The organism is Mesorhizobium sp. WSM4808 (assembly GCF_055811675.1).
On sequence record NZ_JBVVQX010000006.1, the window covers coordinates 151696 to 206878 of the forward strand.

At 62.9% G+C, this 55183-nt stretch carries 52 protein-coding genes, 1 tRNA gene, 2 rRNA genes and 2 pseudogenes (2 of these 57 running past the window's edge); 29 read left to right on the forward strand and 28 right to left on the reverse strand.

Features of this window, described 5'->3' with window-relative positions; all coding sequences use genetic code 11:
- From AC0L2U_RS13105 to AC0L2U_RS13115, 3 genes are all read left to right on the forward strand, one after another.
- A 23S ribosomal RNA gene (locus AC0L2U_RS13105) occupies nucleotides 1–856 on the forward strand (it extends 1965 nt beyond the left edge of the window).
- A gap of 152 nt (nucleotides 857–1008) precedes the next feature.
- Nucleotides 1009–1123, forward strand: a 5S ribosomal RNA gene (rrf, locus tag AC0L2U_RS13110).
- 248 nt (nucleotides 1124–1371) lie between these two features.
- Nucleotides 1372–1448, forward strand: a tRNA-Met gene (locus AC0L2U_RS13115).
- Between the two features lie 80 nt (nucleotides 1449–1528).
- On the opposite strand, the gene AC0L2U_RS13120 is transcribed toward AC0L2U_RS13115, so the two are convergent.
- Nucleotides 1529–1882, reverse strand: a complete 354-nt coding sequence (locus AC0L2U_RS13120) for a hypothetical protein (RefSeq protein ID WP_127395615.1) — start codon at nucleotides 1880–1882, stop codon at nucleotides 1529–1531.
- A gap of 399 nt (nucleotides 1883–2281) precedes the next feature.
- On the opposite strand from AC0L2U_RS13120, the gene AC0L2U_RS13125 reads away from it, so the two are divergent.
- The 9 genes from AC0L2U_RS13125 to AC0L2U_RS13165 all read left to right on the forward strand — a co-directional run bounded on the left by AC0L2U_RS13125 (nucleotide 2282) and on the right by AC0L2U_RS13165 (nucleotide 13646).
- Nucleotides 2282–3313, forward strand: a complete 1032-nt coding sequence (locus AC0L2U_RS13125; protein WP_128362544.1) for a substrate-binding domain-containing protein — start codon at nucleotides 2282–2284, stop codon at nucleotides 3311–3313.
- 96 nt (nucleotides 3314–3409) lie between these two features.
- Nucleotides 3410–4945, forward strand: coding sequence for a sugar ABC transporter ATP-binding protein (locus AC0L2U_RS13130; protein ID WP_128289673.1), 1536 nt, complete (start codon nucleotides 3410–3412; stop codon nucleotides 4943–4945).
- 76 nt (nucleotides 4946–5021) lie between these two features.
- Nucleotides 5022–5945: an ABC transporter permease gene (locus AC0L2U_RS13135; protein WP_236383556.1), complete on the forward strand. Its 924-nt coding sequence runs from the start codon at nucleotides 5022–5024 to the stop codon at nucleotides 5943–5945.
- 26 nt (nucleotides 5946–5971) lie between these two features.
- The gene (locus AC0L2U_RS13140; RefSeq protein WP_128289674.1) at nucleotides 5972–6952 is read left to right on the forward strand and encodes a sugar-binding transcriptional regulator; all 981 of its coding nucleotides are present in this window, start codon (nucleotides 5972–5974) and stop codon (nucleotides 6950–6952) included.
- Nucleotides 6949–7944: an aldo/keto reductase gene (locus AC0L2U_RS13145; RefSeq protein ID WP_128289675.1), complete on the forward strand. Its 996-nt coding sequence runs from the start codon at nucleotides 6949–6951 to the stop codon at nucleotides 7942–7944. The genes AC0L2U_RS13140 and AC0L2U_RS13145 overlap by 4 nt, the downstream gene beginning before the upstream one ends.
- 21 nt (nucleotides 7945–7965) lie before the next feature.
- Nucleotides 7966–9663, forward strand: a complete 1698-nt coding sequence (locus AC0L2U_RS13150) for a glycerol-3-phosphate dehydrogenase/oxidase (RefSeq protein ID WP_128289676.1) — start codon at nucleotides 7966–7968, stop codon at nucleotides 9661–9663.
- Nucleotides 9654–10496, forward strand: coding sequence for a class I fructose-bisphosphate aldolase (locus tag AC0L2U_RS13155; RefSeq protein ID WP_473602002.1), 843 nt, complete (start codon nucleotides 9654–9656; stop codon nucleotides 10494–10496). Before AC0L2U_RS13150 ends, AC0L2U_RS13155 begins: the two co-directional genes overlap by 10 nt.
- 22 nt (nucleotides 10497–10518) lie before the next feature.
- Nucleotides 10519–12033 carry an FGGY-family carbohydrate kinase gene (locus AC0L2U_RS13160; protein WP_473602003.1) on the forward strand — a complete coding sequence of 505 codons (1515 nt, stop codon included), beginning with the start codon at nucleotides 10519–10521 and terminating at the stop codon, nucleotides 12031–12033.
- Nucleotides 12030–13646, forward strand: a complete 1617-nt coding sequence (locus AC0L2U_RS13165) for a GMC family oxidoreductase (protein ID WP_127396889.1) — start codon at nucleotides 12030–12032, stop codon at nucleotides 13644–13646. Before AC0L2U_RS13160 ends, AC0L2U_RS13165 begins: the two co-directional genes overlap by 4 nt.
- A gap of 12 nt (nucleotides 13647–13658) precedes the next feature.
- Here the strand turns inward: AC0L2U_RS13165 and AC0L2U_RS13170 are convergent, their stop codons facing one another.
- Nucleotides 13659–14576 carry a LysR family transcriptional regulator gene (locus AC0L2U_RS13170; protein WP_127269586.1) on the reverse strand — a complete coding sequence of 306 codons (918 nt, stop codon included), beginning with the start codon at nucleotides 14574–14576 and terminating at the stop codon, nucleotides 13659–13661.
- A gap of 130 nt (nucleotides 14577–14706) precedes the next feature.
- Here AC0L2U_RS13170 and AC0L2U_RS13175 point away from each other — a divergent pair, with 130 nt between their 5' ends.
- Together AC0L2U_RS13175 and AC0L2U_RS13180 are read left to right on the forward strand one after the other, a co-directional pair.
- A complete protein-coding gene (locus AC0L2U_RS13175; protein ID WP_292661481.1) occupies nucleotides 14707–15345 on the forward strand; it encodes a DsbA family protein in 639 nt (212 codons plus the stop codon).
- Nucleotides 15346–15386: 41 nt separating this feature from the next.
- A complete protein-coding gene (locus AC0L2U_RS13180) occupies nucleotides 15387–15998 on the forward strand; it encodes an NAD(P)-dependent oxidoreductase (RefSeq protein ID WP_292661478.1) in 612 nt (203 codons plus the stop codon).
- A 25-nt stretch (nucleotides 15999–16023) separates the two neighbouring features.
- Here the strand turns inward: AC0L2U_RS13180 and AC0L2U_RS13185 are convergent, their stop codons facing one another.
- The 5 genes from AC0L2U_RS13185 to AC0L2U_RS13205 all read right to left on the reverse strand — a co-directional run bounded on the left by AC0L2U_RS13185 (nucleotide 16024) and on the right by AC0L2U_RS13205 (nucleotide 21522).
- Complete coding sequence (locus AC0L2U_RS13185) at nucleotides 16024–16824, reverse strand: ATP-binding cassette domain-containing protein (protein ID WP_473602004.1); 801 nt, start codon at nucleotides 16822–16824, stop codon at nucleotides 16024–16026.
- The gene (locus tag AC0L2U_RS13190; RefSeq protein WP_473602005.1) at nucleotides 16821–17834 is read right to left on the reverse strand and encodes an ABC transporter ATP-binding protein; all 1014 of its coding nucleotides are present in this window, start codon (nucleotides 17832–17834) and stop codon (nucleotides 16821–16823) included. Before AC0L2U_RS13190 ends, AC0L2U_RS13185 begins: the two co-directional genes overlap by 4 nt.
- Nucleotides 17831–18661, reverse strand: coding sequence for an ABC transporter permease (locus AC0L2U_RS13195; protein WP_127397360.1), 831 nt, complete (start codon nucleotides 18659–18661; stop codon nucleotides 17831–17833). Before AC0L2U_RS13195 ends, AC0L2U_RS13190 begins: the two co-directional genes overlap by 4 nt.
- Complete coding sequence (locus AC0L2U_RS13200) at nucleotides 18658–19644, reverse strand: ABC transporter permease (protein WP_473602006.1); 987 nt, start codon at nucleotides 19642–19644, stop codon at nucleotides 18658–18660. The genes AC0L2U_RS13195 and AC0L2U_RS13200 overlap by 4 nt, the downstream gene beginning before the upstream one ends.
- A gap of 267 nt (nucleotides 19645–19911) precedes the next feature.
- Nucleotides 19912–21522 carry an ABC transporter substrate-binding protein gene (locus tag AC0L2U_RS13205; RefSeq protein ID WP_292141539.1) on the reverse strand — a complete coding sequence of 537 codons (1611 nt, stop codon included), beginning with the start codon at nucleotides 21520–21522 and terminating at the stop codon, nucleotides 19912–19914.
- Between the two features lie 370 nt (nucleotides 21523–21892).
- Here AC0L2U_RS13205 and AC0L2U_RS13210 point away from each other — a divergent pair, with 370 nt between their 5' ends.
- Complete coding sequence (locus AC0L2U_RS13210; protein WP_292141543.1) at nucleotides 21893–23083, forward strand: M24 family metallopeptidase; 1191 nt, start codon at nucleotides 21893–21895, stop codon at nucleotides 23081–23083.
- A gap of 209 nt (nucleotides 23084–23292) precedes the next feature.
- On the opposite strand, the gene AC0L2U_RS13215 is transcribed toward AC0L2U_RS13210, so the two are convergent.
- From AC0L2U_RS13215 to AC0L2U_RS13225, 3 genes and pseudogenes are all read right to left on the reverse strand, one after another.
- Nucleotides 23293–23709, reverse strand: coding sequence for a cupin domain-containing protein (locus AC0L2U_RS13215; RefSeq protein ID WP_128363562.1), 417 nt, complete (start codon nucleotides 23707–23709; stop codon nucleotides 23293–23295).
- A gap of 9 nt (nucleotides 23710–23718) precedes the next feature.
- Nucleotides 23719–24579, reverse strand: a pseudogene (locus AC0L2U_RS13220) (phosphoenolpyruvate hydrolase family protein); the annotation flags it as partial.
- A 13-nt stretch (nucleotides 24580–24592) separates the two neighbouring features.
- Nucleotides 24593–25789 carry a Tm-1-like ATP-binding domain-containing protein gene (locus tag AC0L2U_RS13225; RefSeq protein WP_473602007.1) on the reverse strand — a complete coding sequence of 399 codons (1197 nt, stop codon included), beginning with the start codon at nucleotides 25787–25789 and terminating at the stop codon, nucleotides 24593–24595.
- 112 nt (nucleotides 25790–25901) lie between these two features.
- Between AC0L2U_RS13225 and AC0L2U_RS13230 the strand changes: the two genes are divergently transcribed.
- The 9 genes from AC0L2U_RS13230 (at nucleotide 25902) to AC0L2U_RS13270 (ending at nucleotide 34018) form a co-directional block, all read left to right on the forward strand.
- Nucleotides 25902–26597, forward strand: a complete 696-nt coding sequence (locus AC0L2U_RS13230; protein ID WP_127809255.1) for a TetR/AcrR family transcriptional regulator — start codon at nucleotides 25902–25904, stop codon at nucleotides 26595–26597.
- A gap of 360 nt (nucleotides 26598–26957) precedes the next feature.
- Nucleotides 26958–28274 carry an ABC transporter substrate-binding protein gene (locus AC0L2U_RS13235; RefSeq protein WP_023812445.1) on the forward strand — a complete coding sequence of 439 codons (1317 nt, stop codon included), beginning with the start codon at nucleotides 26958–26960 and terminating at the stop codon, nucleotides 28272–28274.
- A 70-nt stretch (nucleotides 28275–28344) separates the two neighbouring features.
- On the forward strand, nucleotides 28345–29250 hold the full coding sequence (locus AC0L2U_RS13240; RefSeq protein WP_023812446.1) for a carbohydrate ABC transporter permease: 906 nt from the start codon (nucleotides 28345–28347) through the stop codon (nucleotides 29248–29250).
- Nucleotide 29251: 1 nt separating this feature from the next.
- Nucleotides 29252–30211 carry a carbohydrate ABC transporter permease gene (locus AC0L2U_RS13245; RefSeq protein WP_473602008.1) on the forward strand — a complete coding sequence of 320 codons (960 nt, stop codon included), beginning with the start codon at nucleotides 29252–29254 and terminating at the stop codon, nucleotides 30209–30211.
- Nucleotides 30208–30429, forward strand: coding sequence for a hypothetical protein (locus tag AC0L2U_RS13250; RefSeq protein ID WP_127268335.1), 222 nt, complete (start codon nucleotides 30208–30210; stop codon nucleotides 30427–30429). Before AC0L2U_RS13245 ends, AC0L2U_RS13250 begins: the two co-directional genes overlap by 4 nt.
- Nucleotides 30426–31529 (forward strand): ABC transporter ATP-binding protein, encoded by a 1104-nt coding sequence (locus AC0L2U_RS13255; RefSeq protein WP_128289236.1) that lies wholly within the window; start codon nucleotides 30426–30428, stop codon nucleotides 31527–31529. The genes AC0L2U_RS13250 and AC0L2U_RS13255 overlap by 4 nt, the downstream gene beginning before the upstream one ends.
- A gap of 106 nt (nucleotides 31530–31635) precedes the next feature.
- Nucleotides 31636–32721: an ABC transporter ATP-binding protein gene (locus tag AC0L2U_RS13260; protein ID WP_127268316.1), complete on the forward strand. Its 1086-nt coding sequence runs from the start codon at nucleotides 31636–31638 to the stop codon at nucleotides 32719–32721.
- Nucleotides 32722–32870: 149 nt separating this feature from the next.
- A complete protein-coding gene (locus tag AC0L2U_RS13265) occupies nucleotides 32871–33221 on the forward strand; it encodes a transposase (RefSeq protein ID WP_127809257.1) in 351 nt (116 codons plus the stop codon).
- On the forward strand, nucleotides 33170–34018 hold the full coding sequence (locus AC0L2U_RS13270) for an IS3 family transposase (RefSeq protein WP_127809258.1): 849 nt from the start codon (nucleotides 33170–33172) through the stop codon (nucleotides 34016–34018). The genes AC0L2U_RS13265 and AC0L2U_RS13270 overlap by 52 nt, the downstream gene beginning before the upstream one ends.
- Nucleotides 34019–34092: 74 nt before the next feature.
- Here the strand turns inward: AC0L2U_RS13270 and AC0L2U_RS13275 are convergent, their stop codons facing one another.
- From AC0L2U_RS13275 to AC0L2U_RS13290, 4 genes and pseudogenes are all read right to left on the reverse strand, one after another.
- A complete protein-coding gene (locus tag AC0L2U_RS13275) occupies nucleotides 34093–34524 on the reverse strand; it encodes a DUF4437 domain-containing protein (RefSeq protein WP_127397009.1) in 432 nt (143 codons plus the stop codon).
- Nucleotides 34525–34695: 171 nt separating this feature from the next.
- Nucleotides 34696–35667 carry an AraC family transcriptional regulator gene (locus AC0L2U_RS13280; RefSeq protein ID WP_164873788.1) on the reverse strand — a complete coding sequence of 324 codons (972 nt, stop codon included), beginning with the start codon at nucleotides 35665–35667 and terminating at the stop codon, nucleotides 34696–34698.
- A gap of 401 nt (nucleotides 35668–36068) precedes the next feature.
- Nucleotides 36069–36182 (reverse strand): annotated as a pseudogene (locus tag AC0L2U_RS13285) (AraC family transcriptional regulator); the annotation flags it as partial.
- 10 nt (nucleotides 36183–36192) lie between these two features.
- A complete protein-coding gene (locus AC0L2U_RS13290) occupies nucleotides 36193–36771 on the reverse strand; it encodes a TetR/AcrR family transcriptional regulator (RefSeq protein WP_245481867.1) in 579 nt (192 codons plus the stop codon).
- 99 nt (nucleotides 36772–36870) lie between these two features.
- Between AC0L2U_RS13290 and AC0L2U_RS13295 the strand changes: the two genes are divergently transcribed.
- Complete coding sequence (locus AC0L2U_RS13295) at nucleotides 36871–37779, forward strand: SDR family oxidoreductase (protein ID WP_127318772.1); 909 nt, start codon at nucleotides 36871–36873, stop codon at nucleotides 37777–37779.
- 60 nt (nucleotides 37780–37839) lie between these two features.
- Here the strand turns inward: AC0L2U_RS13295 and AC0L2U_RS13300 are convergent, their stop codons facing one another.
- A complete protein-coding gene (locus AC0L2U_RS13300; RefSeq protein ID WP_127268321.1) occupies nucleotides 37840–38187 on the reverse strand; it encodes a GFA family protein in 348 nt (115 codons plus the stop codon).
- A 119-nt stretch (nucleotides 38188–38306) separates the two neighbouring features.
- On the opposite strand from AC0L2U_RS13300, the gene AC0L2U_RS13305 reads away from it, so the two are divergent.
- A complete protein-coding gene (locus AC0L2U_RS13305; protein WP_473602010.1) occupies nucleotides 38307–39602 on the forward strand; it encodes an amidase in 1296 nt (431 codons plus the stop codon).
- An 18-nt stretch (nucleotides 39603–39620) separates the two neighbouring features.
- Here the strand turns inward: AC0L2U_RS13305 and AC0L2U_RS13310 are convergent, their stop codons facing one another.
- Genes AC0L2U_RS13310 through AC0L2U_RS13330 form a run of 5 tightly spaced genes read right to left on the reverse strand, consistent with a single transcriptional unit; the run spans nucleotide 39621 to nucleotide 43868 of the window.
- Nucleotides 39621–40007, reverse strand: a complete 387-nt coding sequence (locus AC0L2U_RS13310) for a hypothetical protein (RefSeq protein WP_292680417.1) — start codon at nucleotides 40005–40007, stop codon at nucleotides 39621–39623.
- A 42-nt stretch (nucleotides 40008–40049) separates the two neighbouring features.
- Nucleotides 40050–41030 carry a hydroxyacid dehydrogenase gene (locus tag AC0L2U_RS13315; protein ID WP_292695647.1) on the reverse strand — a complete coding sequence of 327 codons (981 nt, stop codon included), beginning with the start codon at nucleotides 41028–41030 and terminating at the stop codon, nucleotides 40050–40052.
- A gap of 1 nt (nucleotide 41031) precedes the next feature.
- Nucleotides 41032–41748, reverse strand: a complete 717-nt coding sequence (locus AC0L2U_RS13320; protein ID WP_292695649.1) for a FadR/GntR family transcriptional regulator — start codon at nucleotides 41746–41748, stop codon at nucleotides 41032–41034.
- A 2-nt stretch (nucleotides 41749–41750) separates the two neighbouring features.
- Complete coding sequence (locus AC0L2U_RS13325) at nucleotides 41751–42920, reverse strand: mandelate racemase/muconate lactonizing enzyme family protein (protein ID WP_292704234.1); 1170 nt, start codon at nucleotides 42918–42920, stop codon at nucleotides 41751–41753.
- A 60-nt stretch (nucleotides 42921–42980) separates the two neighbouring features.
- Entirely contained in the window at nucleotides 42981–43868 is an 888-nt protein-coding gene (locus AC0L2U_RS13330) for a sugar phosphate isomerase/epimerase family protein (protein WP_027037785.1), read from the reverse strand.
- A gap of 399 nt (nucleotides 43869–44267) precedes the next feature.
- Between AC0L2U_RS13330 and AC0L2U_RS13335 the strand changes: the two genes are divergently transcribed.
- The 3 genes from AC0L2U_RS13335 (at nucleotide 44268) to AC0L2U_RS13345 (ending at nucleotide 47556) form a co-directional block, all read left to right on the forward strand.
- Complete coding sequence (locus AC0L2U_RS13335) at nucleotides 44268–45323, forward strand: sugar phosphate isomerase/epimerase family protein (protein WP_127269536.1); 1056 nt, start codon at nucleotides 44268–44270, stop codon at nucleotides 45321–45323.
- A gap of 150 nt (nucleotides 45324–45473) precedes the next feature.
- Nucleotides 45474–46661: a Gfo/Idh/MocA family protein gene (locus tag AC0L2U_RS13340; protein WP_292680414.1), complete on the forward strand. Its 1188-nt coding sequence runs from the start codon at nucleotides 45474–45476 to the stop codon at nucleotides 46659–46661.
- A gap of 40 nt (nucleotides 46662–46701) precedes the next feature.
- A complete protein-coding gene (locus AC0L2U_RS13345) occupies nucleotides 46702–47556 on the forward strand; it encodes a sugar phosphate isomerase/epimerase family protein (protein ID WP_292703608.1) in 855 nt (284 codons plus the stop codon).
- Between the two features lie 74 nt (nucleotides 47557–47630).
- Here the strand turns inward: AC0L2U_RS13345 and phnE (AC0L2U_RS13350) are convergent, their stop codons facing one another.
- From phnE (AC0L2U_RS13350) to AC0L2U_RS13385, 8 genes are all read right to left on the reverse strand, one after another.
- Entirely contained in the window at nucleotides 47631–49181 is a 1551-nt protein-coding gene (gene phnE / locus AC0L2U_RS13350; RefSeq protein WP_292703605.1) for a phosphonate ABC transporter, permease protein PhnE, read from the reverse strand.
- 4 nt (nucleotides 49182–49185) lie between these two features.
- On the reverse strand, nucleotides 49186–50160 hold the full coding sequence (gene phnE / locus AC0L2U_RS13355; RefSeq protein WP_127271835.1) for a phosphonate ABC transporter, permease protein PhnE: 975 nt from the start codon (nucleotides 50158–50160) through the stop codon (nucleotides 49186–49188).
- Nucleotides 50161–50234: 74 nt separating this feature from the next.
- A complete protein-coding gene (gene phnD / locus AC0L2U_RS13360; RefSeq protein ID WP_127272208.1) occupies nucleotides 50235–51143 on the reverse strand; it encodes a phosphonate ABC transporter substrate-binding protein in 909 nt (302 codons plus the stop codon).
- Nucleotides 51144–51227: 84 nt separating this feature from the next.
- Nucleotides 51228–52085, reverse strand: coding sequence for a phosphonate ABC transporter ATP-binding protein (gene phnC, locus AC0L2U_RS13365; protein ID WP_473602012.1), 858 nt, complete (start codon nucleotides 52083–52085; stop codon nucleotides 51228–51230).
- A gap of 311 nt (nucleotides 52086–52396) precedes the next feature.
- Entirely contained in the window at nucleotides 52397–53014 is a 618-nt protein-coding gene (locus tag AC0L2U_RS13370) for a DapH/DapD/GlmU-related protein (RefSeq protein WP_127397687.1), read from the reverse strand.
- Nucleotides 53011–53718, reverse strand: a complete 708-nt coding sequence (gene phnL / locus AC0L2U_RS13375; RefSeq protein ID WP_127267987.1) for a phosphonate C-P lyase system protein PhnL — start codon at nucleotides 53716–53718, stop codon at nucleotides 53011–53013. The genes AC0L2U_RS13370 and phnL overlap by 4 nt, the downstream gene beginning before the upstream one ends.
- Nucleotides 53719–53755: 37 nt before the next feature.
- Nucleotides 53756–54532, reverse strand: coding sequence for a phosphonate C-P lyase system protein PhnK (gene phnK, locus AC0L2U_RS13380; protein ID WP_292680405.1), 777 nt, complete (start codon nucleotides 54530–54532; stop codon nucleotides 53756–53758).
- Nucleotides 54529–55183, reverse strand: the 3' portion of a protein-coding gene (locus tag AC0L2U_RS13385; RefSeq protein WP_473602013.1) for an alpha-D-ribose 1-methylphosphonate 5-phosphate C-P-lyase PhnJ. 245 nt of this gene lie beyond the right edge of the window; 655 of the gene's 900 nt are visible here — the last part of the coding sequence; its start codon lies off the right edge, out of view; the stop codon is at nucleotides 54529–54531. Before AC0L2U_RS13385 ends, phnK begins: the two co-directional genes overlap by 4 nt.

Sequence of the window (55183 nt, forward strand, 5' to 3'; positions counted from 1 at the left end):
AGATGCGGGGTTCCTGCGGTTAGACGGAAAGACCCCGTGCACCTTTACTATAGCTTTACATTGGCATTCGTAGTGGCATGTGTAGGATAGGTGGTAGGCTTTGAAACCTGGGCGCCAGCTCAGGTGGAGCCACCCTTGAAATACCACCCTTATTACTATGGATGTCTAACCGCGGCCCGTTATCCGGGTCCGGGACAATGTATGGTGGGTAGTTTGACTGGGGCGGTCGCCTCCTAAAGAGTAACGGAGGCGCGCGATGGTGGGCTCAGAACGGTCGGAAATCGTTCGCTGAGTGCAATGGCATAAGCCTGCCTGACTGCGAGACTGACAAGTCGAGCAGAGACGAAAGTCGGTCATAGTGATCCGGTGGTCCCGCGTGGAAGGGCCATCGCTCAACGGATAAAAGGTACGCCGGGGATAACAGGCTGATGACCCCCAAGAGTCCATATCGACGGGGTTGTTTGGCACCTCGATGTCGACTCATCGCATCCTGGGGCTGGAGCAGGTCCCAAGGGTATGGCTGTTCGCCATTTAAAGCGGTACGTGAGTTGGGTTCAGAACGTCGTGAGACAGTTCGGTCCCTATCTGCCGTGGGTGTAGGAATATTGAAAGGATCTGTCCCTAGTACGAGAGGACCGGGATGGACGGATCTCTGGTGGACCTGTTGTGGCGCCAGCCGCATAGCAGGGTAGCTATATCCGGACGGGATAACCGCTGAAGGCATCTAAGCGGGAAACCCACCTTAAAACGAGTATTCCCTGAGAACCGTGGAAGACGACCACGTTGATAGGCCGGGTGTGGAAGAGCGGCAACGCTTGAAGCTTACCGGTACTAATAGTTCGATCGGCTTGATCGTTCTCATTCCTTATGCTCATCGCTCCAAATCGGAGGATGACAGGCACAAAAAAGACCAGCGAATAGCCCCGAGAGGCACCCGACAGCTCCGCTGCCGATGCCTCTTTGTGCTCCTTCGCTCAAAAGCTTCTCGAACAACGTGCGTTTTGCCGACCTGGTGGTTATGGCGGAGCGGCTGCACCCGATCCCATTCCGAACTCGGCCGTGAAACGCTCCAGCGCTGATGGTACTTCGTCTCAAGACGCGGGAGAGTAGGTCGCTGCCAGGTCTGCTAAACGCACGTTGAACTCACATCCAATCGGATGGAGTGATGTCTTCTCTTTATGAAATGGCCCGCCAAGGGATCACGGGCCGCGTAAGCGGCCCTTTCATTTGGTCAGCTATATACCTATCTGTAGGCCTCGGCTTACACAAAAAAGCAAGCAAACGCTTGCTTAGGAACGCAAGCAAGCGCTTGCTTAGATTAGCAAGCAAACGCTTGCTAAGATTAGCAAGCAAACGCTTGCTAAGAGGTGACGCGGGGTGGAGCAGCCCGGTAGCTCGTCAGGCTCATAACCTGAAGGTCACAGGTTCAAATCCTGTCCCCGCAACCAAACTTCACTAAACAAACAGCCCGCCTCGTGCGGGCTCTTTTGTTTTTTGCCCTGGTGCCGGCGTTTAACCCGTCATGTCATCAGGCGCCCCCAAGCAGGCCAAGCCCAAGCCGCCAGACAGAAAACTCAAATCCTCTCCCCAACCAAACTTCGGTAAGCAAACAATCCGCCAGGAACAATGCCGGCGGACCGTTTTGATGTTCATCTTGGCTGGCCACCGATTGCCCCGGATCAGGCGCCCGCAACAAGGCGAAGCCCAGCTGCGGAACAAAAAAACCAATCCCGTCCCCTGCAAACCAATCTGCACCAAACAAACAGTTCGCCAGGCACCAGCCAGCGGGCCGTTCGCATTCGGGGGACAGCCGAAGGTTCTCGGAATACTCCGGGTGGTCAAGGCTGCTGTAAGCCGACGCAGCAGCAGACTTCTTGGCCAAGCGACATGGAGAGCGTCACGCCGCGCCCGGAGCAGATGCTTATCAAACAAGATCTGGGCTTCACGTGATAAGACGCGGCCGGCGGGAGGGCACCGCGCGAGCTCCTGGGTGCAGATACTCCAACCACACTCCCCGGTTCGCGGCCAAAAAGGCCGGAAAGGCCTTGCCTGGCCCACCTTGGCGGCCTGCGACCACCTTCGTCGACCGGAGCGTATGACTCCCCGGAAGTAGGTTGTGAAATATATTTCAATATCTGAATTATATTGACAACATGCGCCGAGGTTGTAATGTCCCGATCGTCGGCTTTCGGAGGAAGGTCGGCATCATCAAATCCATACGGCAGCGCTCGGTGAGCGCCTGCGACGGTCATTGAGGATGGCTTCGGCCAAGGGAGGAAACTTGCGCAAATTTCTGAGCACGCTCGCAATCGCGGCGGCTGCATCGACCTGCTTTGGGTCGATGCAGGTACGCGCCGAAACCCCAAACCCGTTCAAATGCGAGCCGGGTGAAAAATATGTCATGAACGTCATGGTCTCGGGCGTCGAATACTGGTTCCCGGTCTATGAAATGTTCAAGCAGGCCGGCCAGCAGTTCGGCTGCGAGACCGCCTATACGGGTACGCCGGAATACGACGTCAACAAGCAGATCGCGACCTTCGACCAGGCGCTGGCGCAGAAGCCGGCCGGCATATTGGTGCATCCGATGAACTCCGATCCGTTCATCGAGCCGATCAACCGCGCCATCGAACAGGGCACCGCGGTGGTGACCTTCGCCGCCGACTCGCCGAATTCCAAGCGCGTCTCCTACATCACCTCCGACAACAATGCCGAAGGCACCTATGCCGCCGACGCCGTTGCCAAGGCGATGGAGGGCAAGGGCGAATATGCGGTGCTGGAGAATCCCGGCCAGGACAACCACGACAAGCGCGTCAACGCGTTCGTTGCCCGCATGGAAGCCAAATGGCCTGACATGAAGCTCGTCGGCCGCGCCGCTTCGAACCAGGATCCGACCAAGGCCTATCAGGCGGTTCTGAGCCTGGCGCAGGCGCATCCTGATCTTGGCGCCGTGTTCATGCCGGAGGCCAACTCGGCCATCGGCGCTGCCCAGGCCGCCAAGGAAGGCGGTGGCAAGATCCGCGTCATGCTCGCCGACGTTAATGCCAAGATCCTCGACATGATCAAGGCCGGCGAGATCTTCGGCTCGGTCAATCCAAACCAGGGCATGCAGGGCTATATGGGCTTCATGCTGTTGTGGATGGCCAAGCATCCCGGCCTGATCGACCCGATGAACGACGCCAAGCGTTCGGGTTTCAACCCGATGAGCGTGCCCTTCGTCGACAATGGCTTCTCCATTGTCTCCAAGGACAATGCGGATGACTTCTACTGGGACAAGTACCTCAAGCGTCGCGGCACCAAGGGCATCGAGGAATAGTCTCGATCTCGCCGCCCGGCCTCGGCATGGCCGGATTAACCGGGAAGGAGGCTTCGGCCTCCTTCCTCCCCCGCAGGTTCATCGCAGGAGCACGGCGTGACCCAGGCGCCCATTCTTGAAATCCGTGGCCTGTCCAAGGCGTTCGGCCCGGTCAAGGCGCTGAGCGACGTACGGTTCGAGCTGCGGCGCGGCGAAATCCATGCACTGTGCGGAGAGAACGGCGCCGGCAAGTCGACGCTGATGAACATGATCGCCGGTGTATTGCAGCCCGACGAGGGCGACATCCTGATCGATGGTGAGCGCATTTCGATCCACTCGCCCGCAGCCGCGCAACGTCTCGGCATTGCGCTTGTCCACCAGGAGATCGCGCTGTGCCAGGACGCGACGGTTGCCGAAAACATCTACATGGCCGCGATCAACAGCCGGCGCGCGCCGCTGATGAATTTCCAAAAACTCTACGCCGACGCCCAGAAGGTCATGGACCTGCTCGCGCCCATTCCGGTGCGTACCAGGGTTGCCGACCTCTCCATTTCCAACCAGCAGCTTGTCGAGATCGCCAAGGCGCTCACGCTCGACTGCAAGGTGCTGATGCTCGATGAGCCGACCGCGGCGCTGACCGAAAGCGAAGCGCAGCGCCTGTTCTCGATCGTGCGCGGGCTCAAGGAGCGGGGCATTTCGGTGGTCTATATCAGCCACCGCATGGCCGAGATATTCTCGCTGTGCGACCGCGTCACCGTCTTCCGCGACGGCCGCTACGTGGCGACCGATCCGATCGCAACCGTCTCACCGGACGATGTCGTACGCAAGATGGTCGGCCGCGAAATCACCCAGCTCTATCCCGACAAGCTGGCGCCGCAGGAGCCCGGGCGCCTGCTTCTCTCGGTCGAGGGGCTTTCCGATAACCGCCGCTTCGCCGACGTCGATCTGCAGCTTCGTGCCGGCGAAATTCTGGGCATAGGCGGCCTGATCGGCGCCGGCCGCAGCGAGATCGCGCAAACGGTCTGTGGTCTGAGGCCAAGGACGTCTGGAACCGTCGCGCTCGACGGAAAGCAGCTCCGGCTGCGCGGCTATGGCGATGCGGTCAAGGCGGGGCTGGTCTATCTTTCCGAGGACCGCAAAGGCTCCGGCGTGTTCCTCGATCTGCCGATCGCGGCGAACATCTCCGCGCTCGACCTCGCCAGGCTGACCGGGCGCCTCGGCCTGCTTGACCGCAAGGCCGAGGATCGTCAGGCGAAGGAGCTGACCGGCAGGCTCGGCGTGCGCATGGCCGGCATCGATGCCGCCGTCTCGACGCTGAGCGGTGGCAACCAGCAGAAGGTTGCCATCGCCAGGCAGCTGTCCGTCAGTCCCAAAGTCATCATCATGGACGAGCCGACGCGCGGGATTGATGTCGGCGCCAAGGTCGAGATCCACCGGCTGCTGCGCCAGCTTGCCGGCAGCGGTGTCGGCGTCATCGTCATCTCGTCGGAACTGCCGGAGCTGATTGGCTTGTGCGACCGCGTTGTCGTGGTGCGCGAAGGCAGGATCGCCGGCGAACTCACCGCCAGCGAGCTCGGCGAGGAAGCCATCATCATGCTCGCCTCGGGCGTTCAAGACAGTTCAAATCAAAGGCAGGCCCAGAATGTCGCCTAGGGAATCAGGAGAAGCGCTCGTGCACGCCGAGATCAAGGCCGCCGGGCGGCGCATCAATTTCGCTCAGCTCGCCTCGATGCGCGAGGCCGGGCTGATCGTCATCATCCTGGCGCTGTGCATCGCCATGAGCTTCGCCTCGCCGCACTTCCTGACATGGGGCAATTTCCGCGCCATGCTGATGAGCTTTTCCATCGAAGGCATCGTCGTCGTCGGCATGACGATCCTGCTCATCGTCGGCGGCATCGACCTTTCCGTCGGCTCGGTCGTGTGTTTCTCGATGGTGGTCTCGGGGGCGCTGTTCCTCGCCGGCCTCGATCCCTGGACGGCAAGCCTGATCGGCATCGGCGTCAGCGCGCTGATCGGCGCGGCGATGGGCTTCTTCGTGACCGTGATAGGCCTCAATCATTTCATCACGTCGCTGGCGGCCATGGTCATCGTGCGCGGCATGTGCCTGGTGGTCACCAAGGGCACGCCGCTGTCGCTGTTCACCCTGCCGCCGGCTTTCAAGGCCATCGGCCAGGGCAGTTTCAACAACATCCCCTATGTCATCCTGATCTTCATCGTCGTGGTGGCCATCTTCGACTTCCTGCTGCGTCGCGCCACGGCCTTCCGCAAGGTTTTCTACACCGGCTCCAACGAGAAGGCCGCGCAGTTCTCCGGCATCAGGACCAATCAGGTGAAGTTCTGGGTCACGGTGCTGTGCTCGACGCTGGCCGGACTGGCCGGTGTCATCTACATGGCGCGCTTCGGCGCGGCGACACCGACCTTCGGCGCCGGCATGGAACTCAACATCATCGCCGCGGCCGTCATCGGCGGCGCCTCGCTCAATGGTGGCTCGGGCACCATCTTCGGAGCGATCCTCGGCATGGCGTTGCTGTCGGTGGTGACGAGCTCGCTTATCCTGCTCGACGTCTCGGTCTATTGGCAGGACATGATCAAGGGATGCATCCTGCTGGCGGCGGTGTCGATCGATCATTTCCTGCACCGCAAGAAGTCCTGAACCCTCAAAGGCGGCGAAGCAAGACCATGGCCCCTCCCAACACCCGCGACGACATCGCCGCTGTTCGTCAAATGCACCAGGCGCTTGTCCTGCATTATATCGAAGGCAAGACCCAGGCCGAGATCGCCGGGGAACTCGGCCTCTCGCACGCGACGGTCAACCGGCTGATCAAGCGCGGCCACCAGCTCGGCCTCGTCGAGATCAAGATCAAGTCGCCGATCGACCATCTGGTCGACCTGGAAGCACGGCTGGTTGCGCTGGGCGGCATCGAGCGGGCGATGGTGGTGCCGTCGGTTTCCGATAATCCGCACACGGCCCTGCAGCGGGTCGGCGAGGCGGCGGCTGGGCTGCTGCTCGACACCATCAAGGATGGCGACACGATCTCGATCACCGGCGGCAAGGGCGTCAGCGCGCTTGTCGCCGGTCTCAAGCCGGGGCGCCGATACGACGTCGAGATCATTCCCGCCACCGGCCTGGTCCAGGGCAAGCACTACACCGACGTCAACCACGTCGCCTCGCTGATGGCCGACAAGCTCGGCGGCCGCGCTTACCAGATCCATGCGCCGCTGTTTGCCGATACCGCGCAGCAGCGCGAGATGCTGATGGGCATCAGCTCCGTCGCAGACGTGTTTCGCAAGGCGCGCGAGGCGGATGTCGCGGTGGTGGGTGTCGGCTCCATCCTGACCGACGATTCCAGCTATTACGACCTGCATCCGTCCTCGAATGCCGATCGCCAGGCGATCGAGAAGTCCGGGGCGACAGGCGAGCTGCTCGCTCATCTCATCGACCGCGGGGGCAAGCTTTGCAACTACTCGCTCAACCGTTCGCTGGTCTCGCTGACGCTTGACGAGTTCGCGACCATCCCGCGCTCGATCGGCATCGCAAGCGGCCCCAGCAAGGTCGCGCCGATCCTCGCCGCCCTGCGCGGCAACCATCTCGACACCATCGTCACGGACGAGGCCACGGGGCTCCAGATCCTCGAGCTGGCCGAACAGGAGGTAGCATGAATTCTCGAAAGATCCAGCGGCAGATCGGCAAGTCCGGCATATCGGCGTCGGCTGTAGGCCTGGGCACCTGGGCGATTGGCGGATGGATGTGGGGCGGCACCGACGAGAAGGAGTCGGTCAGGGCGATCGAAGCCTCGATCGATGCCGGCCTCAGCCTGATCGACACAGCGCCGGCCTACGGTCTTGGCCGCAGCGAGGCGATCGTCGGCACCGCCATCAAGGGCAAGCGCGACAAAGTGGTGATCGCGACCAAATGCGGGCTGAACTGGCATTCGGGCAAGGGCGGCCATTTCTTCGATCAGGACGGCAAGCCTGTGCATCGCTATCTCGGCGCCGACGGCATCGCCTATGAGGTCGAGCAGAGCCTGCGCCGTCTGGGCACCGATCATATCGACCTCTACATCACCCATTGGCAGGACCCGACGACGCCGATCGCCGAGACGATGGCGGTATTGGAAAAGCTCAAGGCAGCCGGCAAGATCCGCGCCATTGGCGCCAGCAATATCAGCGCCGAGGATCTTGGCCATTATATCGACGCCGGCCAGCTCGATGCGATCCAGGAGCGCTATTCGATGATCGACCGCGCCCTCGAGAGCAGCCTGCTGCCGATCACCCGCCGCCATGACATTGCCACCCTCAGCTACTCGTCGCTGGCGCTGGGGCTGCTCACCGGCACGGTCGACCCCGGCCGCACATTCGGCGGCGACGACCAGCGCAAGGACAACCCACGCTTTTCCACGGCCAACCGGCAGAAGGTCGCAAAGCTGAAAGAGGCCATCGCCCCGATCTCCGAGAGCCACCAGGCGTCGATGGCGCAGATCGTCATTGCCTGGACGCTCGCCCAGCCGGGCATCACCTTCGCCCTGTGCGGCGCGCGCAATCCCGAACAGGCGCTCGACAATGCACGGGCCGGCGAGATCACGCTTGCGGCAAGCGAGCTTGCGGCGATCGACGCCGCGGCAGCCGCGCATCTCACCGCGATGGATGCCTGAGCAAAAAAGGCAACAGCCCCAATGAACCGTAGTCATACGTTAGCCGGTCTGCGCGACCGGCCTGATATCGCCGTGCTCGTCATCGGTGGCGGCATCAACGGCATCAGCGTCTTTCGCGAACTGGCCCTGCAAGGGGTCGATGTCGTGCTGGCGGAAAAGGGCGATTATTGCAGCGGCGCCAGCGCCGCCCTGTCGCGCATGGTGCATGGCGGCCTGCGCTACCTCGAAAACGGCGAGTTCAAACTGGTGCGCGAATCGCTGCTCGAACGCGACCGGCTGCTGAGAAATGCGCCGCACTATGTGGCCCCTTTACCGACGACGGTGCCGATCTTCGACATTTTCTCGGGTCTCGCCAACGGTGCGGTGCGTTTCCTGGGGCTGACGCGGCGGCCCAGCCGGCGCGGGGCGCTGGTCATCAAGGCCGGGCTCGCCATGTATGACCTTTTCACCGCTGCACGGCGTTTGATGCCGACGCACCGGTTCAGGGGCCGCGCCGAAACCCTGAAGACATGGCCGGCGATCAACCCGGCGATCCGCAATTCGGCGACCTACTACGACGCCTGGGTGAGCCGGCCCGAGCGCCTCGGCCTGGAGATGCTGCTGGACGCCATGGCGAGCGCGACGAATGCCCGCGTCTTGAACTATGCGCAGGTGTCGTCGACAGGCGATGGCCTCGCCATTACCGACACGCTGACGGGCGAAGAGCTGCCGGTGCGGCCGCAACTGGTCATCAACGCCACCGGCGGCTGGATCGACCTGACCAACAAGTCCATCGGGGCAACGGCGCAGACGATGATGGGCGGTACCAAGGGCTCGCATCTGATCGTCGACAACGGCGAACTGTTCGACGCGCTCGGCGGCCATATGGTCTACTATGAGAACGAGGACGGGCGCATCTGCATCCTGTTTCCATATCTACGCAAGGTGCTGATCGGCTCGACCGACATCCGGGTGGACGATCCGGACCAGGTCCGTTGCGAGGAGGACGAGCAGCGCTACATCCTGCAGTCGCTCGCTTTCGTCTTCCCCTCGATCAAGGTTAGCGATGACCAGATCGTGTTCCGCTTTGCCGGCGTGCGTCCTTTGCCCGCCAGCGAAGACAGTTTTACGGGCCGCATACCGCGCGATCATTTTTGCGAGTTCGTCGAACCGGCCGGACATCTGCCGGCGACGTTGTGCATGATCGGCGGCAAGTGGACCACCTTCCGTTCGTTTGGAGCGCTGGCCGCCGATATGGCGCTGAAGCGGCTCGGCCTCGCGCGCAGCCAGGGCACGCAGGACATGGCCATCGGTGGCGGCCGCGATTTCCCCGCCGATCCGGACGCCTGGTGCGCGTCATTCGCCGCCGAGCATGGCCTGCCGGTCGAGCGCGCGCGCACACTTCTGCAGCGCTATGGCACGTCGGCCAGGGATTTCGTTTCGCACCCGGCGGGCGAACAGATGCTGCCGCGGTCGGACTATTCGGCAAACGAGATAGGGCGCATCATCGAGCGCGAGCAGGTCGAGTGCCTCGCCGACCTGTTCCTGCGCCGCACCACCATCGCCATTTCGGGCGGTCTCAGCTTCGACCTCGTCAATGCCGTTCTCGACATGCTGGCGGCGCACAAGGGCTGGAGCGCCAGCGAGGCCGCCACCGAGCGCGCGACCTTCCTCACCTTGCTGGCCTACCGGCACGGCATCGATCTCCAGACGCATCAAAGGAGCGCCCTATGCGCATAAACAAGAAAGTCCGCATGAACCGGCTGTTCGATGGCGGCCGCTGCCTCGACGTAGCCATCGATCACGGTGTCTGCAACGAGCCGAGCTTCCTTGCCGGGCTGGAAGACATGGCCGGTGTGGTCAATCAGTTGGTCAAGGCCGGCCCCGACGCCATCCAGATGAACTGCGGCCAGGCCGATCTGCTGCAGGCCGTGCCTGGCAAGGACAAGCCGGCGCTGGTGATGCGCATCGACATGGGCAATCCCTATAATAGGATACGCCACCGGGCGATGTGGGCGGTGCTGCAGAACGAAGCCGAGCCCTTGCTTGGCGCCATCGAGATGGATGCGGCTTGCGTCGTGGTCAATCTGTTCATGCTGCCCGACGAACCCGACCTGTTCCGGCAATGCGTGCAGAACATCGCCCGCGTGCGCGCCGATTGCGAGAAATACGGCCTGCCGCTGATGATCGAGCCGCTGGCCATGCTGCCGGTCGCAGAGCATGGCGGCTACATGGTCGACGGCGATGCCGAAAAGATCGTCACCTTGACCCGGCTTGCCCGTGAAATGGGCGCCGATATCGTCAAGGCCGATCCGACCACCGATCCCAACGACTTCCACCGCGTCGTCGAGGCGGCGCGCTGCCCGGTGCTGGTGCGCGGCGGCGGCAAGGAGGATCTGCGTGCCGTGTTCGACAAGTCGGCCGCCTTGATGGCACAGGGTGCGCTTGGCATGGTCTATGGCCGCAACATCTACCAGCACGCCAACCCGAGCGCTGTCGTGCGCGGGCTGATGGCGATCATTCACGACGATGCCGATGGCAGCACGGCCTGGGATCTGTACAACCAGGCCTAGGCTGCGGCCTCGGGAGGCGCCAATGGCAAGCTATATTCTCGGTCTCGATGCCGGCAACACCGTCATCAAGGCTATCCTCTTCGACCTGTCCGGCCGCGAACTGGCATTCGCCGCCCGTGACGGCCGCTCATCCATGCCAAAGCCCGGACATGTCGAACGCGACCTCGACGAACTCTGGCGCAACGCGGTCTCGGTCATTGGTCAATGCATTGCTGAAGCCGGCATCGACGCCGGCGAGATCGTCGCCATCGGCTGCGCCGGCCATGGCAACGGGCTCTACGCGCTCGATCGCACGGGCGCGCCATTGATCGGCATCCAGTCGCTCGACACACGCGCGGTCGACATCGTCGCCGAATGGGCAAAAGAGAATGTCGGCGACCGCACCTATGCACATTGCCTGCAACGGCCGTGGGCGGCGCAGACGCCGACCCTGCTTGCCTGGCTCAAGCGCTTTTCGCCGGCCTTGTTCGCCAGCATCGGAACTGTATTCCTGTGCAAGGATTTCGTCGTCAACCGCCTGACCGGCGCGCGCAGCAGCGATAGTTCAGATATGTCGGGCTGCGGCCTGCTGCAGATGCAGGACCGCCGCTACGAGCCGGACCTGCTTGCCGCCTATGGGCTCGGCGATTGCATGGACCTGCTGCCGCCGGTGCTGGAATCGGCCGACATTGCCGGTCATGTCAGCGCGGAGGTGGCGGCCCTGACGGGACTGCGCGCCGGCACGCCGGTCGTCGCCGGGCTGTTCGATGTCGTCGCCAGCGCGGTCGGTTCGGGCGTGACCAGAACCGGTGCCGCCTCGGTTATCGCCGGCACCTGGAGCATCAATCAGGTCATCACCGACGAACCGATCCGCGACGAGTCGATCTTCATGCTGTCGACTTTCGACCGCCAGCGCTATCTGGCGATCGAATCCAGTGCCACCTCGGCCGCCAATCTCGAATGGATCGTTCGCGAATTCCTCGAACATGGTGGCGAAGCCGGCAAGTCGCCGTTCGAATTGTGCAGCGAACTGGTGGCGTCCGTCGATCCCAACAGCGACATCCCGATCTATCATCCCTTCCTTTACGGCTCGCAGCAGAATGGCCATGCGCGCGCAGGCTTCTATGGCATCGCCGGCTGGCACAGCCGAGCCCATCTGCTGCGTGCGCTGTTCGAGGGCGTTGCCTTCGAGCATAAGCGCCATGTCGAGACCTTGCACAGAGCGGGCGCTGATTTCAACCAGGTGGTGCTGTCGGGCGGGGGCTCGCGCAGCAGCGTCTGGCCGCAGATATTCGCCGATGTGCTCGGCGTGCCCGTCACCGTGGCGCGCAGCCGCGAAACCGGCGCGCTGGGAGCGGCGATCGCGGCGGGCACCGGCGTCGGCATTTTCGCGGACCACAGTGCCGGTGCAGCCGCCATGACGGCGGCGGCCCGACATTTTGTACCCAACGAGGCGGTTGCCGATGCATATGCGGGGCGGTATCGACTGTACGGCGAGATCAACCAGGCGATGACCCCGATGTGGGAGCGCATCGCCGGACAGCAGGCGCGCACGTGACCGAAGATCCACCGTCCCCGTTCGGCAATTACGATTACGTCATCGTCGGCGCCGGCTCCGCCGGCTGCGTGCTCGCCAACCGGCTCTCCGCCGATCCGCGCAACAATGTGCTGCTGCTCGAGGCCGGCGGCAGCGACCGCTATCACTGGGTCGATATCCCGATCGGCTATCTCTTCTGCATGGGCAACCCGCGCACCGACTGGATGATGAAGACCGAGCCGGAAGCCGGTCTCAATGGACGCAGCCTCAACTATCCGCGCGGCAAGGTGCTTGGCGGCTGTTCATCGATCAACGGCATGATCTACATGCGCGGCCAGGCAGCCGACTACGATGGCTGGCGTCAGGCCGGCAATGCCGGCTGGGGCTGGGACGATGTCCTGCCTTACTTCCTCAAGTCGGAAGACTATCACGGCGGCAAAGGCGCCATGCATGGCAGCGGCGGCGAGTGGCGCGTCGAACGGCAGCGGCTTTCATGGCCGATCCTTGACGCCTTCCGGGACGCGGCCGAGGAACTCGGCATTCCCCGCACCGAAGACTTCAACACCGGCACCAATGAAGGCTCGGGCTATTTCGAGGTCAACCAGAAGAAGGGCGTGCGCTGGAACACGTCGAAGGCGTTCCTGCGTGGTATAGCGGGGCGCAAGAACCTGCGCGTGGTGCTCGGCGCGGAGACCGAACGGCTCGAATTCGACGGCCGGCGCGTCACCGGATTGGTTTTCCGCCAAGGCGGCCGCCTGCACCAGGTCCGCGCTGGACAGACGATCCTTGCGGCCGGCGCCATCAATTCGCCGAAGCTGCTCGAGCTGTCGGGGGTGGGCCGCCCCGACCTGCTCTCGGGCATCGGCGTGGATGTTCGTCACGCCTTGCCGGGCGTCGGAGAAAATCTGCAGGACCACTTGCAGATCCGCACCGTCTTCAAGGTCGCCAACACCGCCACGCTCAACCAGCGCTACCACAATCTGGTCAGCCGTGCGTCGATGGGGCTGGAATATGCGCTCAAGCGCAGCGGGCCGCTGTCGATGGCGCCGAGCCAGCTCGGCATCTTCGCCAGGAGCGATCCGCGCCTCGCAACGCCCGATCTCGAATACCATGTGCAGCCGCTGAGCACCGACCGTCTGGGCGAGCCGCTGCATCGCTTTCCCGCGGTCACCGTCTCGGTCTGCAATCTGCGTCCCGAAAGCCGGGGCAGCGTGCACATGGGTTCAGCCGACGCGCGGGAGGCGGCGAAGATCCGGCCGAACTATCTTTCCACCGAGGGGGACCGCAGCGTGGCCGTCGCGTCGTTGCGTCATGTCCGCAGTTTGATGAAGGCACAGGCGGTGGCGCGCTTTGCGCCGGAAGAGATGCTGCCCGGCACGCAGTATGACAGCGACGAAGAGCTCATCCGCAAGGCCGGCGATATCGGCACGACGATCTTCCACCCCGTCGGCACCTGCAAGATGGGTTCGGATACGATGGCGGTGGTCGACGACGGCCTGCGTGTTCACGGGCTTGGCGGGCTGCGCGTGGTCGATGCCTCGATCATGCCGACAATCGTCTCGGGCAACACCAACTCGCCGGTCGTCATGATCGCGGAAAAGGTAGCCGAGATGATCCTGCAAGAGGCCCGCTGACCGCCATCGGCTTCAAGCCGCGGCAACACCGCGCGATCGCCGTCTCTCGGCCGCCGCGAGCAGATCGACGAAGGTGCGCACCTTGGCGGGCCGGAACCGGGCCGGCGGAAAGACCGCGTGGATGCCGCCTGACGGCAGGCTCCAGTCGGCAAACACCGGCACCAGCCGCCCCTCGGCGATATCGTCGCTGACGCTATAATCCGGAAAGACGCCGAGCCCGATGCCGACGAGCACGCAAGCCAGGGCGGCGGGGCTCTTGTCGCACATGATGACCGGATTGAGTTCGGTCAGCACCGTCTCAGTGTCCCTGGAAAACAGCCATTGGCCGATGCCGCGCAACTGGGTGTTGCCGACCCAGGCCAGCGATCTTGCCTGGCGCGGCGTCACGTCGGGCGGCAGGCTCGCCGCGAAGCCAGGGCTCGCCACCACGATCTGCCGGATGGTCCCCAGGCGCCGCGCCTGGTTCGAGGAATCGGTGAGCCAGCCGACGCGGATGCCGAGATCGATCTGCTCGTCCACCAGATTGCTGACGGCGTCGTCGAAGATCGCCTCGACGCGCATATGCGGGTAGGTTCTGAGATAGGCGGCCATGACCGGAGCCACGATCTTGGTGCCGTAGTCGAGTGGCGCCGTCAGCCTCAGCGTTCCGCTCGGTTCGACGGCTCCGCGCGAGATTTCGCCATAGGCCGCCTCCGCTTCGCGCAGGATGATCATCGCGCGGTCATAGAAGAGGCGGCCCTCTTCGGTCGGCGTGACACGCCGGGTCGTGCGCTGCAGCAGCGTTGCGCCCAGTTCCTCCTCGAGCTTGCCGATCTGATGGCTGACCACGGCCTTGGCGACGCCAAGCCGGTCGGCCGCGGCAGTGAAAGAGCCGGTTTCCATCACCGTGGTGAAGTAGGCGAGCCGATTGAGGTTCAGAAGTTCGGCCAAGCTGGCAGCCTTTGTATGATCAGATCAGACAGTTTGTATAATTGGGCGCCATTTATCGCAAGGCTGCCGTCTGCCACATATGAGCGACGGCCTCGACGAGTCCGGTGGCCGGGCAGGAATGGCAGCGACTATGAGCAATTCAGAAGTGACCTATCTTTTCGATCCGCTCTGCGGCTGGTGCTATGGCGCCACCCCGATGCTCGACCGGTTGTCGGCCGCCGGCCTGAACGTCGAACTGCTGCCGACCGGCCTGTTTTCCGGCGCCGGCGCACGTCCAATGGATGAAGGCTTTGCGGCGCATGCCTGGGCGAACGACCAGCGCATCGAGCGCCTGACCGGACAATCCTTCACGCCGGCCTACCGGCACAATGTCCTCAATGTCCGTGGGACCCTGCTCGATTCACATGCCGCCACACTCGGCATCAGTGCCGCTGGCCTGGAAGATCCCAGCCGCCGGCTTGCGGCGCTGAAGATGATCCAGCATGCGCGCTATGTAGAAGGACGCGATGTCGTGACGATCGGCGGTGTGGCCGAGGTGCTCGCCGCCGCCGGCATGGCGGACGCCGCCGAAATGCTCAAGGCGCCGACCGAAACATTGCTGACGGCTCACCGCGATCTGGTTGGCCGTGGCCGTGCGCTGTTCCAGCGCCTGCATGCTGATGGCGTGCCTTCGCTCTCGGTCATCCGCAATGATGCGCCCCGGCTCATCGGTTCGAACGCGCTGTTCGGCAGCTTCGACAATCTCGTCGCCCATATCGCGGCGGCGTGATCCCATCCTCCAGACCCCCAACAAGAAATAAGGAAACAGACATGGCAAAAGTCGCTCTCATTGGTGCATCGGGCGCCGTCGGTTCACGCCTTCTTAGGGAACTCTCCGATCGCGGCCACACCGTCACCGGCATTGCGCGCAACCCGGAAAAGATCGTCGCGCTTCCGGGCGTGACGGCCAGGAAAGGCGATGTCTTCGACAGACAAGGTCTCGCCGACCTGATCCGCGGCCATGACGCGGTGATCAGCTCCGTGCATTTCCTGGACAGCGATGCCGATACGCTGATCGACGCGGTGCGCGCCTCCGGCGTGAAGCGCTATCTCGTCGTCGGCGGCGCCGGCAGTCTCGAAGTCGCACCGGGCAAGCGGCTGGTCGATAGCCCCGACTTCCCTGATATCTACAAGGCCGAAGCGCAGAAAGGCGCCGACTTCCTGGACAGATTGAAGACGGTCGACGACCTCGATTGGACGTTCCTGTCGCCATCCGCCATGTTCGTGCCTGGCGAGCGCACCGGCAAATTCCGCCTCGGCAAGGACACACTTCTCGCCTCCGACAAGGGCAGCAGCATTTCCTTCGAGGACTACGCGATCGTCATGGTCGACGAGATCGAGAAGCCAGCCCATATCAGGCAGCGCTTCACCGTCGGCTATTGAGCGAAAGGGTGGTGGCGGCCGGAACTCAATCGAGGCCGGCCGACGCCAGCCGCATCAGGGTCCGGTTCAATCTCGGTGCTGCCGCCACCAGCGCCTTGCCGATGGCCGATTGCGGTGCGTCGATGACGGTTTGGGCATCGCCACTTTCGGCAATCCGCCCGGCATCGAGAAGGATGACGCGGTGGGCGACCGACCTGATGACGCCGAGATCATGTGAAATGAAGAGATAGGCGATCTTTTCCTGGCGTTGCAGGTCGAGCAAAAGCTGGAGGATCTCTCCGCGCACGGAGACGTCGAGCGCCGACACCGCCTCGTCGAGCACGATCAGCGACGGCTTCGTGGCGATGGCGCGGGCAATGGCGACGCGCTGCCGCTGGCCGCCGGAGATCTCATGGATGGCACGCGGGGCGAGTTCCGCTATCAGCCCGACGCGCTCCAGCAAGGCGGCGATGCGGTGCGGGCGCTCGGCGCGGGAGGCGATGCCATGGACGCGCAAGGGATCGTCGAGCACACGCGCCACCGTGGCGCGCGGATTGAAGGCGGCCAATGGGTCCTGGAACACCATTTGCAGGCGTGCGCGGCGTGCTCGCAGCGCTGTGCTGCGCAGGGCCAGGAAATCGTCGCTTTCGAATTCGATGCGCCCGGCGTCCGGCTCGATCAATCGCAGCACCAACCGCGCGATCGTCGACTTGCCGCTGCCGGAAGGTCCGGCCAATGCCAGCGTTTCGCCGGGGTCGATGTGAAAGGAGACATCGTCGACGGCAGCGATGGTCTTGTTGCCGCGACGGTAGCGCTTGGTCAGGTTGGACACCGCCAGCAGGCTCATGCGTGGAGCCTTGCTCGGTTCAGCAATGGCCTGGTGTCGAGGCCGATATGGGCGTCGAGCAATGCACGCGTATAGGGCTGGGCCGGGGCGCCGACAATCTGCGCCGTCATGCCAAGCTCGACCAACTGGCCATGACGGAAAACAGCGATACGCTCGGCAAGCTCGGCCGCCAGCGCGATGTCGTGGCTGATGAACAGCAGCGTCATGCCGTCCTCGGTCACCAGGCGTCGGATCAAGGCGACGATCTCGGCCTGCACGATGGTATCGAGCGCGCTGGTCGCTTCGTCGGCGATCAGCAATTTCGGACCGGCCGCAATGGCTGCGGCGATCGCCACACGCTGCTTCTGGCCGCCGGAAAGCTGATGCGGGAAGGCGCGCAAGGCTGAGTCCGGGTCCGGCAGGCGGACGCGCTCGAGCAGGCTTTTGGCCCTGGCATAGGATTGGGACCAGGTGAGGCCGAGATGCGTGCGCGCTACTTCGGCGATTTGCTTGCCGATGGTCATGACAGGATCGAGGCTGGCGGAGGGGTCCTGGAACACGAAGCCGATGTCGCGGCCGAGGCGGGGGATGTAGCTCTGTTTGAGGGAAGACTTTCGGACTTCGCGCTCTAAGAGGCCCCCCTCTGTCCTGCCGGACATCTCCCCCTCAAGGGGGGAGATTGCGCCCTTATTTCCGCCTTCGCCAATCACCAACGTTGCAGGAGATGAGCCGACAGCGAAACTGCCAATCTCCCCCCTTGAGGGGGAGATGTCCGGCAGGACAGAGGGGGGCGCCTTGGCGCCCAACGGCGGATGTAAGAACCAATCGATCCGCCCATCAACCTTGGCGGACGCAGGCAGCAGCCCGGCAATCGCCAGTGCCAGCGTGCTTTTGCCTGAACCGCTTTCGCCGATGATGGCGAGGCGTTCGCCATTGGCAATATCGAGGCTTACACTCCTCAGCGCTGCCACCTCATTGCCGTCACGGCGGTAGGTCACCGTCAGGTCGCGGATCGAAGCGAGCGTGGTCACGACAGGCCTCTCCTGACCGCTGTCGTCTCGACAATGCCTTCGCCGGCGAGGTAGGCGCCGAGCACGGTCAGCACCAGCGCTATGCCCGGGACAATCGACAGGAAGGGCGCGGTACGCAGGACAGCGCGGCCTTCGGCGATCATTCCGCCCCAGGTGACCCGGTTGGGGTCGCCCAGGCCGAGGAAGGACAAGGCCGCCTCGGTGAGGATCGCGGCGGCGACGATCACCGACGACATCGCCAGCACCGGCGGCAGGGCATTGGGCAGCACCTCGCGAAAGGCGATCGCCAGCGGGTGCATGCCGATGACCCTGGCCCCGGCGACATAATCGCGTTCGCGAATGGAGAGGACTTCCGCGCGGGCGACCCGAGCAGGTCCGGTCCAGGTGCCGAGCGCGATGGCAATCACGACGACGCCGAGCGACGGTCCGACGACGCTGACGAAGGCCAGTGCCAGCAGGAAGCTCGGCACGGTCTGGAAGGCGTCGGTGATGCGCATCAGCACCTCGTCGACGAGGCCGCCGGCAAAGCCGGCCAATGTGCCGACCACGGCGCCGACGACAAGTGCGGCGGCCGCAGCCGCGAGCCCGACAGCCAGCGATGTGCGGGCGCCGTGGAAAAGCTCGGCCAGTACGTCGCGGCCAAGCCGGTCGGTGCCGAGCGGCAGCGACCAGTCCTGGAACGGCGGCAGCAGCGCCGGTCCGGCGATCGCCTGCGGGTCACCTGGGAACAGCAGCGGCGCCGACAGCGCCATGGCGATCAGCGCCGCCAGGAGAATGGCGCCGGCGACCGCCTCGGGCGTGCGCAGAAAGCGGCGGAGCGGGCTCATGCGCCGGCCTCGCTGGCGCCTACGCGCGGATCGAGGAAGGCGTAGGCGATGTCGACGAGCAAATTGATGACAAGGACCAGGACTGCGCTGGTGAGGATAATGCCGAGCAGAAGCGGCGTGTCGCGGGAGGCGACCGCCTCCTGCGCCAGCCGGCCGAGGCCGGGCACGGAAAAAACGCTCTCGATGACGACGCTGCCGCCGAGCATCTGCGCCGACTGCAGGCCGAGCATGGTGACCAGCGGCAGCAGTGCATTGCGGGCGACGTGGGCGAGCACGATGCGGCGGCGTGACAATCCTTTGGCGCGTGCGGCCAGGACGAAATCCTGCCGCCAGACCTCGGCCATGCCGGCGCGCATCATGCGCAGATAGAGCGCCAGGTAGATGAAGCCGAGGGCGGAAACGGGCAGGGCGAGATGGACGGCGATGTCGGCTGCGCGATCAAGGCCGGTCTTGTCAGAGGCCAGGGTTTCGATGCCGCCGATCGGCAGCCAGCGGAGGTCGACGGCAAAGACGACGATCAGCACCAGTCCGAGCCAGAAACCCGGCACGGCATAGAGCGCGAGCGAGCCGATCGACAGGAAGCGGTCGCGGAAACTGCCTGGCCGTGCGCCGGCATAGATGCCGAGTGCCGAGCCGAGCCCGAAGGAGAGCGCGGTGGCGCTGACCATCAACAGCAGCGTGTTGGGCAGGCGTTCGAGGATCACGTCGCGGATCGGCCTGGAGAAGGTCACCGACTGGCCGAGGTCGAGATGCAGCAGTGCCCAGAGGTAATTGGCGAGCCGCGTCAGCTCCGACTGGTCGAGACCCCAGCGATGACGCAACAACTCGATCATGCCGGCGTCGCCACCGGTCGAGACGATATAGGCATCGACCGCATCGCCGGGGGCAGCTTCGAGCAGCAGGAAGGTGCCGACGACGACGATCAGCAGCACGAAGATGCTGCCGACGAGGCGACGGCGGATGAGCGTGAGGGCGCGGGTCATGGGGGCGTCGGAGGCTTGGCACTGAGTCGCCCAAGAGAGATGTCGCGCCTGAGCGCCCCCCTCTGTCCTGCCGGACATCTCCCCCTCAAGGGGGGAGATCGGAAGTCATTTATGGTTTCGCCAATGTTCGACGCTGCAGGAAAATCAGCCGACGGTGCGGCCAGCCAATCTCCCCCCTTGAGGGGGAGATGTCCGGCAGGACAGAGGGGGGCCTCGTAGGGCTCAATGCCTACTATGATTTCGCGAACTCTCATCCGCGCAATTCTGTCACGATTCCAAATACGTGTCCGCCCAGTTCGACACCGCCCAGCGCGGGTTGTTGGCGATGTTGCCGACCGTGTCGCGCGCGACGCTGATAAAACTCCATTCGGCGACGTTGATCAGCGGCAGGTCGGTGGCCACCTCCTTCTGGAATTCCTTGTAGAGGTCGGTGCGGGCTGATGCGTCGAGCGTCTCCGATGTCTTGGCGATGAGCGCATCGAGCGCGTCGTTCTTGTAGCCGCCCTGGTTGGAGAACGGCACGCCGTCCGGAATGCCGCTCTGCACCAGAATGGTGGTCGAGATCGCCGGATCGCCGCGGAACACCGGCGGGCCGACTGCGAGGTCGAAGGCGTGGTCGGTGTAGACCGCCTTGATGTGCGCGGCCGAGTCGTTGTTGACCAGCTGAGCGTCGATGCCGACGGCGGCGAGCGCCTGGCGCAGATAGTCGCCGAACTGCTTAGTCTCGTTGAAATAGGGCGCGGGCAGCAATTTCAGCGTGAAGCGCTTGCCGTCTGGGCCTTTCTTGTAGCCGGCCTCGTCGAGCAGCGCGTTGGCCTTGGCGACGTCGAAGGCATAGGTCGGCACGTCGGCGGTGTAGAATTGCGGATCATTCTTCGGCACCGGACCGGTGGCGGTCGCGGCATAGCCGAGGAACACCGTCTTGACGACGAAATCCTTGTCGATGGCATGCGCGATCGCCTGGCGCACTTTGACGTCGGCCAGTTCCTTGCGGCGATGGTTGATCTCGACGACAAGCTGATAGGTCAGCCCTTCATAGCCCTTGGAAATCACCTTCAGGCCCGGCACCTTGGAGATGCGGTCGAGGTCGGCCAGCGGCACGGCGGAAAAGGCCGCCAGCTGAATCTCTTCAGCCTCCAGCGCGCTCGCCGCTGACGTGCGATCCGGCAGCACCTGATAGATGATCTCGTCGAGATAGGGCTCGTCCTTGCCCCAGTAATCGGTGTTCTTCGTCAGCCGGTAATATTGGCCGGCCTTGTGCTCGCCGAATTTGAACGGTCCGGTGCCGATCGGCGCGTTGTTGGCCGGGTTTTCCGCGATCTTGCCGACCTCATAGATGTGCTTCGGCACCACGCTGCTCAGCGCCGGCAGCGCGTTGCGGATCAGTTGGAACGGCGTCGGCTTGGCGAACTTAAACACGGCGGTGAGATCGTCGGGGGTGTCGACGCTGGCCAGATCCTTGAACACAGTGCGGCCGAGATTCTGCAGCGGCTTCCAGATCTGCAGCGCCGAGAAGGCGACGTCGGCCGAGGTGAACGGCTTGCCGTCATGCCATTTGACGCCGTCGCGCAGTTTGAACGTCACCGAGAGCCCGTCGGCGGCACCTTCCCAGCTCAGCGCCAGCCGTGGCGCGAGACCGTCCTTGCCGTCGAAGGAGGCTTCGGCCAGCGTTTCGACGATCTTGCTGGAGATGAAGAAGACGCCGTTGGAGGCGACGATCGCCGGGTTGAGGTTGCGCGGTTCGGAATCGGCGGCAAGCACCAGCCGCCCGCCCTTCTTTGGCGTCTGCGCCCAGCCCGGTGCCGGCATTGCGGTGGAGGCCAGCAGCATTGCCGAGCCGGCAAGCATCGTGCGTCTGGAAATCGTGAAACCTGACATGATCGAACTCCGTCCTCTCCGCGACCCGGTCGGGTGCGCCAATACCCCTCAGACGCCGGCAAGCCCACCGGCATCCTTGCGGCGGCGATTATGAGCCTTGCCGAGGGTTTCGCCAGAGACGGAATTGGCGCATCCTCGCTTGGCTTTGAAATTTTCGTCCGCTGGACCAGTTTGGAGGGCGTGGCTCAATTTGATCATTCTGGTAGGACCAGATTGATTGAATATGTGACGAATGACAACACAGAAACATAGAGAGGCGACATTTCATCTGTTTCTGGCTGGACCAGAACGGGCAAAATGGTGCAGATTTGACCGCTGCCAAGGGATCGGGAGCGGAACAGCGGCGATCCGGCTATTCAGGGAGAGACAGATGAACATTGCTCCGGGCAAGAATGCGGTCGGCAATATCCCGTTCGACCAGGCAAGGGTCGACCGGCTGATGGAGGAGGCCGGCATCGATGTGCTGCTCGCCACCTCCAAGCACAACACGCAATACCTGCTGGGCGGCTACAAGTTCATTTTCTTCGCCGCCATGGATGCGATCGGCCACAGCCGATACCTGCCGATCATGGTGTACGAAAAGGGCGGGCCGGACCATGCCGCCTATATCGGCAACCGCATGGAGGGCGGCGAGCATCAGAACAACCCGTTCTGGACGCCGACGCTGCACGCCGCCTGCTGGGGCACGCTCGACGCCGCCAACCTTGCGGTCGAGCATCTGCAGAAGATCGGCAAGGCGGGCGCGCGCATCGGCATCGAGCCCGGCTTCCTGCCGTCGGACGCCTATACGCTGATCCGCAAGGCGTTGCCGGACGCCAGGCTGATCGATGCGACCGACATGCTGGAGCGCATGCGCGCCATCAAGACCGATGCCGAACTGGAGAAGCTGCGCACGGCCTCTGAACTGATCACCGATTCCATGCTGGCGACCATAGCCTGGGCGCGCGAAGGCACGACCAAGGGCGAGATCATCGAACAGCTGCGGCGCGAGGAAACCAATCGCGGCATCCATTTCGAATATTGCCTGCTGACGCTGGGCTCCAGCCACAACCGCGCCGCCTCGCCGCAGGCGTGGAAGCAAGGCGAGGTGCTGTCAATCGATTCCGGCGGCAACTATCACGGCTATATCGGCGACCTCTGCCGGATGGGCATTCTCGGGGAACCGGATGCCGAACTGGAAGATCTGCTGGCCGAGGTCGAGACGGTGCAGCAGGCGGCCTTCTCAAAAGTCAAAGCGGGCACGCTGGGCGGCGACATGATTTCCCATGCCGAGGGCGTGCTGAAGGCTTCGAAGGTCGCGGCCTACACGGATTTCTTCGCCCATGGCATGGGCCTGATCACGCACGAGGCGCCGTTCCTGATGACCAACCACCCGGTGACCTATGAAGGCACCTATGCGGCCAAGCCGCTGGAAAGGAACATGGTGCTGTCGGTGGAGACAACCATGCTTCACCCGACGCGGGGCTTCATCAAGCTGGAGGACACGCTGGCGGTGACGGATGCTGGTTATGCGATGTTCGGCGACCGGGGTCGGGGCTGGAACAGGGGTGGTACTCTTTAGGACGAAGGCGGGCGCTGCCCCTCATCCGCCTGCCGGCACCTTCTCCCCGTATAGTGACGGGGAGAAGAGGGGCAGCCGCGCCCTCGGCACCTATTTGGTGGCGTTGAAAATTGGCGAAGCGCCGATGACTGCGTCTTTCTCCCCGTCACTATACGGGGAGAAATGTCCGGCAGGACAATGAGGGGCAGCGCTACCCTTGAACAAGTTCATCACTGCCCCGGCGGGATCAGCCTGAAATCCGGCAGCTCACGCAAAACCAGTTCAGGCCCGGCCGGCGAATAGACGACGAAAAGCTGCATCGGCCCGTCACCGGTGTTGAGCGTCGAATGGAAGCGGCTTTCCGGCACATAGATGGTGCAGCCGGGGCCGACTTCTGCCACCACCGGATTGCCCTTTTCGTCCTCGACCATCTGCTCGCCATGACCGGAGATGACGAAGATGATTTCTTCCGCGCCCGGATGGTTGTGGCGCGTGTGGCCCTTGCCGGAGGGCAGGTCGACCACGCCGCCGGAAAAGCGGGTTGCGCCATTCACCTCCGGCGCCACCGTCAGCGCCAATTTTCCCCAGTCGAAACCGAAGGCGCTGACGTCCTTCGGGTAGACAAACATTTTGCTCTTGTCGGTCATCTCTTTCATCCCTTCTTTTTTCTTCGTGGTCTTCTGGCCACCAAGTGTCACCGCCTTGAAATCGGCCGTCTGTTTGGCGATCGCGGCTTCCGCCGGCAGCCGTTCCATCGAGCTAGCGCCATAGAAGCCGTGCAGACCCTTGGCATGGGAGAGGATGTAACGGGCGTCGTCCGGCATCGAGATCGGCCCGCCATGGCAAAGCAGGATGACATCCTTGCGCACCGAGCGCGCGGCATTGGCGATGGCGTCGATCTCGACGATGCAGTCGTCGAGCGACTTGGCTGAGGTGGCGCCGATCGAGCCGCCGGTCGTCACGCCCATATGGGCGACGATGATGTCGGCGCCGGCCTTGGTCATGGCGCGGGCCTCGTCGGGGTTGAAGACATAGGGCGTGGTCAAGAGGTCGAGCTTGTGCGCCTCGGCGATCATGTCGACCTCGAGGCCGAAGCCCATGCCGGTTTCCTCGAAGCTTTGCCGCATGCTGCCGTCGAACAGGCCGATGGTGGGAAAATTCTGCACGCCGGAAAAGCCCATGGTCTTCAGCTCGGCCAGCAGCAGCGGCATGATGACGAACGGGTCGGTGCCGTTGACGCCGGCCAGCACAGGCGTGTGTCTGACCACCGGCAGCACCTCATAGGCCATCTCCTTGACGATCTCGTTGGCATTGCCATAGGCGAGCAGGCCAGCGGCCGAGCCGCGCCCGGCCATGCGGTAGCGGCCGGAATTGTAGATGATGATGAGGTCGATGCCGCCGGCCTCCTCGGCTTTCGCCGACAGGCCGGTGCCGGCGCCGCCGCCGACGATCGGCACGCCCTTGTCGATCATCCCCCTGAATTTCTTCAATATGTCCTTGCGCGGTATGGCGGGCATTTTTTGAGATCTCTCACTGTCTGGCGATGTCGAGGAAGGCCGATGTTGCAGCCTTTGCGAATTCCGGGTCGTTGATATGCAGCGGTAGGCGTGTCACGCGGCGCTTGCCGTTGGGCTGGATGGTGCGCTCGATGGCTTCGAACAGAACGGCGTCGGCTTCCGGGTCGAAGAAGGCGCCGCCGTCGATGTCGAGCGCCGAGACGCCTTTTTCCGGGATGAGAAAATGCACCGGCCCTCCGCAGCGGGCGAGCCTGGTGCCGATCCATTCGCCGATCGCACGGCATTCGTCCGCCGTGGTGCGCATCAGCGTGACATTGGGATTGTGCTCGTAGAAAAGCCGCCCGCGATAGTGGTCCGGAATGGTCGAAGGCGCCCAGAAGTTCACCATGTCGAGCGCGCCGACGGAGCCGACATAGGGCAGCCCCGTGCGAACTATGGCGCCGAAACGATCGTCAGTCGCCGGCAGCACGCCGCCGAACAGCAGATCGCAGACTTCGGTCGTGGTGATGTCGACGATACCGGACAGCAAGCCGCTGTCGGCCAGCTTTTCCATGCTGCGGCCGCCGGTGCCGGTGGCGTGGAAGACCATGCAGTCATATCTGGAACGGAGCTGGTCGGCGATGGCGGTCACGCAAGGCGTTGTGACGCCGAACATGGTGAGGCCGATCGATGGTTTGCCGTCGGGTGGCGGCGCCGGCTTGGTTGTCATGCCTACGATCGCCTGGGCGGCATTGTGCAGCACGACACGGGAGAGCCGGTTCAGTCCGGCCATGTCGGTCACCGCTGGCATCATGATGATGTCGGAGACATCGACATAGGGTGCGGTATCGCCGGAGGCGAGCGTCGAGACCATGATCTTGGGCAAGCCGAGCGGCAGGGCGCGCATGCCCGACGTGATGATCGATGTGCCGCCACCGCCGCCGATGCCGATCATGGCTGCGACGTCGTTGCGCGATGGGGCAAAGCGGGCGAAGGCGATGCCCATCGCGGCGACCGCGGCGCCACGGTCATTGCCGCCGAGCACGGCGTCACGGCCGCCGGGATGATGGTCGGCGATTTCCATAGCGCCGATATCGACGGGGATGGTTGCGTCGCGCGTTCCGACATCGACACGGCAAACGATGGCGCCCGCAGCAGTGATCGCATCGGCCAGGAAGGCGAGCTCCTCGCCCTTCGTGTCCGCGGTACCCACCACATAAATACGCTTCATTTGCGCTCCCCCGATCCTGGCAGGCGCGATGCCGCCCCCATTGCTCATTGCCCGGGCCACTCGACGATGCGGACACCATTGCAAATTTTTGAGACGCGCGTATCGTATTGGCATGAATGTCTCACGTCAACAATCCGCTGCGAGCGACGACGCTGAACGGGCAACCGGCCCGGTGCCCGAACGTGGTCCGCGCGCGCGGACCAAACGGCTGATGCTGGAGACGGCAACAAGGCTGATGCAGGCGGGCGTCACGCCCTCGGTCAGCGAGGTCGCCGAGGCGGCCGAGGTTTCCCGTGCCACCGCCTATCGTTACTTCCCGAGCCAGTCGGCACTGGTGCAGGCCGTCGTCGACGAGGGGCTGGGGCCAATCCTCACCTGGCAATCGACCTCCGCCGATGCCGAGCGCCGGGTCGCGGAGCTGTTCGATACGGCCATGCCGCGCATCGAGGCCTTCGAGGCCACGTTCAAGGCAGCACTGAAGCTGTCGCTCGATCAATGGGCGCGGCGTCAGGCCGGCACGCTGGGCGGCGAGCCCGCCTTTACGCGCGGCCACCGCATCGACTTGCTGAAAGATGCGATCGCGCCGCTCGAGGGCCGTTTGCCGCCGCGCGACTTCAAGCGGCTGGCGCAGGCGCTGTCGCTGATCTTCGGCGTCGAGGTGCTGATTGTGCTCAAGGATATCTGGGGACTGGACAGCCGCCGGACGAGGGCGGTCGCACAGTGGGCAGCCGGGGCGCTGGTGCGTGCGGCAGTCGCGGAATCGATCGATGAAGGAGGCAGCCCCGATCCGAAGGCAGTCATGAAATAGAGCCTATCTGGTTCGACCAGATTGGCATGCACGCTACTGATCTTAGCCGTTGAGTGGGGTGTCGGACAATACCCAATCATATCACTGAGTAGGAAAATCTTGGTAAAACAGGCAGATAAAGCCGGAATCCGATGGCAATGACCACGTCAAGCTGTCAAGAAAGGGCTTGACGTGCATGCAAAATTGGTAATACCAGATTGGATCAGAAAAGCGGATCGAAAGTGAGGGCTGCGATCCATTTTCCGGCAGGGGCGAGGAGGCTCGAAACCGGGAAGGTGCGATCACGGGAGGAACTACCAGGGCCGGCCCCGTTGCCGGCTCGCACGATAAGGTAGAACGCGCACAAGGGAGGAAATCATTATGCGCAAGTTAGTGACCAGCGCACTTGCTGGTATCGGCTTAACGCTTGCCTGCGGAACGTCCGTTTACGCGCAGGACAAAGAACTCACCATATTCTGGGCGGAATGGGATCCGGCGAACTATTTGCAGGAACTCGTCAATCTTTACGAGGCCGAGACCGGCGTGAAGGTCACGGTCGAAACCACACCTTGGTCCGACTTCCAGACCAAGGCATTCACCGAGTTCAACGCCAAGGGCAGCGCCTACGACATGGTGGTCGGCGACTCGCAGTGGATCGGTGCCGCATCCGAGGCGGGCCACTATGTCGACCTTACCGACTTCTTCAACAAGCATAATTTGAAGGAGGTGATGGCGCCGGCGACTGTCAAGTACTACGCAGAATATCCGTCGGCCTCCGGCAAGTACTGGTCGATCCCGGCCGAGGGTGACGCAGTCGGCTGGTCCTACCGTAAGGACTGGTTCGAGGACCCCAAGGAAATGGAAGCGTTCAAGGCCAAGTATGGCTACGATCTCGGCGTGCCGAAGGATTTCAAGGCGCTGCGCGACATTGCCGAATTCTTCCACCGTCCCGACCAGAAGCGCTACGGCGTCGCCATCTACACCGACAATTCATATGATGCCCTGGTTATGGGCGTCGAGAACGCCATCTTCTCCTACGGCGGCGAACTTGGCGACTATGCCACTTACAAGGTCGACGGGATCATCAACTCCGATCAGAACGTCAAGGCGCTCGAGGTCTACAAGGAACTCTATTCCTTCACACCTCCTGGTTGGGCCAAGAGCTTCTTCATCGAGGACAACCAGGCGATCACCGAGAATCTGGCTGCGATGAGTATGAACTACTTCGCCTTCTTCCCGGCGCTCATCAACGAAGCCTCGAACCCGAATGCCAAGAACACAGGCTTCTTCGCCAACCCTGCCGGCCCGAACGGCGACCAGTTCGCCGCGCTCGGCGGCCAGGGCATCTCCGTCATCTCCTATTCCAACAACAAGGAAGAGGCGATGAAGTTCCTGGAATGGTTCATCAAAGACGAGACGCAGAAGAAGTGGGCGGAACTCGGCGGTTACACGGCAAGTGCCAAGGTGCTCGAGTCGCCTGAATTCCAGAACGCCACGCCTTACAACAAGGCTTTCTACGAAACCATGTTCAAGGTGAAGGACTTCTGGGCGACGCCGGAATATGCCGAGCTGCTCATCGCGATGAACCAACGCGTCTATCCGTACATCACCGGCAATCAGGGCACGGCCAAGGAAGTGCTCGATTCGCTCGCCGCGGACTGGAACGCGACGTTCAAGAAGTACAACCGCGTGAAGTAAGCGGTACTAACGCTCGGAAGGGGTGGGAGCCCACCCCTTCCGTTTTCTTTTCTCAAGGAAGGAACTGGCCTTGGCCACTGCAGTCATGACCACGCTGGATCCCAACTCGCGCTCCGCCACCCGCGGCATGAGCGATCTCACGATCCGAAATCTCTTCATCATTCCGACGATCGTTTTCCTGATCGTCTTCAACATCTTTCCACTGCTCTATTCGCTCGGCTATTCGTTCACCGACTTTCGCGCGTCGAGCCCGGCGGCGGCCAATTTCGTCGGACTGCAGAATTACCGCGAACTGCTGAACGACCCGTTCATCTGGTCGAATTTCGCCATCACCGCCAAATATGTCATCGTCTCCGTGGTCGGTCAGGTCATCGTCGGCTTTGGCGTGGCGTTGCTGCTCAACCGCGATATCCCGCTGAAGGGCCTGCTGACGACACTGCTGCTGTTGCCGATGATGCTGTCGATGGCCGTCGTCGGTCTGTTCTGGAAACTGCTCTATGATCCGTCATGGGGTGTCATCAACTATGCACTCGGCCTCGGCAATTTCGAGTGGCTGTCCAACCCTGACATGGCGCTCTACGCGGTTGCCATCACCGACATCTGGATGTGGTCGCCCTTCGTCATGCTGCTGTCGCTTGCCGGCCTGTCGGCAGTGCCGAAGCACCTCTACGAGGCGGCGGCGATCGACCGCGCCGGCTCGTTCTATACCTTCTTTCGCATTACGCTGCCGCTGGTCGCGCCGATTCTGATGATCGCGATCATCTTCCGCACCATGGAGGCGTTCAAGACCTTCGATCTCGCCTACATCCTGACCAGCCAGCCAACCACCGAGGTGATCTCGATCCGGCTCTACAAGATGGCGTTCCAGGAATGGCAGACCGGGCGCTCCTGCGCGCTTGCCTACATCGTGCTGATCATGGTGCTGGCTATCACCAACATCTACGTCAAATACCTCAACAAGGTGAAGGAGCGCTGAGATGGCCGCCGTCCGCACTTCTTCCGAAATCGCCTTCAATCGCGTCGCCATCGTCGTCGTCCTTTTGGTGACGATCATCTTCCTGGCGCCGATCTACTGGATCGCCTCGACGGCGTTCAAGCCGCGCAATCTTGCCACGACCATCCCGCCGACGGTGGTGTTCCAGCCGGAGATATCGCCCTTCGTCAAACTGTTCACCAAGCGCTCGCAACTGCGCAGCGCGCCGACGCCGGAAGAGTATGCGGCAGCGCCCTGGTGGGAGCGCGTCGTCTTCGACGGCGGTGAAAAGATCGTGCGCGACGGCAAGGGCCAGGTGCAATGGTCCGGCTATCCGAGCCGCTTCATGAACTCGCTGATCATCGCCATCACCTCCACGGTGCTGGCGGTCGGCATGGGCACCTTCACCGCCTATGGCTTTTCGCGCTTCAAGGTGAAGGGGGAGGCTGACCTGCTCTTCTTCATCCTGTCGACACGCATGCTCCCGCCGGTGGTGGTGGCGATCCCGATGTTCCTGATGTACCGGGCGGTCGGCCTCAACGACACGCATGTGGGCCTGATCATCCTCTACACCGCCTTCAACCTATCCTTCTCGGTGTGGCTGATGAAGGGTTTTATGGATGAGATACCGAAAGAGTATGAAGAGGCGGCCCTGGTCGACGGTTACACGCGCATGGAGGCCTTCTTCAAGATCGTGCTGCCCGAGGCGGCCACCGGCATCGCCGCCACCGCGGTGTTCTGCTTCATCACCGCGTGGAACGAATATGCCTTCGCACTGATCATGACCAACCGCCGCGCCCAGACCGCACCGCCCTTCATCCCGAGCCAGGTCGGCTCGGGCCTGCCGGACTGGACGGTGATCGCCGCCGGAACCTTTCTATTCCTGCTGCCGGTCGCGATCTTCACGTTCCTGCTCCGCAACCATCTGCTGCGCGGCATGTCCTTCGGAGCGATTCGCAAATGAGCTTTCGTGCCATCAACCAGAAATATCTGGAGCCCGGTTCGCAGGTGCTGATGGTGCTCGGCATCATAGCACTCTGCCAGCCCTGGAACCTGTTGTTGCACACATATGGCCTGACCATCATCCTGATCGGGCTGGTCGGCTTCAACGTCACCTCCAAGATCGCGCCTGAGGAAAAGGCCGGTACCGGCCAGGTGCGCAATCCGGGAGCACAGCATTGACCCAGATCGAGCTTCGCGGCGTCCAGAAATTCTTCGGCGCCGTCCAGGTCATCAAGGACCTGAACCTCAAGATCGCCGACAACGAGTTCATCGTTCTGCTCGGCCAGTCGGGCTGCGGCAAGACGACGACGCTGCGGGCCATCGCCGGGCTGGAAACGATCGACGAGGGCGACATCCTCATCGACGGCAAACCGATCCAGCATCTAAAGGCCGCCGACCGCGACATTGCCATGGTCTTCCAGTCGTTCTCGCTCTATCCGCATATGAGCGTCTACGAGAACATCGCCTTCCCCTTGCGCGCCACGCGCAAGAGCAAGACGGAGATCGACAGCGAGGTTCGCTCCGTCGCCAAGACGCTGCAGATCACCGATCTGCTGGACAAGAAGCCATCGGCGCTCTCGGGTGGCGACATGCAGCGCGTCGCCATTGGCCGGGCGCTGGTGCGGCGGCCGAAGGCCATGCTGATGGACGAGCCGATCGGCGCGCTCGACGCCAAGCTGCGCGAGGAGATGCGGGCCGAGATCAAGCGGCTGCACATCAAGCAAGGGTCGACGACCATCTATGTGACGCACGACCAGGTCGAGGCGATGAGCCTCGCCGACCGCATCGTCATCATGCATGAAGGCGTGCTGCAGCAGGTCGGCTCGCCCGACGAGGTCTATTCGCACCCGGCCAATCTGTTCGTGGCGCAATTCGTCGGCAGTCCGGTGATGAACGTCGCCGATGCGGCAGTCGCCGAGACGGCGTCCTCGGTCTCGGTGACGGTCGGCGGGGCTCCCGCCGGCTTCGAGTTCCCGCGGGCGCTGCTGTCGAAGCTCAACGGCCATGCAGGCGGCCAGCTCGCGCTCGGCATCCGGCCGGAAGGCGTTCTCATCCGCCGCGAGGCGACGGAGGGGTTTTTGCCGGTCGAGACGCAGATCGTCGAGCCGCTTGGCTCCTTCGACATTGTCGATCTCAAGGTCGGCTCAAAGATGCTGCGCGCACGCACCAAGAGCGGCTTCGTCGCCGGTCCCGGCCAGAAGGTGTTCGCCAGGATCGATCCGGCCCAAGCGCATTTCTTCGACACGGCAAGCGGCAAGTCGCTGGGAGTGAGATTGTGATGGCTGAAGGACACGAAAGGCCAATGACTTGGCCTTTCGAACAATCGAACGCCCGGAGCTATAGCGGAGGGCAGACGCCCTCGAAAAAGAGATCGGGACGATAGACATGGCCCATATCCAGCTCAAGAACATCTCGAAGACTTTCGGCAACCACACTGCGCTCACCGGGCTCGATCTCGATATTGCCGATGGCGAGTTCTTCGTGCTGCTGGGCGAGACGGGCGCCGGCAAGACGACGACGCTGCGGCTTATCGCGGGCCTGGAAAAGCCGAGCGAAGGCCAGGTCTTCATCGACGGCGTCGACGTCGCCGACTGGGGTGCGGCCGAGCGTGACGTAGCGCTGGTGCTGCAGCAATACTCGCTCTATCCGCGCTACACGGTGCGCGAAAATCTCGAATTCCCGCTGAAGCCGAAAATTCGCCGGCTGCCCGACGCCGAGATCAAGGATCGCGTCGACCGTGCCGCCCGTACGCTGCGGATCGAGCACCTGCTCGACCGCAAGACGGATCGGCTGTCCGGCGGCGAGATGCAGCGCGTCTCGATCGGCCGCGCCATCGTGCGCAAGCCGCGTGTGTTCCTGATGGACGAGCCGCTGTCTGCGCTCGACGCCAAGCTGCGCGAGGCGCTGCGGACTGAACTGAAGAACCTGCAGATGCAGCTCGGCGCCACCTTCCTGTTCGTCACCCACGACCAGATCGAGGCGATGTCGATGGGCGACAAGGTCGGCGTGCTCAACCATGGCCGCATCGTTCAGACCGGCACGCCGCACGAGATCTACAACAATCCGCGCGATACCTATGTGGCGAGCTTCGTCGGCTCGCCGCCGATGAACCTCATCGACGGCAAGCTTGTGAACGGCCGCGCGGTGATGGCTCCGTTGAACTTCGAACTGCCTTTTTCGGGGGGAGCCAAAGCGGGCGGGGCGACCGACGGTCGCCCGCTCGTCTTCGGCATTCGTCCCGAGGACGTCTATCTCGAGAGCGGCGCGCCGGTCGAGGCGCATGTTCACGACGTCGAGAACCACGGCGTCGAAAAGATCCTGACGCTGCGCGTCGGCGACGCGACACTGCGTGCCACCGTGCCGGCCAGGACCGACGTCGCCATCGAGCAGGCGGTGCGCTTTGCCTGGAACCCCGACAAGGTGGTGCTGTTCGACAAGGGCAGCGGCGTCAGCTTGCGACACGCCTCATAAAGCGCGTCGCGCTGAAACGGATTCATGCGACGCGCTTTAGGTCTTTGTTTTTGTGCATGTCGTTCTCCCAAAATTGGAGTGCGCCCCTGGGGGTGGACAGATCGTCCTGAGGAATTGACCATGGCTGTCGGGTTTTCGGAGAGAGAACCATGGCAAGACATCGTAGCTACAGCATCACGTTCAAGCGTCAGGTCGTGCAGGAATACCTGTCGGGCGAGACGCTGCACAGTTTGGCGAAACGGCATGACATCACCCGCACCCTGATCGGTGTCTGGATTGGCAAGTATGAGGCAGGCGGCTTCGATGAAGATACGGCTTCGGCCACTCTGATCACGGAATATGAGGCGCGGATCGCCGCGCTTGAGCGGCTGGTCGGCAAGCAGGCTCTGGAGCTGGAGTTTCTAAAGGGGGCTCTGAAAAGCGCTCCGCGGCCGAAAAGCGGGACTACATCCGCCATCATCGGCCCCCCGGCCTCTCCGTCGCCGAAGGATGCCGGCTGATGGATCTGGCGCGTTCGACCTTTTATGACCGTCCGCAATGGCCGGCCGATGACACCGCTATCGTTGAGACGATGTTCGCGATCTGCGACGAATTCGAGTTTTATGGCTATCGCCGCGTGAGCGCGGCCTTGCGCCAGCAAGGCTTTGTGGTGAACCACAAGAAGATCCGCCGCCTGATGCGCGATCACGACCTGCAACCGAAGGTCAGACGCCGGTTCGTCGCCACGACCGACAGCAATCACAACAGTCCGATCTTCCCCAATCTGGCAAAGGACATCGTCCCGACCGGTCCGAACCAACTCTGGGTCGGCGACATCACCTATGTCGCGCTACCGGTCCGCTTCGTCTACGTCGCCATCATTCTCGATGTTTGGTCGCGCATGATCGTCGGCTACGCCATCAGCCGCGCCATCGATGCTCGCCTGACGGGCGCCGCCTTGCGCGCCGCAATCGAGCGCAGAAAGCCTCCGCCAGGCTGCGTTCACCATTCCGATGGCGGCTCCCAATATGCCGCCGAGACTTACCGGCAGCTTCTCGCCGGCCACGGTCTGGCGGGCTCGATGGGCCGCAAGGGCAATCCTTATGACAATGCCAAAGCGGAGAGCTTCATGAAGACCCTGAAGCTCGAGGCGGTCTATCCGATGGCGCTTGAAACCTTCGAGGAGGTTGCCGAGCACCTTCCCCACTTCATCGACCAGGTCTACAACAAACGCAGGCTCCATTCGGCGCTGGGATATCTCAGCCCGCAACAGTTCGAGGATCAACATATCCGGCAGACGGGCAAAACCGCAGCCTGATCAGTGTCCACCCCCAGGGGCGCACTCCAAACCGAGGTCACTTTTGGGCGACATGCGTGAGGCCGCATCCCAGCCTATTTCTGGAAGTAGGTTTCGTAGGGCGTGTCGTTGATCAGCAGGATCACGCATTCCGTGTCGGAGACGCAGGCGTCGTCATGCATCTCATTGGCTTTCTGGGTCCAGTAGGATCCAGGAGGCAGTTCGACCTTGGTCGCCTCGCCGCCATCCATCTGCCAGTGCGCCCACAGCCCCTTTATAACCACCGCACGGTAATCCGCGGTGTGCGCATGGACCGGTGCACGCCAGTTGCCGGGAACCTTCAGCAACGTGCCTGCCGGACCCTTGGCCCGCTCGCCCCACAATGGGCCAAGACGATGCGGCTGGTCGGGTACTTCCGCCACATAGGGGATCTTGTCGGCCGGCAGGTAGCTGTCCTCGAGGGCAAAGGCGCGCCCGGGAACCGCAAGCATGACGGCGAGTGCGATGACCTTCAGATGATTTGGCATGGTTCTCCTCTTCGGACCCGACTGGACGCCGGCCGCTGGCTGCCTGGTTATGGCAAGCTATTGCATGCGGGTGGCCCGGCAATGGCATTGCGTCCGGAAGGCTTGGCAATTCATCCAGACCCGGCAATTCATCCAGACCCTGCGATCCATGGCCGCGGATCCGGGATCGTCTCAGCGGTTTTCGGAGGTGCCGTCGACGGTGCGCAGGTGGCTGGGCGCGATGCCTATGATGCGCTTGAACGCCCGGCTGAACGACGCTTCGGAATCGTAACCCAGTCTGGCGGCGACCACCGAAACCCGCATCCGATCGTCGATCAGCCATTGCCGCGCCTGGTGCATGCGTATCCGGGCGACATATCTCGCCGGTGTTTCGCCAACGACGGCCGTGAAGCGTTCGGCGAAGGCCGATCGCGAGGCGCCCATTTCGCGCGCCAGCGCTTCGACAGTCCAGTTCCTGTCGGGCTGCAGATGAATGGCGGCAAGTACGCGGCCGATGTCGCGATCCCTGATCGCCGCGATCCAGCCTCTGGTGTCGCCGCCGCTGTTTTCCACCCATGAACGGATGATGCTTGCAGCCAGTACGTCGGCCAGCCGCGCCAGCATGCCGCCGGAACCGGCGCGGTTCATGGTGATCTCGCCGGCCATGGCTTGCAGCAGATGCGGAATACCTGGCTCGCCAGCCATCAATTCCTTGGCGCGCATCATGTCCGGCATCATGCCCAGCAAGGGGTGCGATCCGTCCAGGTTGAAGTGCATGCTGCCGCAAAACAGCAAGATTTTCGGGCCGTGGCCGCCATTGGAGACATTGAAGACATTGTCCTGCAAAGGCTCGACAGTGTAGCTTTCGATCGGCACGGCAGGAATGCCAGGCGCGCTGGCAACGACATGCTCGGCGCCGCGCGGCAAGAGCAACGCATCGCCGGGTGTCAGCTCAATCCATTCTCCGGCTGGCGAGAACAGCCAGCATCCGCGGCGGCCAATGAAGTGAAACCGTGCTGCCTTCTGGGCAGGAAACAACACGGCCCATGGCTCCGAAAGTTCGCAGCGGCCATAGTCGACGCCATCAAGCCGCAATCCGCGCAAGATGTCGGTGAGCGGACCCTCCGAGGCCGGCAAGGCAGTCTTGGGCGAGGTGAAAACCATGCGGATTTTTCTGAAGCAGTTCATCGTTTAACGGAAACGTTGAACCGCTCTATCTCTTTGTTTTGACGCAATTCCGGACGGAAAAACCGCTTCACACTTTTCCTGGAATTGCTTTAGCCTGGAATCGCCAGTCCGTCACGGCCTCCATGCGTCGGTCAGGGCAACGAACTCGGGTCAACGGGTTCCTTCGGAGCTTCGCCAGGCGTAGGGACGGAGCATCAAACGAAAAACCCGCCTGTGCGGCGGGTCACTGGCGCAAATCAGCACCATAGACAGAAATGTAGCATAGCTGAGGTCACCGAGTCAAGAAAAAATTCCTATCGCGAAAAGCCGGCACAAAAGCTGCCGGGACCGCCGAACTGGCTGCTGCCTTTGGCAAGCTGAGTTCGAAACCCTGTGCGTCAGCTGGCCTGGCGGATATCGGCCTGTTCCTCGCCCCGGAGATGGCTGCGCGCCAAGCCGATGACGCGCTTGAAGGCGCGGCTGAAAGCGGCATCGGATTCATAGCCGAGACGCCAAGAACCATCACGGTTTTCGGGCCGGCGCCGTTGTGATGGCTGCGACGAAGCGGTTCAGGCCGTCCTCGACATAGGCGGCCACTTCGATCGCCGGGTCAAAGCTCCACCACAGCAGCGAGCCTTGCCAATGCGAGGCCATCAGCAGGCCGATGTCGCGTGGCGGGTTGGGCGTCTTGGCAAAACAGGCTGCAAGTGTGTCGCACAGGAACGCCTTCCAGGCCGCACCCCGCGCTCTGAGCACGGGATCGCGCAGATCCTCGCGTAGGACAAGCAGGCCTTCGGCATAGGATTCGATGCCGCCATAGAATTGCGACAGGGCCACCAGCAACGCGACCGCACCGGTGGGGGTTCTGGGAACGGTGGCTGCCAGCTTTCTGGTGTTCTCGTCGAGACCGTCCCAGGCGTGCAGCAAAGTGCGCTGTTTCAGCTGCGCCTTGTTCTTGAAGCGCTGCACCAGCGTTGCACCGGAGAGACCGCAGGCCTTTGCCAGACGCTCGAAGGTGAGTGCTTCGGGACCATGCTCGTGGATTAGCCGGTGCGCGGTCTCCAGCACCTGCTCGTCGGACTGGGTTTTTGGCCGTGTCATCTTGACATCCCGATATAACCGAATGATCATTTATATATATGGCGCGAACAGCACAAGCCAGCCTTGTCGGATCGATGAGTCCGTTTTTGGGAGAGTTCAATGACGCTGCAAGGGAAAGTTGCTCTGGTCGCCGGCGGGACGCGCGGCGCCGGACGGGGCATAGCGATCGAACTCGGCGCAGCCGGCGCCACCGTCTATGTCACCGGGCGCAGCACGCGGGCCCAGCAATCCGAATATGCCCGGCCCGAAACCATCGAGGAAACAGCGGAACTGGTCTCGGCGAACGGAGGCAAGGGCATCGCCGTTCAGGTCGATCATCTGGTGGCCGACGATGTGCGCAAACTGGTCGAGCGCATCCGCACCGAACAAGGCCGGCTCGACATACTGGTGAATGACATCTGGGGTGGCGAGAAACTGTTCGAGTGGGACAAACCGGTCTGGGACCACAATCTGGACAATGGCCTGCGCATGCTGCGGCTCGGCATCGACACGCATCTGATCACCGCGCACCATGCGCTGCCGCTGTTGATCGAACGTCCGGGCGGGCTGCTCGTCGAGGTCACAGACGGCACGGCCGAATACAATGCCGATCACTACCGGCTGTCGCCATTCTACGATCTCGCCAAGGTCGCGGTGACGCGCATGGCATGGGCGCATGCCCAGGATCTCGCCAAACACGACGCAACGTCCGTGTCGCTGACGCCCGGCTGGCTGCGTTCGGAGATGATGCTGGAAGCCTTTGGCGTGAGCGAGGGCAATTGGCGCGACGCCACCGCTGAGGTGCCGCATTTCGTCATTTCCGAGACACCACGTTTCGTCGGCCGCGCCGTTGCGGCTTTGGCGGCGGATCCGGACCGCTCGCGCTGGAACGGACAGTCGCTGTCCAGCGGCGGGCTGGCGCAGGTCTACGGCTTTACCGACCTCGACGGCTCACGGCCCGACGCCTGGCGTTATGTTCCCGAGGTTCAGGACGCCGGCAAGCCCGCCGATGCGACGGGCTATCGATAGGTAATTGGTTCCTGCGCAATTTCGGACGGAAAACCGCTGCGCACTTTTCCTGGAATTGCGTCAGGCGGACCGCCCGTCGAAATCGAAGACCGACAGCGTCGAAGGGTCGAGATCGGCCACGCAGTTAATGTTGATATAGGCGCTGCGTTCACGGCCCTCGCGGACATCCTCCGCAAAGGGATGGATGCCGCAAGCCCGGCAGAACCGGTGCGCGATGGCATGGTTGCCGAATGTGTAAGTGCCCAAATCGTCGCCCCAGGCCAGGACCCGCAAGGTCTCATGCGGAATGGCACACAGCAGGGCGCCCTTGCGCGTGCAGATCGAACAATTGCACCTGATGGCACCGGTCAGTTCGGCCTTGAATTCGAAGGCCACCTTGCCGCAGTGGCAGCTGCCTTTGTAGAGCATCGGGCTTTTCCTCGTATTCGACAGGGTGCAAAACTGCCTGCGCCGGGTTAAGTCTGGGCAAGCCATGCACTGGCCGCACCCCTTAAGACGTTCAAGGCGTCCGGAGCCCGACACCGAAAATGCAATCCGTTCGTGATCATCTGGAAATCATTCTTGCGCGCCTCGCCGCCCGTGCCGGCGAAGAGCACGTGTTCACGAAGCTCTATGCCGAAGCCGCACGGGCCGCGGCTGATGCCAGCGATGCCCGCAAGCGGGCAAGTGTGACGCTAGGGCCGCTCGACGGCACCATCGTCTCGATCAAGGACCTGTTCGATGTCGCCGGCGAGCCGACCACGGCCGGTTCGCTGATGCGCAAGACCGCGGCACCCGCCCAAAGCGACGCGGCAATTGTCAGCCGGCTGCGACAGGCCGGCGCGGTTATTATCGGCAAGACCAACATGACCGAATTCGCCTTCACCGCGATCGGCGACAACCAGCACTATGGCACGCCCGGCAATGCCGTGGACGCCAGTCGCATTCCGGGCGGCTCTTCCTCGGGCGCAGGCGTTTCCGTCGGCGAGGGGACAAGCGAAATATCGATCGGTTCCGATACCGGCGGTTCGATACGCATACCGGCTTCACTCAACGGTGTCATCGGCTTCAAGCCGACAGCGCGACGCGTGCCGCTCGCCGGCGCGTTCCCATTGTCCGCCACGCTGGACTCGATCGGGCCGCTTGCCCGAACCGTCGCCCAGTGTGCCGCCGCCGACGCCGTGATGGCCGGCGAGGTGCCGACCGCGCTGATGCCGATTGCCCTTGCAGGGCTTCGCATAGGCATTCCGCGCGGCGTCCTTTTCGAAGAGACGGAAGGCGAGGTGGCGACCGCGTTCGACCGCTGCCTTGGCAAGATCGAGCAGACAGGCGCGCGGATCGCCGACCTATCGATCGACGATCTGCTTGCCGATTTGCGCGCGGCGACCAAGCGTGGCTCGATCGCTGCGATGGAAGGGGCCGAAGTGCATGCCGACTGGCTGGCGACAGGAGCGTCGGTGCCGGTCGACCCGCATGTCAGCGGACCTTTGTCGCGGGCGGCAATGCTGCCGACGCCTGTCTACATCAGGGCAATGCGTCGTCGCGCAGCACTTGCCGCCGCCATGGACGAGCGGCTGGCATCGGTCGATGTGCTGGCTCTGCCGACCACGCCGGTGACGGCGCCGACCATCGTCTCGATGGCTGACGACGCCGAGCTGCGCGACCGCACCGAGGGCCTGCTGCTGCGCAACACGCAGGTTGCCAACCAGTTCGATCTCTGCGCGATCTCGATACCGATGCCGGGTACTCCGCTGCCCGCCGGATTGATGCTGGTGGCGCGCAACGGGCATGACCGGCGCCTGCTGCGGATTGCTGCCGAAATAGAGCAGCTGCTTGGCGCGTGACCAGGGCTGAACCGCCTATCAGTGCGACGAACAGTGCTTGCGTTCGCTGTCCTTGGCGGTCCGCACGATACGGGTCGCGACCAGCCAGGGCAGATTGTACTTCTCGCCGGTGATGGTGTGGGTGCGGTGCTCGATCGAGCCCCTGACGACGATCTTGCCGGCATAAAGCGCGTCGGAAAGATCGGTTATCGCCTTGTCGGCCTGCGGCAATCCGCTGGGGTCGATCGAGACGCCCTTGATGATCGTCCCGGTGGCAAGGTCGAGTGCGCTGTTCGACGGGCACGGCGCCTTGAAGCAGCGCAGCCCGTTGTCGCAATAGACATAACTGCTTTCGGCCGCGAATGACGGCATGGCGCAGAGCGAACAGACGACGACTACCAGGGATGCGAGGCGTGGATCGGACATGACCCTCAGCGTCGCGGAAAATTGGGGCGAAACCGCGATGCGTCACAGGTTCGCCGGAAACCGCCGCCGATAGTGATCGACCACTTCCGGATTGCGCAGATTGACCGGCAGCTTGTTGGCCAGCACCAGCAAGGCTTCGCCCGCCGCGCCGACGCCCATGCGCATCATCGATTCCTCGGTGATCCCGGCCATGTGCGGCGTGATGATGACATTGTCGAAGCCGAAATAGGGATGGTTCGACGGCAGCGGCTGTGTCGCAAAAACATCGAGCGCGGCACCGCCGATACGGCGTTTCTGCAACGCCTCGATCAGCGCATCGTCATCGATGACCGGTCCGCGCGACACGTTGATCAGCAGCGCATGCGGCTTCATGCGGGCGATCCGCTCGCGGCTGATCAGGCCGCGCGTTTCCGGCGTCAGCGGACAGCACAGAACGATGATGTCGCTTTGTTCGACCAGCGCGTCGATCGACAGGAAGCCGACCTTGTCCGGCGCCGGCTGCATGCTTCGCGTCGTTGCCACCACCTTCAGGTCGAAGCCGTGCGCGGCGATGTGGCCGACAGCCTGGCCGACGGCGCCGAGGCCGACGATGCCGATCGTCTTGCCGGCAAGCTCGCTGTTGGCATTGGCGTGCTCGCGGCCTGCGAGCCAGCCTTTGGCGCGCAGGTCGCGGTCGACGACGCGGAAGTTGCGCAGCAAAGCGAGCGCCGCAAACATGACGTGCTCGGCAACCGAGCGGGCATTGACCGCCGGCACATTCGCCACCAGCACGCCGGCGGCCGTCGCTGCTTCCATCGGGATCATGTCGAGCCCGGCGCCATGGCGGATTGCCGCCCTCAGCTTCCAGGCACCCTCGAACAGCGCCGGCGGCAGCGATGCACGCACGATGACGATGTCGGCATTCCTCGCCTCGGCGGCCAGCGTGGCCGGATCGATGGCGGAGGCGACGACGAGTTCTCCGGCGCCCGAGAGCATGGCCGAGGCGCGCGGGTGCAGGGGGTGGGTCGTGAGGATGCGGGCCATGTCAGGCTCTTTCGAGTGCCGGGCTTTGAGGTTCCTCGCCATGGCCTTCGATCAGGCCTTTCCAGTAGCTTTCAGCCCCTTGCAGATGGGCGCTCATCAGCGCCTGGGCGAGATTGCCGTCGCGGCGCAGCAGCGCCTCATAGATCTGGATATGCTCGGCATGCGAGCGCACATTGCGCTCGGGGTCGTTGAAATAGATCGGCAGGCGCTGCTCGCCCATCATGTAGTAGACGCTGCAGACATTGTGGAAGACGCTGTTCTTGGTGGCGCGCACGATCTCCAGGTGGAATTCACGGTCTTCCCTGGCAAGGCCTTCGCCAGCGGCGATGCGCTCTTCCGAAGCTTTCAGGATCTCGCGCAGCCGCTCGAAATTCTCCTCGGTGGCGCGCGAGCAGGCAAGTTCGGCCGCCTTGATCTCGTGGATCTTGCGCAACTCGACCGTCTCGTAGATCTGGATCGGATCGAGCGGCAGGCCCGCGCGGGCAAAAAGCGCCATGGCTTCCACACTGGCCTGCTTGGTGTCGATGTAGATGCCGGACTTGGCCCGGCGCTCGACGATGCGCATGGCCTCCAGGATGGCCAGGGCCTCGCGGATCTGGCCGCGGCTGACGGCGAAATGCTCCGCCAGTTCGCGTTCCGAAGGCGTTCGGCCGCTCTCCTTGTCCGAATGGGAGAACAGGTAGGCAGCGAGTTCCGCGAGGAGGTTCTTTTCTTTCATCGTCAACCGCGTTGCGCGTGCGCCTCCAGGAACCGCTCCGAAATGGTGAATCCCAGACCCGGTTTTTCCGGGATCGCTATCATGCCGTCCCTGGCTTCGACAGTCTCTTCGACCAGATCATGGATCATCGGGTTGGCGCCGAGCGAATATTCGACGGTGAAACTCGACGGCGAGGCGGCGCAGACATGCAAGCCTGCGAAAAAACAGGGCGCGCCGGCCCACAAATGCGGTGCAAAGCGCAGATTGAAGGCGCTGGCGATGGTGCCGATCTTCATCGCCTCGCTGATACCGCCGCAGAAGGCGGGATCCGGCTGGAAAATGTCGGCGGCTTTCAGCACCGCGAGATCGCGGAAGGCATAGCGTGTCGCCTCGCTTTCGCCGGTGGCGATCGGGACGGCACCTGACGCCCGCACTTCAGCCATGCCGGGCTTGTCGTCGGCGATGATAGGCTCCTCGAACCAGGCGAGGTCCAGATCGTTGACGAGATGGATGAAGCGCTTGGCTTCGGCCACCGTGTAGGTGCCGTGCGCGTCGACCATCAGTTCGACATCGGGGCCGAGCGCCTGCCGTGCGGCCCGCACGCGGCCGGCCGAAATGTGCGCCGCGCCATCCATGGCGCCAACCCGCATCTTCAGCGCCTTGAAGCCGCCCTTGGCGATGTAGGATTTCAACTGCTCGCCGATGGCGTCGGCAGCCGCCCAGCCGCCGGACGCGTAAGCCGGCATGCGATCGAACTTGCGGCCGCCCAGCAGCCGCCAGACCGGAACGCCAAGCGATTTGCCAAGAATGTCCCACAGCGCGATGTCGACGGCGCTGATGGCGGCGATGCTCATGCCGCGCCGCGCCAGTTGCGGCATGGCGTGGCCGCCGCGCGCTGCGCTGTCGTGGCGCACGCCATTGTAGAGCATCTCCCATATGACGCCGATGTCCGCCGGATCGCGGCCGATCAGTTGCGGCCCGACCTCATGGTTCAGCATGTGGACGAGTGCACCGTAGCTGCCGGCACTGCCGGCGGCGTTCTTGCCTTCGCCCCAGCCGACCAGCCCGTCATCGGTTTCGATGCGCAGGATGGCGGCGTCGAAGGTCGTCACCTGACCGAAGTCGCTGCGGTGCTGCCGAGCGGCTTCGATCGGAACGCGGATCCACCAGGCTTGGACGGACTTGATACGCATATTCTTCCCCAGCCCCGCCGCCGGTCAGGGCGGAAGGGCGAATTTCCCAGAGGCAGTCGGCTACTTGATCAGCGGCAATAACGTTTCGGCGTTGATGCGCATCTGGTCGGTGTAGAATTTCTCGGTGAGCACGCTGGAGCCGTGGTCCTGGATGAACTTCAGCTGCTCGGGCGAGATGTCGACCGGATTGCGCTCGACCATGTCGGGATAGGGGGCTGCCGGCGTCCGGTCGACGGGCGCGACGAACTCATTGGTCAGCGCGCCGTCGTAGCCGATCTCGCGCAAGGTGGCGACGATCTTCGGCCAATCGATCTGGCCGAGGCCGGCGGCAAACCGGTTGTTGTCGGCGACGTGGAAGTCGAACAGGCGCTTTCCGACCTGCCGGATCGCGTCATGGACGTTAAATTCTTCCATGTGGATGTGGTAAGCGTCTAGGCACACGCCGCATTCGGGGCTGACCGCGTCAGCCAGCGCCAGTGCCTGGGCGCCGCGATTGAACAGATAGGTCTCGAAGCGGTTGAGGGGTTCGACAGCGATCTTGACGCCGACCTTCTTGGCGTGGGTGAAGCATTCACGGGTGGCGTCGACGACCCACTTCCATTCCTCTTCCTCGGTCCCGTCAGGCACGACCTTGCCGACGGTGGCCGGAACCAGCGTGATGATCTCGCCATCGAGTTCGCTGACCATGGTCAGCACGTCCTTGACATACTGAACGGAACGCTCGCGCTGGCCCTGGTTCCTGGCGGCAAGATTGCGCTCGCCCAGCATCAGGGTCACCGCGCCCCAGCAGCGAATACCATGCTCCTTCAGCAGCGCCCGGGTCTCCTTGGTCTTGTACTGCTCGGGCTCGCCGGAAATCTCGATCGACTCATAGCCGAATTTCTTGATGCGCTTGAGCGTCGTCTCCAAGGGTTCCGCGCGCATCCAGTTGTGCGTCGAAAGATGCATGGTCTGTCCTTCCCAAATCGTCTCTATGGTTCGCCTGCGACATGCATCGCCAAAAGGCGACACAAAGGTTCCTCCCCAAGGCGTTCCCAGCCTTTTTTCGCAAACTGGTTCGACCAATTGGGCCTGAAGCGAGGTCTACAGCAATTTCTCCAGATCGGCAAGAAGCGCTGGGGTGCAACTCTCTCAATGGATTAGTTCCTTGATTATATTGAGATATATAGGCCTGCAACAGTTGATTTTGGGGTCTTGATGGCGCATTGCGCGGCTTGACCAAATTTCCACATTTGGTAATACCAGAATGGCGGTGCGTGCAAGCACCCGTTGAGAAAAGACCAAAGTGGCTGGCCCTGCTTCCAATCGGCGCTATGCTCGGTCGAGAGAGAAATGAGGGAGGATGCGATGCCGACGACAATGAAGGGCCCTGGGCTGTTTCTGGCGCAGTTCGCGGGCGACGCCGCGCCGTTCAACTCACTGGCGTCGATCACCAAATGGGCGGCCGGTCTCGGCTACAGGGGCGTGCAGATCCCGACCTGGGACGCGCGGCTGTTCGACCTCAAGAAGGCGGCTTCTTCCAAGGCCTATTGCGATGAGGTGAAGGGCATCTGCGCTGACGCCGGCGTCGAGATCACCGAACTGTCGACGCATCTGCAGGGGCAGTTGGTCGCGGTTCATCCAGCCTATGACGCGCAGATGGATGGCTTTGCGCCGCCGTCGGTGCACAACAATCCCGCAGCCCGGCAGGAGTGGGCTGTCGAGCAGATGAAGTTCGGCGCTAAAGCATCGCGCAATCTGGGCCTGAATGCTTCAGTGTCGTTTACCGGCTCGCTGGCTTTCCCTTACCTCTATCCGTTCCCGCAGCGACCGGCTGGACTCATTGAGGAAGCGTTTGGCGAGCTCGGCAAACGCTGGAAGCCGATCCTCGACGTCTACGAGGACAACGGCGTCGATGTCGGCTATGAAATTCACCCCTCTGAGGACGTGTTCGACGGCGCCACTTTCGAGATGTTCCTCGACGCGGTCGGCGGCCACAAGCGCTGCAATATCAACTACGATCCGTCGCACTTCCTGCTGCAGCAGCTCGACTATCTAGAATTCATCGACATCTATCACGAGCGCATCAAGGCGTTTCACGTCAAGGACGCCGAGTTCAACCCGACCGGCCGGCAAGGCGTCTATTCCGGCTACCAGAGCTGGACCAACCGCGCCGGGCGCTTCCGTTCGCTGGGCGATGGACAGGTGGATTTCGGCGGCATCTTTTCCAAGCTGACGCAGTACAATTATGATTCCTGGGCGGTACTGGAGTGGGAGTGCTGCCTGAAGCATCCGGAGGATGGTGCGGCCGAAGGCGCGCCTTTCATCGAGCACCATATCATCCGGGTGACCGAAAAGGCATTCGACGACTTCGCCGCCGGCACCACCGACAAGAAGATGCTGCGCGCCATGATGGGCATCTAGCGCGGTTTCCCCTCCCCCTCGAGGGGAGGGTGGCCCGAAGGGCCGGGAGGGGTCGGTTCATGCCGAGCTCTGCCTCAACGACCCCACCCGATCCGCTGCGCGGATCGACCTCCCCTCAAGGGGGAGGTGAGCAACAGCGAGGAGCAAGATATGGTCGGCGCATCGAAGTCGGAAACGGGAGGCGGCCCGATCCGCTACGGCATGGTCGGCGGCGGGCAAGGCGCGTTCATCGGCGCGGTGCACCGGATCGCGGCGCGGCTGGACAATGATTTCGTGCTGGTTGCCGGTGCTTTGTCAGCCGACCCGGCCCGTGCCAAGGCCTCGGCCGCCGAACTGGGGCTCGACCCCGCACGCAGCTATGCATCCTATGCCGAGATGGCCAAGGCCGAGGCGAAGCGCCCCGACGGCATCGAGGCAGTGGCCATCGTCACGCCCAACAATGTCCATGTGCCGGCGGCAAAAGTTTTCCTCGAGGCCGGCATCCACGTCATCTGCGACAAGCCGCTGGCGACGACCCTGGCCGAGGCGAAAAAGCTTGCGGCGATAGTCGAGAAGACCGGCAAGGTGTTCGTGCTGACGCACAACTACACCGCCTATCCGATGATCCGGCAAGCACGCGAAATGGTCGCCAAAGGTGTTCTCGGCGACATCCGCATCGTGCAGTCCGAATATCCGCAGGACTGGCTGACCGAGGATTTGGCCGCGACAGGCCAGAAGCAGGCGGCGTGGCGCTCCGACCCCAAGCAGGCAGGCGCCGGCGGTGCGCTGGGCGATATCGGCACGCATGCCTACAACCTCGCCCGCTTCGTCTCAGGGCTGGAACTGGACTCCCTGTCGGCCGATCTCGACGCCTTCGTGCCGGGCCGGCTACTCGATGACAACGTCAACGTCATGCTGCGCTTCAAACCTATCGGCAAGACGCATCCGGCCAAGGGCATGATCTGGGCAAGCCAGGTGGCGCCCGGCCACGAGAACGGGCTGAAGCTGCGCATCTACGGCTCCAAGGGCGGGCTGGAATGGGTGCAGGCCGACCCGAACTATCTCTGGTACACGCCGTTCGGCCAGCCGAAGCAATTGATCACCCGCAACGGCGCCGGCGCGCTGCCGGTGGCGGGCCGTGTCAGCCGCGTGCCGTCGGGTCATCCCGAGGGCTATCTCGAAGGTTTCGCCAACATCTACCAGGAGGCCGCACGCGCCATCCGCGCGGCACGCCGCAAGGGCGGCAAGCCGCCCAAGGACGTCGTCTTCCCGACCATCCAGGACGGCGTCGAGGGCATGGCCTTCATCGAGGCCTGCGTGAAATCGTCGAAGAAGAATGGGGCGTGGACGAAGCTCTGAAATAGAGGCGGTCCGGGGGATCCAAGGGGAGGGGGGGTCGATGAAAATCGGCATGTGCATGTTCTTGTGGACGACGGCGGTGTCGAAGAAACACGAGCCACTGCTGCGCGACATCAAGGCGACCGGCTTCGATGGCGTCGAGATACCGATCTTCGCCGGCGCGCCGGACGATTATAAAAAGCTCGGCGATCTGCTCGACCGCATCGGGCTGGAGCGAACGGCTGTTTCGGCCATGGGCGATCCGGCGATGAATTTGATTTCGGCCGACGCGGCGACGCGCAAGGCCGGGGTCGACTACATGAAATGGGCGATCGACTGCGCGCAGGCACTTGGCGCCAGCACGCTGAGCGGCCCGCTGCATTCGACGCTCGGGTCGTTTTCCGGCTCCGGACCGACCTCTGCCGAGAAAAAGCGCTCCGTCGCCTCGCAACGCGCGATCGGCGACCATGCCGGCAACAAGGGCGTCACCATCGGCCTCGAGGCGCTGAACCGCTTCGAATGCTATCTCCTCAACACGATGGCGGATCTGTCGGAGCATATCGACGCCATCGACCGGCCGCACATCAAGGCGATGTACGACACCTTCCACGCCAATATCGAGGAGGCCGACCCGATCGGCGCCTACACGAAACACCGCAGGAATGTCGTGCATATCCATATTTCGGAGAATGATCGCGGCGTGCCGGGGCGCGGCAACATTCCCTGGACCGAAACGTTTTCCGCCATCCGCAAGAGCGGCTATGACGACTGGCTGACGATCGAGGCGTTCGGCCGTTCGCTCAAGGATTTGGCGGCGGCAACGAAGGTGTGGCGCGATTTTTCCGAGACGCCGGAAGCGGTCTATCGGGAGGGGTATAGGCATATCAAGAGCGGGTGGAAGAAGGCCGGCGCCTGAGACGCGAGCCGAAGGTCGGCGAAGCAAAACCGGTACCACCTTTGCTTCGTCGACCTTCGATTCAGGATCGTGGTCTAAGCCGCCGGCAGCAGGCGGGCGGAGGCGCCCCGCGCGCGCTCGTCGTTGCCGTTTCCGACGGTCCCCATCAGTTTGCGGCGGAGATAGTTGGAGATATTGTCGAAGACAAAAACGACAATCAGGATCAACAGCACCATGTAGAAAACATTGGCCCAGTTGGTGCCGGTGCGCATGGCTTCCCATAATTTCAGACCGATGCCGCCGGCACCGACGGCGCCGATGATTGTCGCCGAGCGGGTGTTCGATTCCCAGAAATAGAGGGATTGGCTAAGGAACACTGGCAGAACCTGAGGCAGCACGCCGTAGCGTTGCACCATTGTTGGTGTGGCGCCCACCGAGCGGATGCCTTCGCGCTGCTTGTCGTCGATGTTTTCCAGCGCCTCGGAATAGAGCTTGCCCAGGGTTCCGGTATCGGTGAAGAAGATCGCCGACATGCCGGCCAGCGGCCCCGGACCAAAGCCGCGGGTGAAGAACAGCGCCCAGATCAGCATGTCGACAGACCGCAGGAAGTCGAAGAAGCGTTTTGTCGCCTGGTTGGTCAACCAGTTCGGCGTGATGTTGCGCGCAGCCAGGAAGGCGAGCGGAAAGGCGACGACCGAGGCCAACACTGTGCCGACAAAAGCCATGACGATGGTTTGCAGAAGCTTCAGCCACACGTCGCCGTGTTGCCACTCGGCATTGTAGAGGATGTTGTCCCAGGCAAGCGCTGCGTTTGACCTCGATGGATCGATGCGTTCTCCGGAGACGATCAATGAAGCGATCTCGCCAAACGATTTTCCCCAGAATGGCGAATTCGTGTCAAACACAAAATTCGCCCAACCAAAAAACCGCCTCCAGGCGATCACCTCGTCATTTTGCACTTCAGCGCGGCCCAAAAATCCGAACGAGACATAGGCTGTCGAACCTGGCTTGCGTTGCTCTATCCAGTCAGGCAGCGGTGTGCGCGGCGTGACAGACCTGTCCTTGGCAATGTCGAAGACGACGCTTTCGGCGCCGCGCGTCACCGTGACAAGATTTGGCGCAATGGCAATCTGGCCGCTGCCAAGGACGACGGTCGCCGCTACCACGGCCTTTTCGCGCACCGTTTTGGGCGCGGCCGGAACTGGTTTGTCTGGCGAGGGGGCCGGATTCTCGGCCGTTGGCGCGCCAGCCGCCATGAACGAACCCTGCGACGACTTGTCGGTCGCGGTCGCCGGTGCCGGTGCGGCGTGGACCCGCCGCTCGACCTCGGCAATCTGCTTGATAACCCAGTCGGGATTTGGATTGGATCCCAGTTTGGAGAAACGAGAGTAGTCGATGGTCAGATAGCCGTCCTTGAATTCGATGTCCGGGCGGATTTCGTAAGACACCCAGTCGGCGAGATAAGCGCCGGCCAGGTTCCAGTTCGCCTTTCCGAGAACGATGCCGATCGAGAAGAACCACGAGCAGTAAAAGGTGTAGAGGATGCATAGAAGGATGCCGAACGGGGCGGCATAGCGCTTCCATAAAGGCCGCTGAAACGCATCGGGATAGCGAGCGGCGATGTCGTTGATGGCGTCGGCGTTCATTGCGTTACTCTCCGCGCCCGTATGCGAACGCCTGCCTGCCGACGAGACGTTGTCTCAGCCATGCCGAAAACTGGTCAACGGCGACAATCGTGCAGAACAGCAGAAACACGATGGCTATGGTCTTGGCCTCATGGCCCCGGCTGATCGAAAGACGCAGGGATTCGCCGATGCCGCCGGCGCCGACGGCACCGAGAATGGTCGAAGCGCGCACATTGATCTCGAAGCGGAGCAGGAAATAGCTCATGAAGTTGGGCAGAACCTGAGGCACCATGCCGAACCACACCCGTTCGACCCAGTTGGCGCCAACGGCCCGCAAGCCTTCGTCAGGCTTCATGTCGGCGTTCTCGACCACTTCGTAGAACATTTTTCCGAGCGCGCCGACGGTGTGGATGCTGACCGCGAGGATCGCTGGAATGGGCCCAAGCGAGAAGATCGCCAGAAAAAAGCCGGCAATGACGATTTCCGGAAAGGCGCGGACAATTTCGAGGAAGCGGCGCGTGGTGAAGCGGAGCCAGCGGCTGGCCGTCACGTTGCTTGCAGCCAGGAAGCAGAGCAGGAAACCGAAGGTGGAGCCGACCAGGGTCGAAAACAGCGCAATGTTCAGGGTCTCGATCATCCGGTAGAAATACTCCGGAATGTAGATGCCTTGGGTCAGGTAGACCCGGCCTTCGGGATAGTCGAATTTGAGGCTGCCATCGTCATAGGGCGACGGCAGGTCGAACAGCGCGCGCACCGGGTCGAACCAGTCGCGCGGCTTCAATTCGACGAAAAAGTCGGCGATGTGGGGAAGGCGGTCGAAGAACTTTCCGGCGTTGGTCTCATTGGCGAACCAGAGCGAGCCCGAGAGCGCAAGCAACAGGAAAACCAGGCCTCCGATCGTGTAGAGGCGCCGGCGAGCGGCGAGGTCGCGCCAGTGCCGCTCGGCTAACGCTCCTTCCGTGGAGAGCGCAGGCGCGCGGTAAATTTCGGTCGCACTCATCGATAGTTCCCCAGCCCGTGACGCGGCAACGCCGCCGGCGGCACTTTGGCCCCGGCGGCGTCGTGCCTTTTGGCTTACGAGCCGATCTTCGCCTTACGAGCGTCGATGATCGCCTGATAGAATTCCGGGGTGACCGGCGAATAGCTCTTGAAGTCGCCGCCTTGCACCGCCGCGAAACAGGCCGGGTCGGTCTGCGGAAGCTTGGTCAGGAAATCGGTGATCTTCTGCTTGGTGTCGGCGTCGAGCGAGGTGCGTATGACCAGCGGGCCGTTCGGGATCAAGGGGGACTGCCACAACTCTACGAGGTCGTCCATCTTGAGGACACCCTTGTCGACCATCTTGCGCAGATTGCCGGAGCTGTAGCCATCCTTGAAGTCGCCGACGCCGGAGGCCCAGGTGGTGCCGGCATCGAAGGTGCCCTTCAGAACTTCAAGGACAAGCTGTTCATGGCCGCCGCCGAAACCGGTCGACGCGAAATAGCTCTTCACATCCATGCCGATGTCTTTGGGCAGCGAGGTGACCGGGACCAGGTAGCCGGAAGTCGAATCGGGATCGGCGAAACCGAGTTTCTTGCCCTTCATGTCAGCGAGTGTCTTGATGCCGGAATCCGCACGGGCGACCATAACCGAATGGTAGCCGGTCGAACCGTCGGTCTGGACCGTCGTCAGGATCGGCTGAACCGCGTCCTTGTTCTCGAGGTAGACCTTGGCGTAGGCGGAAGCGCCGAGTTCGGCATAGTCGAGCGTGCCGCCGAGCAGACCCTGGATGACGCCGTCGTAGTCGGCGGCCGGGAACAGCGAAACTTTCTCGACGCCGAGAACTTGCTTGATGTGGTCGGCGAAGCACTGGTAGTTGCGCAGACGGTCGGCTTCGTTCTCGCCGCCCAGAATGCCGACGCGGAATTCCTTCAGATCCTGTGCCTGGACCGAGCCCATCGCCATGGCCATGACGGAAACGGCACCGAAAAGTATCTTTCTAAACATCTCGTCTCTCTCCTGTTGGTCCCGGCATCGCGCCGGCTGCGTTGGGATATGATGCCCTTGACGCGGGCTGGCGATCCAGGTCGCTCAGTAACCAGGAAAGGCTGGCTCAAGCGGTCCGGCGGATGCGGCGATTTTTTGCTTGATGATGACACTGGTCGAGGTGATGGCCTCGGAGATTTCGCCGCCGCTGCTGTCGGCGCCGTAGACCATGCGCACGGCCTCGCGGTTGAGCTCTTCCGGCGGGCCGTCGAAGACGACCTTGCCGGCAGCCATGCCGATGATACGGTTGCAATAGGTGCGGGCCGTGTCCAGCGTGTGCAGGTTGGTGATCACGGTGATGCCTTCGCGCAAATTGATATCCTGCAGCGAATCCATAACCACCTTGGCGTTGAGCGGATCGAGTGACGCGATCGGCTCGTCGGCGAGGATCACCTTCGGCTGCTGCATCAACGCGCGGGCAATGGCGACGCGCTGCTGCTGGCCACCCGACAAGGTGTCGGCGGCCTGCAGCGCGGTGCGGGCGATATCGAGACGCTCCAGCGCTGCTATCGCCTCGGCTCGTTCCTCGCGGGAGAAGATGCCGAGCAGGTTCGACATGGTGGAGCGGTGATTCAGCCGGCCGAGAAGCACATTGGTCAGCACGTCGAGGCGCGGCACCAGGTTGAACTGCTGGAAGATCATGGCGCAATCGCGCTGCCAGCGCCGTAGTGGCGAACCGCGCAGCTGGGAGACCTCGGCGCCGTCAAAAAAAATCGACCCCTGGCTGGGATCGATGAGACGGTTGATCATGCGAAGAAGGGTCGATTTGCCGGCGCCCGAACGGCCGATGACGCCAACCATCTGACGATGCGGGATCGCGATGTTGATGTCGCTGACGGCAGTGTTCTTGCCAAATCGTCGGGTGACACCGCGGATTTCGAGCGTGGCGGAATTTGCTGGCATGGGGGCAGGTTCCAGGTCCGGACCATTGATCGTCAGGCTCTCGCCTAGCGCAGCCACATGAACCTGCCGTGTCGCGGTGATGTCAGTTTTGTTACGCTCCACAGGCTGGAGTCTAGTGTCGACCCTGGGTCAGCAGTCGAAGGTGATTTGGAACGCGGGCCTGGCGAGCTGGTGCCATCAAGCGTTCCAGACAAGGCCGTCATGGCGCCGATGCTGGTGTCGAGAGGCATGTCATGCGGATAGTAGGGGCCGGGGCGGTTTGTGATAATGCCCCGCTGCCCCGCGTCAGTGACCGCCATTCCTGGACGTCGCTATCCACCATATTTCTCTAGGAACGTCTCGGCCTCAAGCTCCCGGAAATCATCCAACGCGGCGCGCAGCCTTGCATGGTCCCAGTCCCACCAGGCGAGCGCCTGGTAGCGTTCGGCCGTGCGGCGATCGAAGCGCTCGCGGATCGGTTTGGCCGGCACGCCGCCGACAATGGTATAGGGCGCGACATCTTTCGAGACCACCGCACCCGCGCCGACCGCGGCGCCATCGCCGACGGTGACGCCAGGCAGGATGGTCGAGCCATGGCCGAGCCAGGTGTCGTGGCCGATGGTGACACGTTTGGCGCGGCGCTGGGCGAAGAATTCTGTCTCGTGCTCGGCATCGTCCCAGTAGTCCGAGGCGCGATAGGTGAAGTGATGCAGCGTCGGCCGCCAAGTCGGGTGGTTGGTGGCGTTGATGCGAACGCTGGCCGCGATGTTGGCGAATTTGCCGATCGTCGCGCACCAGACGGAGCAGTCCTGCATCATGTAGGAATAGTCGCCGAGTTCGCTTTCCGAGACCCGGCTGCGGTCGGCGATCTCGGTCCAGCGGCCGAGCGTCGAATTCTGTACATCCGCCGTCGGGTGGACCAGCGGCGTCTCGGACAATTTCCTGGTCATGCGGCGATTTTTCCGGACGCGAACGCGGTGACGTCGATGATGCGGTCGGCAACCGCCTCGCGCACGTCGTGGTCATGGAAGATGCCGAGTAGGGCGACATCAGCCGCCTTCTTGGCGGCGATGAGTTCGATCACGACGTCGCGGTTCCTGGCGTCGAGCGAAGCGGTCGGTTCGTCGAGCAGCAGGATTGGATGCTCGGTGATGAAGCCGCGCGCGATGTTAACGCGCTGCTGCTCGCCGCCGGAAAAGGTCGCAGGCGGCAAAGCCCAGAGTTTCTCCGGCAGGTTGAGCTGTGCCAGCAAGGCGCGCGCCTTGCCGCGGGCAATCTCGCGATCCTCGCCGCGCTCGACCAGCGGTTCGGCGACGACATCGAGCGCCGAAACGCGTGGCACGGTGCGCAGGAACTGGCTGACATAGCCGATCGTTTGCCGGCGCACCGCAAGCACGGTGCGAGGGCTGGCGGTGGCCAGGTCGATCAGCCCGTCATCATGCGTGACGATGATCTGGCCTTCGTCGACGGCGTAGTTGCCGTAGAGCATCTTCAGGATCGAGCTCTTGCCGGCACCGGACGGGCCGCCGAGCACGGTGCATTCGCCGGCCCTGATCGAGAACGAGACACCGGCGACAACAGGCAGTTTGATGCCGTCACGCAGATGCATGGTGAAGCTCTTGGCAACGCCGGAAACAACGAGCGGGGTTGCCATCAGAAGGTTCTCCAATCGTCAGTCGTTTGCGTCATCGTCAAACCTGCAGAATCGAGGAAACAAGCAATTGCGTGTAAGGCGCGCGCGGGTCGTCGAGCACGCGGTCGGTGAGACCGCTTTCGACGACGCGGCCGTCCTTCATCACCATCATGCGCTGCGATAAAAGCCGCGCCACGGCAAGGTCATGGGTGACGACGATGGCTGCGAGACCAAGATCGGTGACCAGACCGCGCAGCAGGTCGAGCAGGCGCGCCTGGACCGAGACGTCGAGGCCGCCGGTTGGCTCGTCCATGAACACCAGACGCGGGGCGGTGACGAGGTTGCGGGCAATCTGCAGGCGCTGGCGCATGCCGCCGGAAAAGGCGCGCGGCTCGTCGTCGATGCGGTCCTCGTCGATCTCGACGCGCGATAGCCAGTCGACGGCGGTGGCGCGGATCTTGCCGTAGTGGCGGTCGCCGACCGCCATCAGCCGCTCGCCGACATTGGCGCCGGCCGACACCGTCATGCGCAGGCCGTCGGCCGGGTTCTGGTGGACAAACCCCCAGTCGGTGCGCATCAGGAAGCGGCGCTCGGCCTCACTCATGCGGTAGAGCTCGCGGAACTGGCCGTCGCGCATGCGGTAGCTGGCGCTGCCGGAGGAGGGCAGCAGCCGCGTCGACAGGCAGTTGAGCAATGTCGTCTTGCCGGAGCCGGACTCGCCGACCACAGCCAGGACTTCGCCCGGCCACAGGTCGAAGGAGACGTTGTCGCAGCCGACGCGCGAGCCGTAGAATTTGGAGAGCGCCGAGACGCGCAGCAGCGGTTCGTCGGTCATTGCGCCGGCTCCATTTTTTCCGAGGCAAGATGGTTTTCTGAAGCAAGGTGGCCGTGATGGCCGTCCGCCCGCCGCTTCTCGCAATGATCCGTGTCGGAGCAGACGAACATGTGGCCTCCATGGTCGTCGAGGATGACCTCGTCGAGATAGACATTCTCGGCCGCGCACAGCGCGCAGGGCTGGTCGAAGGTCTGCACCTCGAACGGATGATCCTCGAAGTCGAGGCTGACCACTTCGGTGAAGGGCGGCACCGCATAGATGCGCTTTTCGCGGCCGGCGCCGAACAGCTGCAGCGCCGGTGAGCGATGCATCTTGGGATTGTCGAATTTCGGCGTCGGCGACGGGTCCATCACATAGCGGCCCTCGACCTTGACCGGATAAGCATAGGTGGTGGCGATGCGGCCGTGCTTGGCGATGTCCTCGTAAAGTTTCAGATGCATGAGGCCGTATTCTTCCAGCGCATGCATTTTGCGCGTTTCGGTCTCACGCGGTTCGAGGAAACGCAGGGGCTCCGGGATCGGCACCTGATAGACCAGCACCTGGCCCGCCGTCAGCGGATGTTCGGGGATGCGGTGGCGGGTCTGGATGATGGTGGCGCTGGCGGTGTCGGTCGTCACCGCGACGTTGGCGACCTTCTTGAAGAAGGCACGG

What these genes read in the sequence shown, in the direction of transcription:
- AC0L2U_RS13135 (WP_236383556.1), top strand. Translation starts at nt 5,022, where the DNA reads ATGCGCGAGGCCGGGCTGATCGTCATCATCCTGGCGCTGTGCATCGCC.
- AC0L2U_RS13140 (WP_128289674.1), top strand. Translation starts at nt 5,972, where the DNA reads ATGGCCCCTCCCAACACCCGCGACGACATCGCCGCTGTTCGTCAAATG.
- AC0L2U_RS13145 (WP_128289675.1), top strand. Translation starts at nt 6,949, where the DNA reads ATGAATTCTCGAAAGATCCAGCGGCAGATCGGCAAGTCCGGCATATCG.
- AC0L2U_RS13150 (WP_128289676.1), top strand. Translation starts at nt 7,966, where the DNA reads ATGAACCGTAGTCATACGTTAGCCGGTCTGCGCGACCGGCCTGATATC.
- AC0L2U_RS13155 (WP_473602002.1), top strand. Translation starts at nt 9,654, where the DNA reads ATGCGCATAAACAAGAAAGTCCGCATGAACCGGCTGTTCGATGGCGGC.
- AC0L2U_RS13160 (WP_473602003.1), top strand. Translation starts at nt 10,519, where the DNA reads ATGGCAAGCTATATTCTCGGTCTCGATGCCGGCAACACCGTCATCAAG.
- AC0L2U_RS13175 (WP_292661481.1), top strand. Translation starts at nt 14,707, where the DNA reads ATGAGCAATTCAGAAGTGACCTATCTTTTCGATCCGCTCTGCGGCTGG.
- AC0L2U_RS13180 (WP_292661478.1), top strand. Translation starts at nt 15,387, where the DNA reads ATGGCAAAAGTCGCTCTCATTGGTGCATCGGGCGCCGTCGGTTCACGC.
- AC0L2U_RS13185 (WP_473602004.1), bottom strand. Translation starts at nt 16,824, where the DNA reads ATGAGCCTGCTGGCGGTGTCCAACCTGACCAAGCGCTACCGTCGCGGC.
- AC0L2U_RS13195 (WP_127397360.1), bottom strand. Translation starts at nt 18,661, where the DNA reads ATGAGCCCGCTCCGCCGCTTTCTGCGCACGCCCGAGGCGGTCGCCGGC.
- AC0L2U_RS13200 (WP_473602006.1), bottom strand. Translation starts at nt 19,644, where the DNA reads ATGACCCGCGCCCTCACGCTCATCCGCCGTCGCCTCGTCGGCAGCATC.
- AC0L2U_RS13205 (WP_292141539.1), bottom strand. Translation starts at nt 21,522, where the DNA reads ATGTCAGGTTTCACGATTTCCAGACGCACGATGCTTGCCGGCTCGGCA.
- AC0L2U_RS13210 (WP_292141543.1), top strand. Translation starts at nt 21,893, where the DNA reads ATGAACATTGCTCCGGGCAAGAATGCGGTCGGCAATATCCCGTTCGAC.
- AC0L2U_RS13215 (WP_128363562.1), bottom strand. Translation starts at nt 23,709, where the DNA reads ATGACCGACAAGAGCAAAATGTTTGTCTACCCGAAGGACGTCAGCGCC.
- AC0L2U_RS13225 (WP_473602007.1), bottom strand. Translation starts at nt 25,789, where the DNA reads ATGAAGCGTATTTATGTGGTGGGTACCGCGGACACGAAGGGCGAGGAG.
- AC0L2U_RS13230 (WP_127809255.1), top strand. Translation starts at nt 25,902, where the DNA reads ATGAATGTCTCACGTCAACAATCCGCTGCGAGCGACGACGCTGAACGG.
- AC0L2U_RS13235 (WP_023812445.1), top strand. Translation starts at nt 26,958, where the DNA reads ATGCGCAAGTTAGTGACCAGCGCACTTGCTGGTATCGGCTTAACGCTT.
- AC0L2U_RS13245 (WP_473602008.1), top strand. Translation starts at nt 29,252, where the DNA reads ATGGCCGCCGTCCGCACTTCTTCCGAAATCGCCTTCAATCGCGTCGCC.
- AC0L2U_RS13250 (WP_127268335.1), top strand. Translation starts at nt 30,208, where the DNA reads ATGAGCTTTCGTGCCATCAACCAGAAATATCTGGAGCCCGGTTCGCAG.
- AC0L2U_RS13260 (WP_127268316.1), top strand. Translation starts at nt 31,636, where the DNA reads ATGGCCCATATCCAGCTCAAGAACATCTCGAAGACTTTCGGCAACCAC.
- AC0L2U_RS13265 (WP_127809257.1), top strand. Translation starts at nt 32,871, where the DNA reads ATGGCAAGACATCGTAGCTACAGCATCACGTTCAAGCGTCAGGTCGTG.
- AC0L2U_RS13275 (WP_127397009.1), bottom strand. Translation starts at nt 34,524, where the DNA reads ATGCCAAATCATCTGAAGGTCATCGCACTCGCCGTCATGCTTGCGGTT.
- AC0L2U_RS13280 (WP_164873788.1), bottom strand. Translation starts at nt 35,667, where the DNA reads ATGGTTTTCACCTCGCCCAAGACTGCCTTGCCGGCCTCGGAGGGTCCG.
- AC0L2U_RS13290 (WP_245481867.1), bottom strand. Translation starts at nt 36,771, where the DNA reads ATGACACGGCCAAAAACCCAGTCCGACGAGCAGGTGCTGGAGACCGCG.
- AC0L2U_RS13295 (WP_127318772.1), top strand. Translation starts at nt 36,871, where the DNA reads ATGACGCTGCAAGGGAAAGTTGCTCTGGTCGCCGGCGGGACGCGCGGC.
- AC0L2U_RS13300 (WP_127268321.1), bottom strand. Translation starts at nt 38,187, where the DNA reads ATGCTCTACAAAGGCAGCTGCCACTGCGGCAAGGTGGCCTTCGAATTC.
- AC0L2U_RS13305 (WP_473602010.1), top strand. Translation starts at nt 38,307, where the DNA reads ATGCAATCCGTTCGTGATCATCTGGAAATCATTCTTGCGCGCCTCGCC.
- AC0L2U_RS13310 (WP_292680417.1), bottom strand. Translation starts at nt 40,007, where the DNA reads ATGTCCGATCCACGCCTCGCATCCCTGGTAGTCGTCGTCTGTTCGCTC.
- AC0L2U_RS13315 (WP_292695647.1), bottom strand. Translation starts at nt 41,030, where the DNA reads ATGGCCCGCATCCTCACGACCCACCCCCTGCACCCGCGCGCCTCGGCC.
- AC0L2U_RS13320 (WP_292695649.1), bottom strand. Translation starts at nt 41,748, where the DNA reads ATGAAAGAAAAGAACCTCCTCGCGGAACTCGCTGCCTACCTGTTCTCC.
- AC0L2U_RS13325 (WP_292704234.1), bottom strand. Translation starts at nt 42,920, where the DNA reads ATGCGTATCAAGTCCGTCCAAGCCTGGTGGATCCGCGTTCCGATCGAA.
- AC0L2U_RS13330 (WP_027037785.1), bottom strand. Translation starts at nt 43,868, where the DNA reads ATGCATCTTTCGACGCACAACTGGATGCGCGCGGAACCCTTGGAGACG.
- AC0L2U_RS13335 (WP_127269536.1), top strand. Translation starts at nt 44,268, where the DNA reads ATGCCGACGACAATGAAGGGCCCTGGGCTGTTTCTGGCGCAGTTCGCG.
- AC0L2U_RS13340 (WP_292680414.1), top strand. Translation starts at nt 45,474, where the DNA reads ATGGTCGGCGCATCGAAGTCGGAAACGGGAGGCGGCCCGATCCGCTAC.
- AC0L2U_RS13345 (WP_292703608.1), top strand. Translation starts at nt 46,702, where the DNA reads ATGAAAATCGGCATGTGCATGTTCTTGTGGACGACGGCGGTGTCGAAG.
- phnE (WP_292703605.1), bottom strand. Translation starts at nt 49,181, where the DNA reads ATGAACGCCGACGCCATCAACGACATCGCCGCTCGCTATCCCGATGCG.
- phnE (WP_127271835.1), bottom strand. Translation starts at nt 50,160, where the DNA reads ATGAGTGCGACCGAAATTTACCGCGCGCCTGCGCTCTCCACGGAAGGA.
- phnD (WP_127272208.1), bottom strand. Translation starts at nt 51,143, where the DNA reads ATGTTTAGAAAGATACTTTTCGGTGCCGTTTCCGTCATGGCCATGGCG.
- phnC (WP_473602012.1), bottom strand. Translation starts at nt 52,085, where the DNA reads ATGCCAGCAAATTCCGCCACGCTCGAAATCCGCGGTGTCACCCGACGA.
- AC0L2U_RS13370 (WP_127397687.1), bottom strand. Translation starts at nt 53,014, where the DNA reads ATGACCAGGAAATTGTCCGAGACGCCGCTGGTCCACCCGACGGCGGAT.
- phnL (WP_127267987.1), bottom strand. Translation starts at nt 53,718, where the DNA reads ATGGCAACCCCGCTCGTTGTTTCCGGCGTTGCCAAGAGCTTCACCATG.
- phnK (WP_292680405.1), bottom strand. Translation starts at nt 54,532, where the DNA reads ATGACCGACGAACCGCTGCTGCGCGTCTCGGCGCTCTCCAAATTCTAC.